We start from the raw sequence: 56,797 nt of genomic DNA on the forward strand, positions 1-56,797 counted from the left end.
GGCGGGTGCACGCCGCCTTGGCCCGCCGCGGCGAGCACTGCTCGGCCGAGCTGGTGCGCGCCCTGATGCGCGAGCAGGGCCTCATCCCGGCCCAGATACGGGCGTTCCGGCCGGTCACCACCGTCCAGGGCGACTACCGCGGCATCCCCGACCTGGCCGGCCGCGACTTCACCGCCGAACGTCCGGGCATCAAGCTGGTCGGCGACATCACCTACGTCCGCACCTGGGAGGGCTTCCTCTACCTGGCCACGGTGATCGACTGCCACAGCAAGGCGGTGCTGGGCTGGGCGATGGCCGACCACTACCGCACCGAGCTGGTCAAGGACGCGATCCGGATGGCCGCCGGCACCGGCCTGCTCCAGCCCGGCGCCGTGTTCCACACCGACCGCGGCTCCAACTACACCAGCGAGGAGTTCGGCCGCTTCCTCACCGGCCTGCACATCCGCCGATCGGTCGGCCGCACCGGGGTCTGCTACGACAACGCGATGGCCGAGTCGTTCTTTTCCGCGATCAAGAACGAGTGGCTGCACCGCTTCGTCTTCACCACCCGAGCCAAGGCCAGACGGCAGGTCATCCGCTACATCGAAGGGTTCTACAACCACCGGCGCCTGCACTCGGCGCTCGGCTACCGGCCACCCCTGGAAGTACTCAATGAGTCCCTCTCAACCCAAACAGCCGCATAGGCTACGCCCATAAGACGGCTGTCCGGAATCTCCGTGGCCCCTCACCTGGACGTTCGACTCGCCGTGCGTACCCGTGAGTGACCGCTGTTGACCCCTCTTAATGGCCCGCTAATGGCCCGGCGATCATCATGTACCTGCGGCTCACTAGCTCGTGATCCACCAGTGGCGACAGAAGGAAGATCACGCTGACGCCGTTCTTGCACGGCAGGGAATCGGGGACATCCGGCTGGTGAGCTCCGGACCGATGGTGGCTACCAACCTCTTGTCGTCGGCGATCGCGTCGTAAACTCGACAGCATGACGGCACCGCAGGAAGAGTACGAAGATCTTCACCGGCTGGTCGACCAGCTTCGGCCAGATCAGGTCCGTGAAGAGCGTGCGCGACTGCTCCGGCTAGTCCACTCGCGCATCGAGGAACCTGAACTGAGTTCCGATGGCCTGCCAACCCTCTTCGGCGCCTTCCAAGCGGGTCGTAGCGACGCCTCGGAACGGGTGGAAGAAATCCTCGCGGAGGACTACGGTCACGAAGCGTGATCGTAGTCGACACCGGCCCGCTCGTGGCCGCGACCTTTCGGGACGACAAGAACCACAAGCGTTGCGTGCAGGAGTTCGCGCGGCTCCACCACGCCGATCGGCCGCTGCTCGTCCCCAGCTTCATCGCCGGTGAGAGCTGCTACATGATCGGCAAGCTTGGCGGTGCGAAGGCGGAGGCGGCGTTCCTCCGGCTGCTTGAGTCGGGCTGGTTTCGGCTCGTCGATCTCACCGAGGCGGATCTTTCGAGAATCGCGGTCCTCGTCGAGCGGTACCACGATCTTCCCCTGGGCGCCGCCGATGCCTCAGTAGTGGCCGTGGCGGAACGGATGCGGGTCACCGAAGTGATGACGATCGATGTCCGGGACTTCTCCGTGGTCCGCCCGGCGCACGTCCCCGCGCTCACCCTGCTCCCTCGGTAGGCGAAACCGACCCGCACGGCGCACGCTGGCCACGCTTCAAGGCCCATGACGACGCCACCTACTGGCTGCTATGACCGCCAAAAACACGAACACCTCGTCCCTTGAACAGGAACGAGGCGCTGTGGAGGTGGAGCCTAGCGGATTCGAACCGCTGACATCCTGCTTGCAAAGCAGGCGCTCTGCCAGCTGAGCTAAGGCCCCTTCGACGAAGATAGCTTACCGGGCTGGCGCCGGTATGTGGTGCGGGCCCAGGTCGTCGCTGAGGATCAGGCCGGGGAAGTCGGCGATCGAGTCGAGGATGTGGGTGGCGCCGCCCTTCTGGAGGCGTTCGCGACTGTGGACGCCGGTCATGACGCCGGCCACGACGGAGGCGCCGGCTCGGCGGCCGCTGAGCATGTCGCTCTCGGCGTCGCCCACGACGGCCACCTGGCGTACGTCGTCGATGCCGAGCTGGAGGACGGCGTGCAGGATCATGTCGGGCCAGGGGCGGCCGCGGCCGCCCGCGTCTTCGGGGGAGATGGCCAGGTCGATCTTGTCGTCCCAGCTGAGGACGCTCAGGACGCGGCCCAGGGTGGCGCGGCTGAAGCCGGTGATGACGGCGAGCTTGACGCCGGAGCCACGGATTTTCTCGAGGACTTCGAGTACGCCGGGCATGGGGACGAGCCCCGCCCGTTCGACGGTGCCCTCGTACGATCGCTCGAACGTGAGGTTGGCGGCCTGGGCCTGGGCCTCGTTGTCGGGGAAGATCCCCCGGAAGACATCGATCTTGGGACAGCCCCGGGACCGGTGCACGTGAACCATGGCTCGTGCGTACGCTCCGGTCCCGGGCACTATGCCCTGCGTGGCTATCGCCTCGGCGAAAGCGCGCTCGACCATGGCGATGTCACCGACTGTTGTGCCGGCCAAATCCAGGCACGCCAGCTTGATGGGGACGACGTCACTCATCGCCTCGCCAGGTCGGTTAGTTCTCGCTGCCGGTGGCCTCGGTCCAGAGATCGAGCTCGGCGCGGTCGGCCTGCACTTTGCGCCAGACCAGCAGCCCCCCAAGGGCGATCAGCGCCAGAACGAGCAGCTTCTTCACGGTGTGACCCCACTTCTTCGACGGTCTCACCTGCCGGGGTGAGACCCAACGGTTGACAGCAGCCTAGCAAGGGATGGCTGCGGTCCTGTGTCGCGCACGAACCAGATGTATCGGATGTGCGAGGTTGGACCAGGCTGTCCCGGGTGGGACCGGCCCTGACCCGTCCTATCTTGGACAACACTCGGATCATGCCAAACAATCGCGGCTCGGGTCGAACCCTACTCGGGGGATGCGGGCTGTGCGCTGGTGTCGGTACGGGTTCTGGATCGTTCGGCCCATCTGACGGCGGGGGCCATGGCAAGGCCCGCCACCAGGAATCCGGCGCCGACCACGAGCCATCCGGCGGCGCCCCAGCCCATCACGACCGTGGTGAGGACGACCGGGCCGAGCATCCTGGCCATGGCCACGCTGGTACCGAAGAAGCCCTGGTATTCACCGTGCTTGTCGTCGGGGGCCAGCGCGAAGCTGATCTCCCAGGCGCCGGCGGCCTGCAGCATCTCGCCGAGGACCTGGAGCGCCATCGCGATCAGCAGAACGGCCGCGGCGAGCCAGGCCGAGGAGCCGGTGGCCGACAGGGCGAACACCATGCAGGCCGCGAGCATGACCAGCCCGGCGTGGCGTACGGATCTGGAGGCGTCCGGCAGGCCCTGGACGCGGCGGGCGACGCGGACCTGGAAGAGCAGGACTCCGGCCGTGTTGATCACGAGCAGGACGGAGACCAGCCAGGTCGGCACCGAGGTGCGCTGGGCGATCCACAGCGGGACGACCAGGCTGAGCAGTGGCATGTAGAAGAGCATGACCGTGTTGATCAGCGTGACCAGCGCGTACGGCCGGTCGCGCAGCACGGCCAGTCGGCGGCGGGACGGCACGGCCGGCACGGCGGGCAGCCGGAGCAGCGCGAGCGCGGCGGCCAGGAAGCCGGCGGCGTCCAGGAGGAACAGGGTCAGGTACGCCTCGCGCGTGTCGAGGTGGAGGGCGAGGCCGCCCAGGGCTGCGCCGACGGCGAGGCCCCCGTTCAGGGTCGCCTGGAGGACGGCCCGCACCTCGGTCCGTTTGGCGGGTTCGATCAGGCCGGCGAGCAGGGCCTGGCGGACGGCCGACAGCCCGGTCTGAGCGGTGCCGTACAGGCAGGCGACGAGTACGAAGACCGCGAAGGACCGGACGAGGACGAACGACGCGACGGCCGTGGCGGTGGTGACGGCGAGCAGGACGGCGACGCCGCGGGGGCCGTGCCGGTCGGCCAGGCGGCCGATCGGGATGCCGGCGAGCGCGCCGACGGCCCAGCCCAGGGTGAGGCCGAAGCCGATCTGGGTGGGGGTCAGGCCGATGATCCTGGCGAAGTACAGCGCCGAGGTGACCAGGTAGGCGCCGTCGCCGATGGAGTTCGCCAGCTGTGCCAGGGCCAGCACTCGCCTGGGCGACATGTCAGACCTTGTGCGAACCGGCGGTGTCATGCGGCGAATCTACGGACGAACTTGTCCCGATATAAGCTCCAATTTCTGGTCAAGTGATTGGGCCAAACATGGACGTGCACGTGACCCTGTCCGGGCGCGGTGACTTGGCCGCTCAGGTCTACCGGCAGCTGCTGGAGGCGATCCTCGACGGGCGGCTCAGGTCGGGCGAGCGGCTGCCGCCGACGCGGGAACTGGCGCGGCGGCTGGAGATCTCGCGCAACACGGTGGCCGTGGCCTACGACCGGCTGGTGGCCGACGGGTTCCTGGTGGGACGGGCGGGCGCGGGGACGTTCGTCTCGGCGGAGCCGGTGCGGAGCCGGGCCGCGCCGAAGGGGGTCGTCCGGCCGCGGGCGGTATGGGAGACGATCCCGCCGTTCAGCCCGATGGCGCCGGCGACGTACGACTTCCGGGTGGGGGTGCCGGATCCGCGGCTGTTCCCGATCGAGAGCTGGCGCCGGTTGATGGCCCACGAGTCGCGCGCGAGCACCGCCGGATACGGGGATCCGGCGGGGCACGAGGGGCTGCGGGAGGCCATCTCCCGGCATATCGGGATCAGCCGGTCGGTGCGAGCGGGTGCCGGCGACGTGCTCATCACGAACGGCGCCCAGCAGGCGCTCGACCTCGTCGGGCGGGTTCTCATCGAGCCGGGCGCCTGCGTGGCCGTGGAGGAGCCCGGCTACCCGCCCGCGCGGCTGCTGTTCCGCTCGCTCGGCGCGCGGGTCGCCGGAGTGCCCGTGGACGGCGAGGGCATCGACGTCTCGGCCATCCCGAGCGCGGCGCGGCTGGTGTACGTGACGCCGTCGCACCAGTTCCCGCTCGGTACGCCCATGTCACTGGCCCGCCGGGCGGCGCTGCTGGCCTGGGCGGAGCGGCGGCAGGCGGTGGTGATCGAGGACGACTACGACAGTGAGTTCCGCTTCGGCGACCGTCCGCTGGAGCCGCTGCAGAGCCTGGACCGGGCGGGCCGGGTGATCTACGTCGGCTCGTTCTCCAAGACGCTGCTGCCGACGCTCCGTCTGGGCTTCCTGGTCGCGCCCGCCTCGCTCGGCCCCGCGCTGCGCGCGGCCCGGCGGCTGACCGACTGGCACGGGACGCTGCCCGTCCAGGCGACACTGGCCAGGTTCATCGATGAGGGGCTACTGGCCCGGCACATCAGGAAGGCGACCCGTGAATACGCCGCCAGGCACGCGCTGATCGCCGACGCGCTGAGCCGGGACGACCGGCTCCGCCTGGTGCCGTCGGTCGCGGGCCTGCACCTCTGCGCCCGCTTCGCCCCGGGCGTGTCGGTACGGCCCGCGCCCGACCTGGCGGTGGAGCAGCTCGACGCCTACCGGGGCGAGACCGCGGCGCAGCCCGGTCTGGTGCTGGGCTACGGCGCGATCGGGCAGCAGGCCATCCCGGAAGGGCTGCGGCTGCTCGGCCGGTCGCTGATCCCGGAGGGGGTCGCTCGCCCGGTCGCTGATCCAGGAGGGGTCGCTCGGCCGGTCGCTGATCCCTGAGGGTCGCTCGGCCGGTCGCTAAATGTCTCTCCGGCTCCAGAACCTCTTGGCCCGCTCGCCTGACAGCTCGGGCTCGTCGGGCGGCGAGGGCTGCTGCACGATGACCACCGTGGTCCTCGCGTGGCGCGCGCAGTACATGCTGGTCGAGGGCAGGAACATCCGGCTGAACAGTCCCCGGCGGCTGCGGCCGAGGACCAGCAGGTCGCCCTCGCGGGCGAGGTCGACGAGGTGGTAGCCGGGGTCACCGACCCTGCCGGCCACGACCGTGGTCAGGTCGTCGGGCATTCCGCCGGCCACGTCGTCGAACACGCTCCCGACCAGCTCGGCGCACCTGGCCTCCTCGCCGGCCCTGATGGTGTTCTGCATGGGCAGCGCCTCAGGGAACGGATGCACCGGAGCCCGGCTCACGTGCACGGCGACGAGGGCCATCCGGTGCAGCCTGGCCGCGCCGATGGCCCAGGCCAGGGCCCACCGCGAGGCAGGGGTCTCGTCCACCCCGACGATCAGCCTCGCTCCGCCGGGCAGGTCATGATCCACGGCGACTCCTTGGTGAGGTACTCGACCATAGTGCGCCCGGCCGCCGGTTACCTAAAGGTGGCAATTTGCGAACTTTCGGGCCCTTTACAAAAGGGGCATCGCGGTGCGGCGCGCGCAGCGTTACGCCTTGTTTCACGCCAGTGCCAGCAGGCCCTCGAACAGCACCTTGAGCTCCAGGTCGTCCAGCACGTGGTATGGCTGCGCGGCCCGGCGGTTGGTGTCGTCCTCTATCTCGTCGCGCAACGGGCCCGCGCAGAGATCGACGATTCCGGCGGCCGTGAGCCCGGCCGCGTGCCAGGCGGCGGCGTGGGCGTCGGCCCGGTGGTAGCGGAGCGCGGCGAGGCGGTTGAACAGCAGCACGCCCGCGGGGGTGCCGTCCGGCTCGTACGGCGGGGTCACGGCCGCGAAGGCGCCGCCCGGGGCACGTTCGGCCGTGTCGAGAACCCTGCCCGCGAGGTCGGCGAGCGTCACCAGGTCGTAGGTCGCCCAGATGCGCCGGGTGGCGGCGGCGTGGGCGGCGTAGAGGCCGTCGATCGCGGCGAGCGCGGCGGGCGTGGGGTGCAGGAGCCCCTCGCCGTCCTCGGTCAGGGTGCCCTGCCGCAGGTGGTCGCGGATCTCGGCGTCCAGGTCGGCGGCGTTGCCGTACCGGTAGACGGCGGCGAGCGCGTCGCGGGTCAGGGGGCCGAGTGGGAGGCGGTAGCGCAGGTCCATGAGGAGCCCGCCGGTCCCGGCGCCCGCTGAGGCGTGGACGTTGATGTGCACCGCGTTGATGACCGGGGCGATGGTCGCGGCATACGTCGACAGGTCACGAAATTTCGGCATTGCGCGTCATTATGCCGTGACTCGCGTTACCCGCCCCAGTCGTACGAAAAAGAGGTGGAATTCGGTGAATCAGGGTCGGATGCTGGGGCGGTGAACCTCAACGAGTACACCGGTTACGACGCCGTCGGCCTGAGCGAGCTGATCAGGACCGGTAAGGTGACCGCCGCCGAGGTCGAGACCGTCGCCCGCGAGGCCCTGGCGGCCGCGAACGCACAGGTGAACGGGCTCACGTTGCCGATTTTCTCCCCCGCCCTCTCCCACGCGGACGACGGGCCCTTCACCGGGGTGCCGTTCCTGATCAAGGACCACGGGCCGGTCGCCGAGGGCGTGCCGTTCTCGATCGGCAGCCGGGCGCTGCCGCACGTCGTGGCCGATCACGACACCGATCTGATGCGCCGGTTCAGGGCCGCCGGGCTGGTCACGCTCGGCCAGACCACCTGCCCCGAGCTGGCGCTGAGCCTCACCACCGAGAGCATCAGGTACGGGGCCACCCGCAACCCGTGGGACCTGGAGCGCACCGCCGGCGGGTCGAGCGGCGGAGCAGCCGCGCTGGTCGCGGCCGGGGCGGTGCCGGTGGCCCACGGCAGCGACGGAGCCGGGTCGATCCGGGTGCCCGCCTCCTGCTGCGGCGTCGTGGGGCTCAAGCCGAGCCGGGGCCGCGTCACGGCGGGGCCCGACATGGGCGAGCTGATGTTCGGCATGGCGTACGAGTTCGCGCTGACCCGGACCGTGCGTGACGCGGCGCACCTGCTCGACGCCGTGCACGGGCCCGGCGTGGGCGACAAGTACACCGCGCCGCCGCCCCTGCGTCCGTACGCGGACGAGGTGGGCGCCGACCCTGGCCGGCTGCGGGTCGCGCTGACCACGCGGAGCTGGTCCGGCTCGGCCGTGGATCCCGAGGTGGCCGGAGCCGCCGTCCACGTGGCGCAGGTGCTGGAGGAGATGGGGCACCACGTCGCGGAGGCCGGTCCCGAGGTGTCCTGGGAGGACGCCATCCGCGCCCTGGAGACGGAGGCCATGGCCATCGCCTCCGCCCTGCTGCTCTCTCCACGCGAGCCCGATCCGGCCCTGATGGAAGCGGTCAGCAGGAAGGTTCTGGAGCTGACACGGCAGGCTCGCGCCCTCGACCTGGTCACCGGGTTCCACTCGCAGAATCTGGTGAGCCGCTCGGTCGCCCGCTTCTTCACCGGCCACGACCTGCTCGTCACGCCGACGCTCGGCCGGTTGCCCCTGGCCCACGGGGTTCTGAACTACGACGACCCGGATATCACCTTCCGGCAGTGGCTGGACCGGCTCATGGAGTTCAGCCCGTTCACCGCGGTGTTCAACGCCACCGGGCAGCCGGCGATCAGCCTGCCGCTCGGCCGGAGCGAGAGCGGGCTGCCGATCGGGGTGCAGCTCGTGGCCGGGTACGGCCGTGAGGATCTGCTCTTCCGGGTGGCCGCGCGGCTGGAGCAGGCCCTCCCCTGGCCGCTCTGCGGTCTCATCAAGGACTGACCTGTCCCGAACGGGCCGGCCGTCCAGTATGGGCGGGACGGGCCGATCCGGGGCGGACCGCCGATTCGGAGGGCGGCCGATCCGGGGCGGACCGCCGATCCGGGGGCGGCCGATCCGGGGGCGAGCATCGTGCGTGTCATGATGGCCGCGAGATGTCCGCCTCGCTGCCCTTCCGCCTCGCGCGCACCTCGGCGTTCGCCGTGGTGTGCCTCGGGTTGAGTGTGGTGGCCCACACCTTCGGCGGGGGCGGCGTCACGCCGCCGGCCATGGCGGGGGCGCTGGCGCTGGCGTTCGCCGCGGCCTATCCGCTGTCCGGGCGGGAGCGGACGCTGCGCTCGATTCTGCCGCTGCTCGGCGCGTTGCAGGCCGTCATGCACGTCGGCTTCTCGCTCGCCTTCTCGGTCACCGGAGACGGCTCGCCGATCGTGGCTCACGCCCCTGCGGGGTCGGTGCCGGGGGTCGGCATGCTGGCGCACGGGGGGCTGGTGCCAGAAGTCGGCATGCTGGCGCACGGGGGGCTGGTGCCGGGGGTCGGCATGCTGGTGGCGCACGGGTGGGCGATCGGGCTGACCGCCCTGTGGCTGGCGCGCGGCGAGGCCCTGTTCTGGGCGGTGCTGCGCCGGCTGGCCGGACGCCTGCTCGCCGTGCTCCTGCCGCCCGCCCCGTGGACTCCTTTCCTCTCTCCCCGTACGGCCGAGCCGCCGGTGCTGCGCTCGGCCGTGCTGCGGCATGTGGTGAGCCGGCGGGGTCCGCCGGTGGTCGTCGATTCCCTCTGACATTTCGTCATTTCGACCACCACGCCCGGCGCGGCCTGCCGTACCGGGTGGAGAAAGGCATTTCTCGTGTTCCCTCGTCATGTCCTGGCTTTCGGCTGCCTGCTCGCCCTGACCGCGTGCGGGGTCCAGCAGAGTTCCACCCCCGCGGCCGGTGCTCCGGCTCAGGTCACCGCCCAAGCCACAGCTCCGGCGGGTGCGGGGCTTTCCATCACCGATCCCTGGGTGAAGACGACCAAGAAGGGGATGACGGCCGCGTTCGGGGTGCTGGTCAACGACTCCGACACCGAGGTGACGGTCGTCTCCGCCACCTCGTCGCTGTCGCCCACGGTCGAGCTGCACGAGGTCGTGGAGTCCGGCGGCAAGATGGTCATGCGGGCCAAGGAGGGCGGCTTCGTCGTCCCCGCCCACGGCACCCACCCGCTCGAACCCGGTGGTGACCACATCATGCTGATGGGCGTCACCGAGGAGGTGAAGCCGGGCGCTCGCATCCCGTTCACGCTCACGGTCAAGGACGGGCAGCCGCTGGAGTTCACCGCCGTCGGCAAGGACTTCGCCGGGGGCAAGGAGGACTACCAACCGGGCATGGATCACTGATGGCGGCCGGAATCAGCCGGCGCGGGCTGCTGACCGGTGGCGCGGCCGTCGCCGGTGGCGCCGCCATGACCGTCCTGGCCACGGCGGCGGCTCAGGAGGCCGGACCGGCCGGCGGCGTCCCGGCCGCCTCGGGGACCTCGGGGACCTCGGGGACCTCGGGGACCTCGGGGACCTCGGGGACCTCGGCGACCTCGGGCGGGTCAGGCGTGTCGGGCGCGTCAGCTGTCGACGCATCGGCCGTGGAGCCGTTTCACGGACGCCACCAGGCCGGGGTGGCCACGACGCCGCAGGCGCATGCCGTGTTCGTCGCGTTCGACCTGCGGCCGGGGACCGGCAAGGAGGCGGTCGTACGCCTGATGCACCTGCTGACCGACGACGCCCGCCGCCTCACCCAGGGGCGGCCGGCGCTCGCCGACACCGAGCCCGAGCTGGCCGTGGCGCCCGCCCGGCTGACCGTCACGTTCGGGTTCGGCCCGGGGCTGTTCGCCGCCGCGAAGACGACGTCACCCCTGGCGCCGCTGCCGTCGTTCACCACCGACAAGCTGGACAAGCGGTGGGGCGGCGGCGACCTGCTGGTGCAGATCTGCGCCGACGACCCGATCACCGTCTCCCACGCGCTGCGGATGATCGTCAAGGACGCGCGGTCCTTCACCCGGGTCCGCTGGACCCAGCGTGGTTTCCGGCGCAGCGCCCACGCGCAGGCGCCGGGCACCACCCAGCGCAACCTGATGGGCCAGCTCGACGGCACGGTCAACCCCACCGATCTCGACCGGGCCGTATGGATCACCGACGGGCCGCTGCGCGGCGGAACAACGCTGGTGCTGCGCCGCATCCGGATGAATCTGGAGTCATGGGACGCCGCCGACCGGGTGGCCAGGGAGTTCACGATCGGCCGCCGCCTCGACACGGGCGCTCCGCTGACCGGCCGGGCCGAGCACGACGAGCCCGACTTCGCCCGGCTCAACCGGCTCGGCTTCCCGGTCATTTCGGAGTACGCCCACATCCGGCGGGCCCGTACGGAGGATCCCGGGTCGCGCATCCTGCGCCGGCCGTACAACTACGACGAGGGGTTGACCGAGGCCGGTACGTCCGACTCCGGGCTGATCTTCGCCTCCTACCAGGCGGACATCGGCCGCCAGTTCGTCCCGGTGCAGCGCCGGCTGGCGGAGGGCGATCTGCTCAACGAGTGGGTCACCACGATCGGCTCGGCGGTGTTCGCCATCCCGCCGGGATGCGGGCCGGACGGGTGGATCGGAGACCGGTTGCTCTAGGCGAAGCCGCCGGGGAGGTAGGCCGGCGGGCGGTCGGAGGAGGGCCAGACGTAGTCGAGGTCGTCCGGCTCGGGGCCGAAGATGGGGCCGTAGAAGTCGGGGGCCTTGCGCAGGAGGGCGGAGCGGTGGCTGCGGTGCAGGCCGTCGTCGCCGAGCCAGGGCGGCAGCTCGCCGGCCGCTTCGAGCTGCGGCTGGGTGCGGACGCCCGCCCTGCCGCAGTGGTGGGCCAGCTCGCGCGTCAGCGTGTCGGCGCAGGTGTCGCTGCGGCCGGTGGAGCACCAGTGGTGGCACATCTCGAGGCCGTAGCGCACCAGGCCCTCCTCGTAGCCCGCCCACATGCGCACCGCCGGATGATTTCGCCAGCCGTAGCCGGGGACGGTGAGCGCCCGCAGGATCTGCAGGGCCTCAACGCGCTGTTTGCCGAGCCGCAGCGGGTCGAGCACCTGAGCGGTCAGCGCGAAGTCCGGATAGGGAAGAAAGGTTTGCATGGACCCCCTCGCTCACGATCACGCTTCCTACCGCTCCTTCCGCAGGTCAGGGCGGTCGAAACGTGCTGCCCGCGCGGCGGCCGGGTGGCTGGGCCGCGCCCTCAGCGGGTGGGGCCGTTGAAGGCCCAGACGCTGAGACCTGCTCGTAGAACGCCGACGCGGCCTCCCCACGGGCGGTCATGAGCTCGCCACTCCGCCCGGGAGTGTGCGCCGTGCCTTCCCGTCGCGTGGTAGAGCAGCAGCGCCGTGAGGCAGCCGCCGGCCAGGACCGCCGCCGCGATCACCGTTCGGTGGCGAATCGGGCGATCGGGTTCGCCAGGTCTCCGACCAGCTGGAGCGCAGCCGACGGGTCGGCCAGGTCAACCATCTGCTGGTTGTCGCGCAGCTGCAGCCGGTTGAGGCAGGACAGCGCGAACGTCTCGGCGAACAGGTCGTAGCGCTCGAACCTCCCGGCCAGGTGCGGGACCGACGCCTGGTAGTCGGCGGCGCACTCGGCCACGGTCCGCCAGAAGGTCTGCTCGTCGAGCACGCCGTCGACGGCCAGGGCGTCGCTCAGGAAGCGGAAGAAGCAGTCGAAGACGTCAGTGAAGATCGACAGCAGCTTCATGTGCTCCGGAACCTCCGCGCGGACGCGGTCCACGCCTGGCGGCAGCGGCGCGTCCGGGTCCATCACCACGATCTCCTCGGCAATGTCCTTGAAGATCGCTCGTTCCACCGTCCCGCCGTCGAGGACCAGGATGACGTTCTCGCCGTGCGGCATGAACGCCAGGTCGTAGGCGTAGAAGCTGTGCAGCAGCGGGGTGAGGTAGGCGTCGAGATAGCGCCGCAGCCACACCTCGGGTGCCAGGCCCGACCGCTCGACCAGCGCGCCCGCGAAGGACCGGCCCTCGTGGTCGACGTGCAGGAGGGAGGCCATGGTGGCCGGCCGCCGACCCGGCTCCAGGCCCGGCACCGGGCTCTCCCGCCACAGTGCCGCGAGCATCTTGCGGTACGGCGAGTACCTGTCGGTCGCGGCCTCGTACTGCCGGTGGCGGTAGCCGACGGCGGCCCGTTCGCGCAGGATCGTCAGCCGGGTCGCCCGCAGGACCTCGTCGCCGGCGACGACCCCGGCCAGCCAGTCGTTGATCGCCGGCGTTGCCTCCATGTACGCCGCCGACAAACCCCGCATGAAGCCCATGTTCAGCACCGACAGCGCGGTCTTCACGTAGTGCCTGGACGGGACGGTGGTGTTGAAGAAGGTGCGGATCGACTGCTGGGCTAGGTACTCGTCGTCGCCGGAGCCCAGGCAGACCAGGCGCCGCTCGGCGACCTCGGCGGCGAAGGTCACCGACAGTTTGTTCCACCACTGCCAGGGATGGACCGGGATGAGCAGATGGTCGGACAGGTCGAGCCCCAGCTCGGCCAGGGTGGCGGCGAAGCGGCCGAGCGCCTGCTCGCCCAGCTCGTCGCGCATGAGGCGGTCGTAGTCGATGTCGGCCGAGCAGGTGAAGGTGGCGTGGTCGCGGTGCGCGGCCAGCCAGATGAGCCGCACCGGGCTCGCGACCTCGGGCGCGTACGCGTGATACTCGTGCACGCCGTAGCCGATCCGGCCGTTGTTGGCCACGAAGCACGGGTGGCCTTCGGTCATGCCGGTCTCGATCTCCTGGAAGGAGGCCTTGGCCAGCTCGGCCGCGCCGACCTGCGGCTTGGTGAGCTTGTAGGCGGCGCTGGACAGGGTGGAGCCGATCTCCTCCAGGTAGACCGGGAGGATCCGGTCGCTCAGGCCGAGCGTGCCGCGCAGCTCGACGCAGAACTCGATCGCGTCCAGCGGGAGCTCGGTCCCTGTCTCGGCCTCGGTCCCGCTCTTGGTCCCGGTCTCTCCGGCGGCCTGGACGCGGTGCCGGGTGATGCTGCCGGCGTCGATCCGCCAGTGGTCGAGCGGCAGAAGCGTGGCGGCGAACCGGTACTCGACCGTGCCGTCGTCGCTGCGGACGGCGTACCGGCCGCCGGAGATCGGCTCCGGAGTGAGCAGCCGCTCGTGGGCGAACTCGGACAGCGCCTTGCGGACCAGATGGCGGTTGGCGCGGGCCCAGGTGCCGGGCGTCAGATGGGCGACGGCCTCACGGGGGTTCACGCGGTCACTCCTCGGGGGGTGAATTCGGGGACGGACTTGAGGGCGGCCTTGGGGGCGGACTCGGAGACGGACTCGGAGACGGACTCGGAGACGGACATGGGGGCGGACTCGGGGGCGGGCTCGGTGGCGGCGCGGAACCGGTCACGGGTGCAGACGCTGAGCAGCGCCTCCTTCTCCGGTTTGGCGACGGGGCCGACCACCTCGAACCCGACGGCCGCGTTGAGCGCGTGGACCGCCGTGTTGCGGACGTCGGGCTCGACCACGACGCGGCGGCAGGCCGGGTCGCTGAAGAGCAGCTCCATGACGGTGGTGATCACGGCCAGGGTGAAGCCGTGGACCGGGGTGTCCGCCGGCGCGCACAGGAAGTGCATGCCGACGTCGCCCTCCTCGGCGTCGTACAGGCCGGCGAGCTCGACGTGCGCCGGGTCGTAGCGTTCGACCAGGAAGGCGGGCCGGCCGTCGACCAGCCCGAGGAACGCGTCGTGGTGCGGATGCGCCTCGATCCGGCGGTACTCGGCGACGACCCGCGCCAGGTCGGCGTCCTGCATCATCCAGAACGCCGCCTTGGGGTGCGTCACCCAGCCGTGCAACCGCTCGGCGTCGGTGTCGTCGGTGTCGAGGTCGAGCGGGCGCACCGCCAGCTCCCCGACCCGCTCGTCCGTGCGGGTGAAGACGATCTCGCTCATACGATGACGCCCTCCGGCGCGCCGAACTCCTGGAAGGCGATGGCCTTCTCGATCGGGTAGAACTCGCGGCCGAGCAGCTCGCGGACGATCCACGAGTTGCGGTACGGGCCCATGCCGAGGTCGGGCGAGGTGACGCTGTGCGCGTGGGTGGCGCCGTTCTGCAGGAAGATGCCGCGGCCGGTGGTGTCGATGCTGTAGTTCCTGGCCACGTCGAAGCGGCCGTGTGCGTCCCAGCGGATGCGGTCGCGTACGGGCTCCAGGAAGGCGGGCACCCGGTACTTGTAGCCGGTGGCCAGGATCAGGCCGTGGGTGCGCAGCGAGAAGTCGCGCTCCTGCTCGACGTGCCGCAGCCCGAGCGTGTACTCAGCCCGGCTCTCGTCGTAGGAGGCGCCGGTCAGCGCGGTGTTGGTGAGCAGCCGGGTGGGGATCGGGCCGTCGGCGGTCTTCTGGTAGAGCAGGTTGAAGATGTCGTTGATCAGGTCGGCGTTGATGCCCTTGAACAGCCCTTTCTGCTCCTCCTCCAGCCGGTAGCGGGTGTCCTCGGGCAGCGCGTGGAAGTAGTCCACGTACTCCGGCGAGGTCATCTCCAGCGTCAGCTTGGTGTACTCCAGCGGGAAGAACCTCGGCGACCTGGTCACCCAGGTGAGCCGGTAGCCGCGGGCGTCGATGTCGCCCAGCAGGTCGTAGTAGATCTCGGCCGCGCTCTGGCCGCTGCCGACGACCGTGATGCTCTCCTTGTCCTGCAGCGCGGCCTTGGCGCCGAGATAGTCCGCGTTGTGGATGAGGTCGCCGCCGAGCCCCTGGCAGGCGTCCGGGAGGTACGGCGGGGTGCCGGTGCCGAGGACGAGGTGCCGGGCGCGGTGCTCGGTCGTCTCCCCGGTGTCCGCCCTGACCGCGCGGACCGTGTAGAGCCCGTCGGCCTCGTCGTACTCGACGGAGGTCACCTCGTGGCCGAAACGGATGCCGCGCAACCGGGCGGCGGCCCAGCGGCAGTAGGCGTTGTACTCGCTGCGCATCTGGTAGAAGATCTCGCGGATGTAGAACGGGTAGAGCCGCCCCGACTCCTTCAGGTAGTTGAGGAAGGAGTGGCGCGAGGTCGGGTCGGCCAGGGTGACGAGGTCGGCGATGAACGGCGTCTGCAGGGTGGCGGAGTCGAGCAGCATCCCCGGATGCCAGTCGAAGTCCGGCTTGCTCTCCAGGAACAGGCCGTCGAGCTCGTCGATCGGCTCGGTCAGGCAGGCGAGACCCAGGTTGTACGGGCCCAGCCCGATCGCGATGAAGTCGTGCGTGGACATACGGTTCCTCCCGTGGTGGGTCAGCCGGCCTGGCGGCAGGTTTCGAGGGGGGCTCGGTCGTCGACGTACCGTCCCGCGTGCTCGGCGATGAGGTCGACGACGTGCGCGATGTCGTCCAGCGACGTCTCCGGGTTGAGCAGGGTGAACTTCAGGTAGTGCCGGCCGTCGACCTTGGTCCCGGCGACGACGGCCGCGCCGGAGGCTGCCAGCGCCTCGCGCGCGTACAGGTTCGCGTCGTCCGCCAGTTTCCGGCCGGGTCCCTCCGGGGGGAGGTAGCGGAAGACGACGGTGCTCAGCTGCGACTTGGTGACGACCTCGAAGCGCGCGTCGGCGGCCAGCAGGTCCCAGGCGGCGGACGTACGGTCCACCACCTCGTCGAACAGCTCGCCGATCCCGTCCGGGCCCATGACGCGCAGCGTCATCCACAGCTTGAGGGCGTCGAAGCGGCGGGTGGTCTGGATGCTCTTGTCGACCTGGTTGGGGATGCGCTGCTCGGCCATGCGGACGGGGTTGAGGTAGTCGGCGTGGTAGGTCGCGTGCCGCAGCACGGCGCCGTCGCGCACCAGCAGCGCGCTCGAACTGACCGGCTGGAAGAAGGACTTGTGGAAGTCCACGGTCACCGAGTCGGCGCGCTCGATGCCGTCGAGCAGGTGCCGCCGGGTGCGCGAGACCAGCAGGCCGCAGCCGTAGGCGGCGTCCACGTGCAGCCAGGTCCCGGCCCGCGCGCAGAGGTCGGCGATCTCGGGCAGCGGGTCGATGGTGCCGAAGTCGGTGGTGCCGGCCGTGGCGACGACGGCCATCACGACGAGGCCCTCCCGGCGGCAGCGTTCCAGCTCACGGGCCAGAGCGGCGGGCGGCATCCGGCGGTCCGGGCCGGTCTCCACCGTGATGACGGCGTCCGGGCCGAGGCCGAGAAGTTTGGCCGATTTCTGCACGCTGAAGTGGCCCGCCTCGGAGGCGATGACGCGCAGCCGGGGCAGCAGGGTCTGCCTGCCCGGCGGCATCGCCGGGCCGGCCGCCGCGAACGCGCACGCCTCCTCGCGGGCCAGGAGCAGGGCCTGGAGGTTGGACTGGGTGCCGCCGCTGGTGAAGACGCCGTCCGCCTGGTGGCCGAACCCTACGCGCCCGGCCGTCCAGTCGATCAGGCGGCGCTCGATCAGCGTGCCGCCGGCGCTCTGGTCCCAGGTGTCGAGCGAGGAGTTGACCGCCGTGAGGACGGCCTCGCCGAGCAGGGCCGGGATGACGACGGGACAGTTGAGGTGGGCCAGGTAGCGGGGGTGGTGGAAGTAGACCGCGTCGCGCAGGTAGACGTCCTCCAGCTCGTCGAGGGCGGCGGAGGGGTCGTGCAGGGGGCGGTCCAGGTCGATCGCGGAGATCTCCGGGGCGAGCAGCGAGGGGGAGATCCCGCTGAACGGCCGGTCGGCGCCGGCGATCCGGGTGGCCACCCGGTCGATCCCGGCGGCCAGCGCCTGCCGGTAGTGGTCCATGGTCGCGTGGTTGAACAGGTGGAGCCTCGCGCCTGCCGGTTCGGACACGGCGGCTGCCGATGGGACATCGACGGGGTGTCCCCAAAAAGTCATGGTCAGTCCTCAACAGTCACGGACGTTGTAGTTAGGTTAGGCTAACCTAACTTAGGGCTGATCTTGGCTCCCCAACGACCCCCACCCAACGGCTTGGCGGCTCAGGCAAGGGGCGCCGTGTGGGCAATATGAACCTTTTGTACTGGTAAAACTTAGGTTAACCTAACCTAAGTATCTGTCCAGAGGGTAGATCGTTATTTAGGTTAGCTTTACCTTACGTAGCGAGGACTGTGTGAGCATCGAGGTCTTCCGGGACTCCTGGGGCATCCCGCACCTCCGCGCCGGCGACTCCCGGGAGCTCGCCCACGCCCAGGGGCGCGACGCCGCCCTGGACCGGGCCTGGCAGATCGAGGTCGAACGGCACCGCTCGACCGGCGCCACCGCCGCCTTCCTCGGCCCCGACGCCGTCGGCTGGGACCGCTTCGCCCGGCAGGTCCGCCTCGACGACACCGCCCGCCGCTGCTACCACGCCCTCGACGACGACACCGCCGCCTGGGTGCGGAGCTACGTCGACGGGGTCAACGCCGGTCTCGGCGACGGGTCGTCTCGGGCGCCGGAGTTCGCCGCGACCGGCCTCGCTCCCGGCCGGTGGGAGCCCTGGACCCCGCTGGCCGTGTGGCTGTCGCACCACATCCTGTTCGCCGGGTTCCCCGCGAAGCTGTGGCGCGAGGCGGTCGCCCAGCGGCTCGGCGCGGACGCGATCGGGCTCTTCGCCACCGACGGGCCCGGCACCTCCGGGAGCAACGGCTGGCTCGTGCCCGGCGACCGCACCGCCTCCGGGGCCGCCCTCCTGGCCGGCGACCCCCACCGGTTCATCGAGGAGCCGGGCATCTACCAGCAGATCCACCTGTCCTGCCCCGAGTACGACGTGGTGGGGCTGGCCGTGCCCGGGGTCCCCGGCATCGCCCACTTCGGGCACACCGGCACCGTCGCCTGGGCGATCACCAACGCCATGGCCGACTACCAGGACCTCTACCGCGAACGGCTCCGCCGCCGGGGTGAGGTGGTCGAGGCGTACGGCCCCGGCGGCTGGGAGCCGGCCTCGGCTCACCTGGAGAGCGTCGAGGTGGCCGGCCGGGACCCGGTCGAGGTCGAGGTGATCGAGACCGCCCGCGGCCCGGTCATCCTCACCGGCGGTTTCGCGTGGGCCGCTGACGGCGCGACCTCGAACGGCGCCGCGCTGGACGGACCCGCGCTGGACGGACCCGCGCTGGACGGACCCCCGCTGGAATGGGTCGCGTCGGACCAGGGCGCGTCGGACCAGGGCGGGGGTCAGGAGGCGGCGGTCAGTCTGCGGTATCCGCCCCGGGTACGGGCTGATCTGGGGTTCGAGGCGTTGCCCAGGCTGCTGCGGGCCAGGACCGTGGACGACGTGGACCGGGCGTTCGACCGGTGGGCCGAACCCGTCAACGTCGTGCTGGCCGCCGACACGCACGGCGGCCTGCTGCACCGCGTGGCGGGCGCGGTGCCGATCCGGCACCCGGCGAACGGCACGCGCGTCGTCCCGGCCTGGGATCGGGAGCACGAGTGGCGGGGCTGGCACGACCCGATGCCCCGCGCGCCGGTCGGCGGCCTCGCGGTGATGGCGAACGAGCGGGGCCCGTCGGAGCCCCTGGGCGTCGAGTTCGCGCCGCCGCACCGCGCCGGCCGGATCCGCGAGCTGCTGGAGGCGGCCCCGGCCTGGTCCGCCGGGGACATGGCGGCCGTCCACACCGACACCTTCCTGGCCTCCGCCGCTTCCCTGCTGGACCTGCTGGCCATGCTCGACGGCCTCACCCCCGAGGCCGCGCGCCTGCGTGACCGGCTGCTCAGCTGGGACAGGCGCATGGACGCCGCCCGCACCGACGTCACGGCCTACGCGGCGGTGCGTTCGGCCGTGGTCCGCCGGCTGGCGGCCCACCCGGCGCTGGCCGCCCTGGCCGAGCCCGCGCCGTGCCCCGAGATCTTTCTGCCGTGGCTCGCGCTGCTCCCGAGGGTGGCGTACGCGATGGAGACCTTGCTGACCACCGACCGGCTGCCCGGCCTCGACCAGGCCGAGCTGGTCCGGGCGGCCGTCGAGGAGGTGGCGGCGGCCGGAGGGACGTGGGTGGCGTGGGGCGAGGCGCACCGGCTCGCGCCCTGGCGGGCACTGCCCGGCCCGGCGTCCGACGAGTGGCACGGAGCGGGCGGCGACCACGACTGCGTGCTGGCCACGTCCAGTGTTCCGGGGCTCACCGATCACTTCGCGCGCGGGCCGGCGGCGCGCTACGTCTGGGACCTGGCGAGGCGCGACGACAGCCTGTGGGTGGTCCCGTCCGGCGCCTCCGGCGTGCCCGGCGACGCCCACGACCGCGATCAGCTACCGCTGTGGCTGCGCGGGGAGCTCGTGCCCGTGATCACCGACTGGAACCGACTCACCGAGGAGCGGCATGACCCCTGACTTCCCCACCCGTGAGGCCGTGCACGAGCAGGTGATCGACGGCTTCGGCACGGTCCGGGTCGTCCCGCTGGACCCGGCGGCCGACCTCGACGTGATCTATCCCTGGGTCACCCAGGAACGGGCCAGGTTCTGGGGCATGCTCGACGCCACCCGTGAGCGGGTGCTGGAGTTGTACGAGTTCGTGGGCACGCTCGACAGCCATCACGCCTTCCTGCTGCACCGGGACGACCGGCCGGTGGCGCTCTTCCAGAGCTACGACCCCGAGTTCGACCCGGTCGGCGAGTGCTACGAGGTGCGGCCCGGCGACTACGGCATCCACCTGATGATCGGGCCGGTCGTGGGGGAGCCGGAGCCCGGTTTCACCGGCGCCCTGCTGACCGCGTTCCTCACGTACGTGCTCGCCGACCCGAGCCGCAGGCGGATCGTGGCCGAACCCGACGCGCGCAACGACAAGGCGATCGCCCGCCTGGTGCGGGCCGGCTTCGAGCCCGGCCCCGAGATCGACCTGCCCGGGAAGCGGGCCCGTCTCGTCTTCCTCAGCAGGGAGACGTTCGAGCAGCCGCACCGGCGTTGACCGGGTCGGCCGCGGTCACCAGGACGCGCGCGAGGCTCGTCGAGCCGGGCCGACGGTGTGCACCACGACCTCGCGCCTCGCCACCGGGTGGCGAGGCGCGGTCAGGCCGAGGTGGCCGCCCTCGTCGCGCGGGCGGGGCTCACCAGGACGGGAGTGTCGACTCCCGGTCTTCCTTGGTCATCAGGTGGGCGTCGGGCCCCGGGAACACAAGGGTCTCGTGGCCGGTGTCCAGCCAGTGCACCACGTACGGCGGAGATCCGTCAGGGTGACGCAGCTCCGTGATCACGCCTACGCGCCGGTGCTCGTCGTGGTAGGTGCCCTCGACGACCAGCCGGTCTCCAATCGCTGCCTTCATCTCGGTCTCCTCTCGTCGACCGCGGTGTTCGTTGGCCGGTGACGACGGTGGAGCAGGCCCGCAGTACGGTTACCCGTCCCGTTCTCTGATTATCGTCCCTTTTGCACCCGTTCGTCATACCCGCCGAGGCGAAGCCTGACCCACTCTCCCGGAGCGGATTCAGGGTCGAGCGCTACCTCACCGACATGCGGACGGCCACGTCGCGCAACGCCACGACGAGCCGGTCCACCTGTTCCGCGGAGGTGAACAGCGCCGGAGTCACCCGGACGCAGTCTCCCCTGGTCACACCGCCGCGCCGGACGGTGAAGACGCGGTAACGGCTCATCAGCTGGTCGGCGATGGCCACGTTGTCGGCCTCGCTGGTGCGCCCGCGCAGCCGGAACGCGGTGATGGTGCCGTACATCGACGGGTCCTCGGGCGTGAGGATCTCCAGGCCGGGGAGGTCCAGCACCTGGTGCACCCAGCGGTCGCGCAGGTAGCGCAGGCGGGCCTGCTTGACCTGGGCGCCCAGGGCGTCGTGGAAGTCGAGGGCCGTGGGGACGGTGAGGATCGGGGCGACGTTCATGGTGCCGGAGTGGACCCGGGAGCGGATGTCGGTGACCGGGTACGTCTCGTCGGCGAAGACGGAGTCGACGTCGGCCAGGCGGTCCTTGCGGATGTAGAGGAATCCGGCCCCCAGGGGGACGCCCATCCACTTGTGCAGCGAGAATCCGGCGAACTCGGCGTCCAGATCGGCGATGGTGAAGTCGAGGTGCCCCCAGGAGTGGGCGGCGTCGACGATGACGTCGACGCCGTGGCCACGGGCCATCGTGACGATCTCCTTGACCGGCGTGACGAGGCCGGTGCGGTTGTTCATGTGCGACAGCAGCAGCAGCCTGACCTTCGGATGGTCGCGCAGGGCCCGCTCGTAGGCGTCCAGCACGGCCTGCCGGGTCGCCGGCTCGGGGATGGCGAACCTCTCGACCGTCGCCCCGTGGCGCCCGGCCAGCCAGTTCATCGCGTACTGCGTGCTGTGGTAGTCGAGGTCGGCGTACATCACCGCGTCGCCGGGCCGCAGCCCGCGATAACCGGCGATCAGGTTCTGCAGGGCCTCGGTGCCGCCGCGGGTCAGCGCGATCTCCTCCGCCGTGACGCCCAGCATGGTGGCGATGCGCCGCCTGATCTGGTCGGCCTCGCTCTTGTACGTGGTGCGCAGGAGGTGGGAGTTCTCCTCGTTCAGCCGGTCGACGTTGCGGAGGTAGGCGTGTCGCACCGGCTCGGGCATGATCCCGTAGTAGCCGTTCTCCAGGTTGACGAACTCCGCGCTCACCCGGAACCTCGCCGCCACCTCCCGCCACACGGCCTCGTCGCGGGCCACCAGCTCGGGATCGGCGACCGGAAGGCGCGGCGGCCCGGCGACGGCGGTGGCGGTGGCCCGCCTGCCCGAGGGGCCGAGGGCGAGCAGCGCGCCGGCTCCGGTCACCATCGCGCGCCTGGACAGGGTCATCGAGTCTCCCAACGGATCGGCGGCGTACGGCCGGGCGGGCATCGCGAGGGGGCTTTTCAGTGTGGTCACAACGGCCCGCTGATCCGGGGCAATCGGCAGGCTCCGGGCGTGGCGTCCTCCCAAGCACCGCCACCAAATAACGAAATGCATCATTTCATCCGGAAATATGATGATTAAGAGGTGAGTGTGTCTTTTCTTGGCGAAGTTCTTTATCCTCGGGACGCGCCTCCCGCTCGCCGCCGGGCATCATCCTGGACGTGTTCGCCACACGATCATCGTATTTCCGGCACTCGGCCGGCTCCTTCGTCCGGGCACTCGGGAATGCGCTGATCGCCCTGTCCCTGCTGACCTGCGCGCTGTTCACGCACGGCGGAGCGTGCGCGGCGCTGATCATCTCGGAGGCCGGGCACGCCCAGCACGCGGCGGACCCGTCCACGGCCGACGGCCCGCGAGGAGACTCCTGCTCGCACGGCCAGTTGCCCTCGGAGCACCGCCATGGAGCGGAGCCCGACGTCGCGCCCTCCATGATCCCTGATCCGGATATGCCGGGCACGCTGGACAGCTTGACGGTCCATTCCGCTGTCGCCGTACACCTGAATGCGCGCTCACGGCACCGGCACTCCCATCAATCACCGACAATTCCGCCAGATTCTCGTGTGATGCGCATATAGCCGGAAATATGCCGCCTTCGCGATAAAACGCAGGCGGCACATCATCGGCCATGTTCACGACGGGAGACCGGATTCCGGGTTCCGTCAACCACATCGGGGACTGCACCAATGACACCGCGCTACTCGACGGCACAGGCGCCCCGCGCCACGTATCCGTCACTCGGCCTCACCGTCGGCAACACACCGCTGACCCACATCCGCGAACCCGACGCCCAGGAAGGCCGGGGCTTCTGGGCCAAGCTGGAAGGGTTCAACCCGGGCGGCATCAAGGACCGCCCGGCCCTGCACATGATCCGCCAGGCCCGCGCCCGGGGCGAGCTCAAACCGGGCGGCACGATCGTCGAGTCCACCAGCGGCACCCTCGGGCTCGGCCTGGCCCTGGCCGGCATCGTCTTCGGCCACCGGGTGGTCCTGGTGACCGACCCCGGCATGGAGCCGCTCATGTGCCGGCTGCTGGCGTCGTACGGCGCGCAGCTGGAAACGGTGCCCCGGCCGCACCCGGTGGGCGGCTGGCAGGAGGCCCGCCGGCTGCGCGTGGCGGAGCTGATGAGCCAGCTCCCCGACGCCTACTGCCCCGACCAGTATCACAACCCCGACAACGTCGGCGCCTACGCCGGGCTGGCCCACGAACTGCTCGGCCGGCTCGCGCGGATCGACGTGCTGGTCTGCTCGGTCGGCACCGGCGGACACAGCGCGGGCATCTCCCAGGTGCTCTACCAGCACTTTCCGCACCTGAAGCTGGTGGGCGTCGACACGGTCGGCTCGACCATCTTCGGCCAGCCGGCCCGGCCGCGGCTGATGCGCGGCCTCGGCAGCAGCATCTACCCGCGCAACGTCGCCTACGACGCCTTCGACGAGGTGCACTGGGTCAACGCGGGCGAGGCCGTGCACACCTGCCGCGCCCTGGCCGCCCGGCAGTACGTCTCCGGCGGCTGGAGCACCGGCGCGGTCGCGCTCGTGGCCGGCTGGCTGGCCCGCACCGGCCCGGCCGACCGGCAGATCGTGGCCGTCTTCCCCGACGGTCCGTGGAGATACTGGAACACGATCTACGACGACGACTACTGCCGGGCCAACTCCCTGCTCGGTACCGTGCCCGAGGACGAGCCCGACCTGATGGAGACGCCCACCGAGCGCGAGGCGCGCCGCTGGACCCGCTGCGTCAACGTGGTCGACCCGCTGGAGGCGGGAGGGTGCTGAGCACGCTGCGGGAGTTTCGCTCCTTCGACCGGTCCGTCCAGGTGCTGCAGATCAACCAGGTCGGCATCAACCTCGGCTTCTACATGCTGATGCCGTATCTCGCCCAGCATCTGGCCTCGGGCGCGGGCCTGGCGACGTGGGCGATCGGGCTCGTCCTGGGGCTGCGCAACCTCAGCCAGCAGGGCATGTTCCTGGTCGGCGGCACCCTGTCGGACCGGCTCGGGCCCAAGCCGATGATCATGGCGGGCTGCGCGCTGCGCACGGTCGGCTTCGCGCTGTTCGGGCTGACGACCTCGCTGCCCGTGCTCATCCTCGCGGCGGTGCTGACGGGCCTGGCCGGGGCGCTGTTCAACCCGGCGGCCCGCGCCTGCCTGGCCCGCGAGGCCGGGGAGCGCAAGGTGGCCGCGTTCGCCGTGTTCAGCGCGTTCTACCAGGGCGGCATCCTGCTCGGCCCGATCGTCGGCGTGCTCCTCCTGGGCACCGGTTTCACCGCCGTGTGCCTGTCCGCCGCAGCGATCTTCGCGGCGCTGACCGTGCTCCAGTGGAGGTATCTACCCGGCGGGCGCGGCGTGGCGGCCGGGCAGCCGGTGTCGCGGGACTGGCGGCAGGCGTTCGGCGACCGGGCGTTCGTCTCCTTCGCGGCGGCGATGATCGCCTCTTACGGGCTGTCGTACCAGATGTACCTCGGGCTGCCGCTGGAGGTGCAGCGCGTCGGCGGCGGCGAGTGGGGCGTGACGGCGCTCTACGTGATCTCGGCGCTGCTCGGCATCGCCGGGCAGGTACGCCTGACCGCGTGGTGCGCCGCCCGCTGGACCAGGGGCCAGGCGATCACGCGTGGCCTGGGGCTCATGGGGCTGGCGTTCCTGCCGATGGCGCTGGCGGCGCACCTGCCCCTGCCCGCCCCGTGGGCCATGGCGCCCGTGGCCGGATGCGCGGTCCTGCTCACGATGGGCACCCTGATGGCCTTCCCCTTCGAGATGGCGCTGATCGCCGACATGGCGGGAGACCGGCTGGTCGGCACCTACTACGGGCTCTACAACCTGCTGTCCGGGGTGGGCATCCTGGCCGGCAACCTGGTGGCCGGCGCCCTGGTGGACGTGGCCCGCGGCTCCGGCTGGCCCGGCCTGCCATGGGCGCTGCTCGCCGTGGCCGGCCTGGCCTCGGCGGGAGCCGTCCGGCGCCTGGAGCGGCGCGACCGGCTGGCCGGGGCCGGTCAGGTGCCCGCCACCTCGTGACCCGGAACGCTCGGCGGGGTGTTCTCCGCCGAGCGTCCCGTCACGGGTCAGTCGCGGGGGTCCCAGCCGTCTGTGTCCACGTCCAGGTCCAGCTCGCCGGCGATGGCGTCCCACTTGGTGAACTTGAAGTTCGTGTTCTCCCGGTCGGCCACGGCGGGAGTGTTCTCGCCGTCGTGCGCGATGAACACCCCTTCGTCGAAGTCGCCCAACGGCACGTTCAGCACGGTCGAGCCGTCGCTGTGCTCGACACCGTCGACGCCGTCGAGCTCCCCGACGCGGAACTGGCCGAGGTAGGCGTTGGCGCCCTCCTTGCGGTAGACGGCGAAGGTGTTGTCACCCTGGCTGGAGGCGAGCAGGTAGCCCTTGCGGTCGTCTCGGTAGTAGATGGTGAGGCCCTCGGCGTCGGCCGTCAGGCGCCGGCCGCCGTAGCCGGGGTCGGCTCCGGGCGTGCACTCCTCGGTCTCGGGGTCGTACGTGCCGGGCACGCCGAACTCGCGGACCTTGTCGAAGAGCACCGGCGTGCCCGTGAGGTCGGCGCGCATCCGCCAGATGCCGACGTCCTCCTGGGCGGCGTAGAGCACGTCGGTCTGCTGGTCCACGACCATGCCCTCGACCTGCGCGAGCTCGTCGGGCTCCATGCACGGGGTCCAGGTCTGGCCGTTCGGCAGGGTGAACGACGCGGGCAGGGTCAGTGTCCTGACGACCTGGTAGCCGACCTTGCCGGCCGGCTTGGCGACGAGCTTGACCAGGGCGACCGAGGTCTTGTGCCGGCGCCCAGGTGGGAGCCACGATTCTGATGGTCTCCCGGAGTACGGACAAGATCCCTTACAAGGTACGGCAGAGCCCTCAGGCGACCGTCGAGGATCCGCGCGGCCTTCTGAACCTCCTGGAGGAGACATGGACCTGAGCGGCTCGCGTGAGCTGGCGGCCATCGCGTCCGAAGCGGCCAGATCGGTCGGCGACCTGCTGAGGGGCGCCTTCCGCTCCAGACCGGCGGTCCAGACCAAGCGCGACTTCCACGACCCGGTGACCGAGCACGACAAGGCGGCCGAGGAGCGCATCCGGGAGGTCCTGACCCGCCTGTGCCCCGGCAGCGTGGTGGAGGGAGAGGAGGACGGAGTGCGAGGCGAGGGCGACCTCCGCTGGTACGTCGACCCCATCGACGGCACCGCGAACTTCGCCGCCGGTCTGCCGTTCTTCTGCACCTCGATCGGGGTGGCGGTGGACGGCGCGGTGGTGGCCGGCGTCATCTACGACCCCGTCCGCGACGACGAGTTCACCGCCTCGCTCGACGGCGCCTTCTGCAACGGGGAGCCGATCCACAGCCGCGGCGCGCGCGCGGACCGGGAGGCGGTGCTGCTGTCGAGCTATCCCACCCCGCGCGATCTCGCCGCGGAGGGCGACGCGGCCCTGCGCAGGTTCGGCCGGATGGTCAACGCCTTCGCCAGCACCCGCCGTCCGGGGAGCGCGGCGCTGAAACTGGCGCACGTCGCGGCCGGCTGGTCCGACGTCGCGTACGGCACGTACGTCAACCCCTGGGACGTGGCGGCCGGTTCGCTGCTGGTCGAGCAGGCGGGGGGCGTCTACATCCCGCTGTCCGGCAGCGTCTTCACGCCCGGCGGCTATCTGGCCTGCGTGGGCGGTTTCGACCTCGCGGGGTCCGTGATGGCCGAGGTCGCCACGGTACGGAGCGCCTCGTGATCCGCTGGATCGTCACCGACCTGGACGGCACCCTCGTCGGGCGCGACCTGGCCATGGTGCCGGCCAGCCGCGAGGCGCTGCGCCGCTTCCTGGCCTCGGGTGGAGAGGTGTTCATCGCGACCGGACGGATGGAGGCGTCGGCCCGTCCCTTCTACGACGAGCTGGGCCTTTCCGGGGAGGCGATCCTCTACAACGGCGCCCGGACCGTCGACCTCGGCACCGGATCCGTGACGCGCTCGCACCACCTGCCCCCGGCCGCCTGGAAGTCACTGCTCGGCCTGTTCGACGATCTTCCACGCGGCGTCCATCCGGTGGCGTTCTCCGGTGGGGAGGCCCTGGCGACGCACGACGTGCCCGAACTGCGGCGGTTCGCCGAGCGGGACGGGATCCGGCTGCGGCATCCGGGCGACTGGTCCAGCCTGCCGCCCGGCGGGATCACCAAGTGCATGCTGATCGGAGCCCTCCTCCCAAGCCTGGACATTCCGGACACGACCATCGTCCAGTCCGAGGCCACGTACCTGGAAGTGCTGCCCCCGGGCGCGACCAAGGGCGCGGCGCTGCTCGAACTGGCCGCGTCCCGAGGCGTGCCGCTGGCGCAGATCGCGGCCATCGGCGACAACCCCAACGACCTCGACATGATCACCACCGCCGGGCTCGGGGTCGCGGTCGGGGACGGCCACCCCGACGTCCGGGCGGCGGCCGACGTGGTCGTCGGCGCCTGCGCGGACGGGGCCGTGGCCGATCTGGTGGAGCTGGCCCTGTCGCGGTCCCCGTGAATTCACGAAGGGTCCGAACCTGACGAGTTCACGTCAGATTTCGCCTCGGTTCCTGGTTCCGGCGCCGGTTCGGTCTCTAATGTGCAAGCCATGCACCCCGACCTGCCAGGTGGAGCGACGGCCGTCGTCACCGACCTGATCTCCTATCCCGTCAAGGGATGCGCCGGCATCTCGGTGACCGAGACGCTCGTGACGGCGGCCGGCCTCGCGCACGACCGCAGCTTCATGGTGGTCGGCGAGGACGGCGTGTTCCGCAGCCAGCGACGCGATCCGCGACTCGCCACCATCCGCCCCACGATCGACGGCGACCGGCTCACGCTCCGGGCGCCGGGCTTCGAGGCGCTGACCGTCGAGGTGGACGTGCGTGGCGCCCGGCGCGACGTGCTGATGTTCGGCGACCCGTACCAGGGGATCGACCAGGGGCGGGCCGCGGCCGAGTGGCTGTCCGACGTGCTGGGCGCACCGAGCAGGCTGGTACGGGTGCCGCCCGAGCACGATCGGGTGACCGGCGGCTGGATCCCGGGCAGGCCCGGCTACGCCGACAGCGGCGCGGTGCACCTCGTCTCCGAGGCCACCCTCGCCCTGCTCAACCAGCGGCTTCCCGACGGCGACGCGGCGCTGCCGATGGCCCGCTTCCGTCCCAACATCGTGATCGACGGATGGACGCGACCGCACCGGGAGGACGCGGTCCGGCGGTTGCGCGTCGGCGACACCGCGCTCGGCTACGCCAAGCTCGCCATCCGATGCGCCGTCACCATGGTCGACCAGGAAAGCGGCGGCAAGGCGGGGCCAGAGCCCATCCGCACCCTCGCCACCTATCGCCGCACACCAGGCGGCGGAGTCGCGTTCGGCGTGAAACTCTCCGTCGTACGGCCCGGCAAGCTCGCCCTCGGCGACGAGGTCGTCGTCGAGTCCTGGGGCGAGCCGGAGCTCCAGGCGCCGTGAGTCACACCCCTGCCGCGCGGTCCCGGACCGCACCTTCCCGGACGGCGGCGAACAGGGCGCCGGGGGTGGTGGTCCCCCGGTGAAGCGCTCAGGTCGACCGGCGGAGCAGGCTCCGGACCTCCGCCAGCAGATCGACCTGAGCCCGCCAGTCACCGCCCGAGATCCCGATGACCGCGTGCCGCGCCCCGGCGTCGCAATAGGCGGCCAGCCTCTCGGCTGCCTTCTCCGGATGGCCGGTGAGCGGGATCTCGGCGACCTCCTCCAGCGGGCGACCATAGGCACTCGCGATGCCCGAGGCGATCTCCTCCCGGGACGGAAGACCTGGCCCGGCTCCCAGAGCGCCGGCACCTCCGATCGCGATGACCGGCACGGGCCGGCCGTGCTCGACGGCCAGCTCGGCGAGCCGCGCCCCGCCCTTGGCGACCTCGGCGGGGGAGATCAGGGAGGGGAACCAGCCGTCGCCCAGCCGCGCCGCCCGCCGGATCGCCACGCCGGAGGCGTTGCCCACCCACACCGGCGGCATCGCCACGGCGGGCGCCAGCTCGACGACCGGCTCCCCCGGCTCGTCCCGCAGCCGGGTCTCTTCGCCCGTCAGCAATCGGGGAAGCAGCTCAAGAGCGGTGTCGGTGCGCCCGCCGCGCTCACCGTAGGGCACTCCGGCGGCGGCCCACTGCGCGGGCCCGCCACCCGAGCCCACTCCCAGCACGAGGCGGTCGCGGGACACGTACTGCAGGGTCGCGATCTGCTTGGCGACCCAGGCGACGGGCCTGATCGCGGGAACGAACACGCTGGTGCCGATCCTGACCCGGCCGGTGGCCGCGGCGGCGGTGGCCAGGGCGATCGACACGTCCAGCACCGGCCCGCCGACTGCCAGATGGTCGCCGTGCCACACACCGTCCAGCCCGGCGTCTTCGGCATGCCGAGCGGCCTTTCCCAGGTCGATGCCGTCCCGGCGCTGGACGGCGATCCCGGGCAGGATGACGCCGATCTCGAAGCTCTCCATGGTCACAGCGTGCGACATCAACCCAGGTTGAGGTCAACGTGCGGGTCCGGGCCCGAGTGCGCCTGAGGGGCGGCCGCTACCGCGTGACCGAGGCGCGGCCGTTGCCGCCGGCCGTGTGGCACAGCGGTCAGGACGTGCCGCCGAAGTCGACTTCCTTGGTCTCGACCGTCCCGGCCGTCCGCCCCGGCGCCGCCTGGAAACGCCAGTAGAGGTTGGTGTGCGCGATGACCTGCTCCACCGGAGGCGCCCCCCAGGCCGTCTTGTCCTGGGCCGTGTGCGCGTCGCCGACCAGGATCGCGTCGTATCCCCTGGTGAACGCGCCATGCAGCGTCGAGCGGACGCACACATCGGTCTCCGCGCCGACGACGACGAGCCGGCCGACCCCGAGATCCGACAGCACGGTCTCAAGGGTGGTGCCCTCGAAGGAGTCGCCGTAGGACTTCTCGACGAGCGGTTCGGCGTCGCCCGGAGCCAACTCGGGAACGATCCGCCACTCGTCGCTCCCCCGCACGAACTCCTCGTCGTTGTGCTGCACCCAGACGACCGGGATCCCTTCGCGCCGCGCCGTCTCGACCAGGCCGCCAATGTTCGCGACGACCGCGTCGCGCCCGTGAGCGCCCTCGACGACGGCGTTCTGCACGTCGACCACGAGCAGTGCGGTGTTCGGGCGGTTCTCGAGGGTGGTCATGGTCTCCCCTTGTTCGCGATGACTCCGGTGCCCACTCACCGTAGACGCCCTCACCGACAACGAGCCGGGTGGCGAGGCGTCCCGCCGGAGCCATCGGCCCGGCCCAGCTGCACTGTCGGCGCCGGCTCACCCAGACGGCACTGTCAGCACATCGGCCCGGCCCAGCGGCGCTGTCAGCACATCGGCCCGGCCCAGGCGGCTCGTCACTCCTGGCGTCCCAACGGGCCGTAGGCCACGTCCTTCTCCTGCCGTAGGACCTCGCCTCGCGTGCCGTACGCGGTCACCGTGACCGGTGGCGAGTCCAAGATCATGAGCGGCTCGCCCAGCGCGTCCTCGCGTCCGAGTGGATCCGGGGCCGACTTCCCGGGCACCCGGGCGATGAAGAACCCGTTGGTCACCCGCGCGTCCGTTCGCCTCCCGTCCGCCCAGTCGATCTCGACCCGGCGCACCTCGGCGGTCACCCGGCCGGCCACGACCCGGTAGTTCTCATTCCTCTGGAGCCGTTCCGGCCCCACAGCGTACCTATGCGTGTGCGAGGTGTAGGCGTCCACCCGGAGATCGCCTGAGATGTCCGGCAGATTCCCCGGGGCCTTGAATCCCCAGTAGGTGAATACCGCAAGCTCCGCGAACTCGGGCTGCGTGGTCGGCGTACAAAGGACGAAGCCGGACTCGCTGCCGATCAGAGCGGTCGACCCGCCCTTGTCCCGGTACTCCGCCAGCAGCCGGAAGTCCTGCACGGCGCCGTGCTCGGAGATGCGCCGCTCGCCGTCCATGCTGTGGACCGGCCCCCCCTTCGGCATGCACTCACGGACGGCCCGCAGTTGCTCGGGGGTGTTGTCCGGCAACGTCGCCACTCCCGCCGCCGTGTGCCCGCCGGGTCCGCCGAAGGCGCCCGTGACCAGTACCGCGACCACCGAGGCGGCCGCCACGAGTCCGGCGAGCGACCACGACAGGCGCCGTCGCCGGATCAAGCCGGCCCGTGCCCGCCTGACGTAGGCGAGCGCGTCCACGGGTCCCGCCTCCTCGGCCATCAGTCGCAACTCTCTGGCGATCCGCTGTTCGTCGACGGTCATCTCAGGCCTCCAGGGTGATGGTCTCGCCGACCAGCTGGCGCAACCGGGCGACGGCTTGGTGGGTCTGGCTGCGCACGGTCCCCACCGAGCAGCCCATGATCTTGGCGACCTCGGACTCCGGGAGGTCCTCGTAGTAGCGCAACACCAGGACCGCCCGCTTACGCGCGGGCAGCGAACGCAGCGCCTGGGCCAGGGTGAGGCGCGTGTCGACCTCACCGGTCCGGTCATGCGCGACGCGTTCGGGGGGCGTCTGGACCACGCGTTCCCGGCCCCAGCGCGGACTTCGCCAGCGACCGACCTGTTCGCGGTACATGACCCGGCGCACGTACGCCTCCGGGCTGTCGCGGATCCGCCGCCAGTGCGCGGCGGTCTTGGTCAGCGCCGTCTGCAGCAGGTCCTCGGCGGTGTGCTGGTCGTTGGTCAGGACGTAGGCGAGCCTGATCAGACTGTCGGAGCGGGTGGCGACGAACTCGGTGAAATCTCGATGCTGATCGGGGTGCACAAGGTTCTCCTCGGGTCTCATCCGCTTAGATGCGGACAAGCCCGTGGATCTATGGCGTCGACCTCGGACTCGCCGCTCATCCGGACGACGCCCGAGCGGGCTGCCGCGGGATCGCGTGGCGCCCTACCCGGTCAGTCACGCTCCAGGTCGAGCAGCCCGCGCCGGAAGGCGACGGCGACGGCCGCCGCGCGATCGTTGACGCCGAGTTTCGTGTAGATGTGCAGCAGGTGCGACTTGACCGTGGCCTCGCTGATGAACAGCCGTGCGGCCACTTCGCGGTTGGTGGTGCCCTGGGCGACGAGGTCCAGGATCTCCAGCTCCCGCGCGCTCAGCGGCTCAGCCGGCGCGCGCACCTGCCCGAGCAGGCGGGTCGCGACCGACGGGGAGAGCACGGCCTCGCCCCGCGCCGCCGTACGGACGGCCCGGACGAGCTCGTCGCGCTGGGTGTCCTTGAGGAGGTAGCCGGTGGCCCCCGCCTCGACGGCGGGCAGGACGTCCTTGTCGGTGTCGTACGTGGTGAGGACCAGGACTCGGGCCGCGATCCCGAGCCGGGCGAGTTCCTTGATGGCCCTGACGCCGTCCATGTTCGGCATGCGGAGATCCATCAGGATCACGTCCGGGTCGAGTGCCCGCGCCAGGTCGACGGCCTGCGCGCCGTCGCTTGCTTCGGCGAGCACCTCGAAGCCCGGGTCGCCGGCGAACATGCCGCGGATGCCGTCGCGGACGATGGGATGGTCGTCGGCGATCAGCAGCCTGATCGGACGTTCAGCCACGCGCCACCGCCGGAACACTGGCGGAGATGGCGGTCCCGCCGCCCGGTTCTGACTCGATCTCCAGCGTGCCCGCCAGGCGGCTCACCCGCTTGCGCATCGACGTCAACCCGAAGCCGCCGCCGTCATGGACACGCTCGGGGTCGAATCCGGCGCCGTCGTCGCGCACGTCCAGGGTGACCACATCCTCCATGTACGACAGGGTCAGCCCGACCCGCGACGGGCCCGCGTGCTTGGCCGCGTTGGCCAGGGCCTCCTGCGCCGTGCGGAGCAAGGTCTCCTCCACCTCGGGATGTATGGGACGGACCGTACCAGTCGTGGTGAAGTCGGCCCGCACCGCGTTGAGCTCGCCCCACCGGGCCACGACCTCGCGCAGCGCCTCGGGCAGCGGCGCCGCCTCCAGCTCGCCCGGCCCGACCGCGTGAACGGAGCGCCGGGCCTCGGCCAGGCTCTCCCGCGCCAGCCGTACGGCGTTGTCCACGTGCCGCCGCCAGTCGTCGGCCCGCTTCGCCGCCTGGAGTTGGGTGATGATGCCGGTCAGGCCCTGCGCCAGGGTGTCGTGGATCTCCCCCGCCATGCGCTGGCGCTCGTCCAGCACGCCCGCCTCCCGCGCCTGGAGCAGCAACTGGGCATGGAGACCGGCGTTCTCCCGCATCGTCTCCTCGAGCTGCGCCACCATCCGCGTCCGCTCGTCGCTGCGCGCGGCCGTGATCTCACCGACGAAGCTGAACAGGCCGACCCCGGCCACGATGGCGGCGATGAAGAGCAGATTGGTGAGGATCCCGGACAGGGTCAGGTCCGGCGGCCCGCCGTTGTAGGTCATGACACTGATCGCCGCCGTGGCGGTCACCCCGGCGAACCGCCACTTCCCCTTCAGGTACTGCCACGAGTGCAGGTAGCCGGTGAACCCGAAGAAAGTGGCGAACCATACCCCCTGCGTACAGAGCACTCCGATCACCACCACGAGCCCGGCCACGTAGACCGCGCCTCGCGGCACCAGCCAGATCCAGGCGGCGGCCATCCCGGCCAGAGCGACGGGCTCCCACGACCAGCCGTCCGTGAGGAGGAACAACGCCGTGGAGATCACCAGCAGGACGTACGGAGCGGCCGCCAGCTGGCGTTCCAGAAGCCGTTCCCACCGGTCGAGCTGCCCCGTCATACTTCACTCCCAGCGGAAGAATCTGGCCGCGGCGATGCTGATGACCAGCGCGTACGCTGCCATCACCGCCAAGAGCAGCGGATCGGGGGCGCCACCCGCCCAGACGTCCTGCAGGCTCTGCCGGAAAGCGCCCATAGGGGTGAATTCGCCGACACTGGCCAAGATAACCGGCATCTGCTCCTTTGGCTGCATCAGCCCGGCGAGGAAGGCCATCGGAAAGTACAACAGGACACCCCACCCGTTGGCGGTCCGCCCGTTCGGAGCCAGAGCCGCGATGAGCAGCCCGATGGCGAACATCGCCGCCGTGCCGAGCAGGAACACCACCGCGACCAGCAGCCCCCGGGAGGGCAGGTGAGCCCCCAGCACCGTGCCCGCGACGGTCATCAGCAGGCCACAGGCGAGCACCGCGAGGACGAGCTGCAGGAGCAACTGCACGACCAGCATGCTCGCCGGACGCACCGGGGTGGCTGAGAGCCGGCGCAGGATGCCCCGCTCGCGATAGGTGGCCAGAGTGGTGGGCAGCAGGTAGAGCCCCACGAGCCCCACGGCGATGGCCAGCGCCATCGGCAGCAGCACGGTGTCACCCGGTTCGAGGGAGCTCCCGAAGACCACCAGGATGAACAGCGGGATGAGCAGCGAGAACATCGCCCCCGGCTCCCTGGTCAGCAGCTTCAGTTCGACGACGGTCAGCTTGGTCATGATTGTCTCCGTCAGTGTGTGGAGCCGAACGAACGGCCGGGTCAGTTTGTGGAGCCGAACGAACGGCCGGTGAGAGCGACGAAGGCGTCGTCGAGAGTGCGCTTGTCGATGCGCAGATCGCTGACCAGGATGTGGTGCCGGGCGAGCGACGCGGTGACGGCCGTGGCGAAATCGCCCCGGCCGGTGACGACCACCCGGTTTCCGGTCCTGCTCACCCCGGTCACGCCGGGCAGCTCGCCCAGCTCGACCAGGTCGCCGCTCACCAGCGTGAACCTCATGTGATGCTCGGCGTCGCCCCCGCCGATCAACCCGTCCGGGGTGTCGATCGCGACGACCCGGCCACTGTCGAAGACGGCGACCCGGTCGCAGAGCTCCTCCACCTCGTCCATGAAATGGCTGACCAGCACCACCGTCACGCCGCTCTCCCGGACCCGCTTGATCAGCTCCCAGGTCGTACGGCGGGCCTGCGGGTCGAGCCCCGTGGTCAGCTCGTCGAGAAAGGCCACCCGCGGATCGCCGACCAGCGCCAGGGCGATGAACAACCGCTGCTTCTGGCCACCCGACAACTTCCCGAAGCGGGCGTCGCGCTTGTCGGCCAGCCCCCACTCCTCCAGCAACTGCCTCCAGTCGCGCGGCCTGGCGTAGAAGGAGGCATAGAGGTCCAGCGCCTCCCACACCTTGATGTTCTCCGGCAACTGCGTGTGCTGGAGCTGCACCCCGATCCGCTCCCGCAGTTCCCGCCCATCCTTGACCGGATCCAGCCCCAGCACTCTGACCGACCCGGCATCAGGCCGCCGCAGCCCCTCCACACATTCCACGGCGGTGGTCTTGCCGGCGCCGTTGGGCCCGAGGATGCCGAAGATCTCGCCCTCCTCCACGGAGAACGACATCCCGTCCAGAACCGTCAGCTCTCTGTACCGCTTGCGAAGGTCGGTGACCTCGATGACTGCCATGGCTCAAGCATCTTCCGCCCGGCTCTCAGGCGAATCGGCCCGTCAGCCACGATCCTCCCGGTATGCGGCTGACCCAAGAATCCACCGATCGGTTGATGCCACGGATGTCCTTCGCAGCCCCGTGGCCGACGATCCGCGGCCCTGATCGCCTGCTCGCCGTCAGACGGGCGTGTACTGCGCGGCGTACTCCTCGGACGGGGCGATCGGCGTGATGACGTCGATCAGCACGCCGTTGGGGTCCGGCACGATGAAGTGCCGCTGGCCGAAGTCCTCGTCGCGCAGCGGCAGCTCCGGGACCAGCCCTTCGCCGACGACCAGGCGCTCCCACTCGGCGTCGACGTCGGCCACCTCGACGTTGAGCAGCAGTCCCGCGACCGGCCGCCGGTAGGCCTGCGGCAGGGTCGGATGAGTGTGGTCGAGCAGCGCCAGCTCGTGGGAGCCGCGGCGCAGGCTCACGTACCAGTCGGCTTCGAACGTCACCTCGAAGGCGAACAGCCGCACGTAGAAGTCCTTTGATTCGGCCACCTTGGCCGTGCAGATCACCGGATAGAAGCTGCTCAGGTCCATGACGATCCCCTTCCTTTCACATACCAGCGGTATGCGACGGTATGCTAGTTCGCGTACCATTGGTATGTCAAAGTGGGTGATGTGGTGACCAGAGCGGAGCAGAGGGAGCGCACCAGACGGACACTGGTCGCCGAGAGCAGGCGCCTGTTCGCCGCCAAGGGCTACGCGGCGGTGGGTCTGGCGGAGATCGTGCGCGAGTCCGGAGTGACCAAAGGAGCGCTCTACCACCATTTCGAGGGCAAGGCCGACCTCTTCCGCGCCGTCCTCGAACAGGTCCAGCAGGAGGTGGCGGCGCGGGTCGTCGCGGCGGCCGAGGCGGCGGGAGATCCGTGGGGCCGGTTCAAGGCCGGGTGCGCGGCCTTCGTGACCGCGGGCGCCGATCCGGAGATCCAGCGGATCATGTTGATCGACGGGCCGGCGGTGCTCGGCTGGAACGACTGGCGGGCGATGGACGAGGACGCCTCGGCCGAACACCTGGCCGAAGCGCTCGCCGACCTCGTCGCGAACGGGACGATCCCCGACCAGCCGATCGCGCCGCTGACCCGGCTGCTGTCGGGAGCGATGAACGAAGCGGCCCTGTGGCTGGCCCAGACCGCCACCCCCGGCGACCTGACCGCCACGCTGGCGGCGCTGTCGCGCCTGCTGGAGTCCTTGCGCGCGCCATTTTGAGCATCCGGCGTGGTCGGCCGCGTCACCGGCCGCTGCTACGGCGCGCGCGATCGATGTCAGCTCGCTCCATCTCATCCAGCACGGAGACCACCTGCCAGGCCCGTTCGGACGTCTCCTCCACGGGGCGAACCTCGTCGGGCCGCTGGGCCAGCAGGCGCGTTCGGAAGGCCTCCGCCATGGCCAGGTAGCGGCGGTCGGCCGGGCTCAGCGCGCTCTCCCCCACCACGTCGGCGAGTTCGCCGGCCTGCCGGGCGCGGGACAGCCCCGCCTGGATCTGCGCGGCCAGGTCCAGATGCTCGGGCCGGGTCCGTCCCGCACCGACCCCCGCACGCATCATCCGGGAGAGGGACGACAGTGGATCGATGTGCGGGTACGAGGTCACCTCGCGGCTCAGCAGAATCTGGCCTTCGGTGATGTATCCGGTGAGGTCGGGCACGGGATGGGTGATGTCTCCGGCGGGCATGCTCAGCACCGGCAGCACGGTGACGGAGCCGGGCTGTCCCCGGATACGGCCGCACCGCTCGTAGATGGAGGCCAGGTCACTGTAGAGGTAACCGGGATAGGCCCGGCGGGCCGGAATCTCGCCGCGAGCGGTGGACACCTCGCGCAGCGCCCCGAAGTAGCTCGTCATGTCGGCCAGCACGACGAGAACGTGACGGCGCAGGACGAACGCCAGATGCTCGGCCACGGTCAGCGCTATCCGCGGCGTGAGCAGCCGTTCGATCACGGGGTCGCCGGCGAGGTTGAGCAGCACCGTCAACTCCGCGGCCGACGAACGCGTCTCCAGGATGCCGCGCACCGTCCCCGCGTCGCCATGGGTCAGTCCCATGGCGGCGAAGATCACGCTGAACGGCGCGCCACCGGTGTGGGCCTGGGCTGCGACCTGGGCGGCGAACTCCAGGTGGGGCAGGCCGCTTTCGGCGAAGACGGCCATCTTCTGGCCGCGGACCAAGGTGGTCAGCGCGTCGACGGCGGAGACTCCGGTGATCACGGGTTCGGCGGGAGGTTCTCGCACCGTGGGATTCATCGGGAAGCCGGCCACGGGGGCACTGTCGTCGCCGAAGATCGGCGGGCCGCCGTCCAGCGGCCGGCCGCGCCCGTTGCAGACGCGTCCCTGCCATCCGGCCCCGACCTGGATGCGCAGCGGGCTCCCCGTGAAGGTGACCCGGGTCGCCTCCGCCCTGAGTCCTCCGGTGCCCTCAAGGACCTGGACGACGACGAGATCGCGATCGACGTCCAGGACGAGGCCGTGCCTGCGCTCACCCGACTCCAGCGTGATCGTGGCGTACTCGTCCCAGCCGACGTTCTGGGTGCCCTGGACGACGATGACAGGTCCGCGTAGCTCGGCCACGTCGGTGTATTCGATCGGAGCCCACGTCGTCACCGCAGCATCTCCAGATCGTTCAGCACGGTGTCGCGTCGCGCCTCGACCTCTTCCTCCGGCGCCTCCTTGGCGCGCAAGATGGGAGAGAAGTCGCGGCCGTATGTTGGCCAGGCTGTGAACCGACGGGTCAGCCCTGCGCGCCGCGCAGGCGTACGGCGGTGACCTTGTACTCCGGGCATGAGGTCACGGTGTCGGCGTGCTCGGAGGTGAGGGCGTTCGCCCGGCTGGACGGGAAGTGGAAGGTACAGAAGAGCTGGCCCGGCGCGACCTCCTCGGTGATCCGTGCCGGAAGCGTGGCCTGCCCGTGCCGGCTTTCGACCAGCACCAGGTCGCCGTCGTGCACGGCATGACGGGCGGCGTCGGCGGGGTGCAGGTCGATGTGATCCGAGGGCGCGAGCTCGATGGTGCCGGACCGCCTGGTCATGTTGCCGGAGTTGTAGTGCGCCCACCGGCGGCCGGTGATCAGGATCAGGGGATAGTCGTCGTCAGGGCTTTCACCCGGCGGCAGGTAGGGGCGGGCGGCCAGCCGCGCCAGCCCGTCCGGCGTGGCGAATCCGTCCAGGTAGAGCCTGGCCTCCCCGGGATGTTCGGGATCGGGGCACGGCCAGGGGATGGCGCCTTCGCGATCCAGCCGCTGGTGCGATATCCCGGCGAACACCGGCGCCACCCGGCCGCATTCGGCCAGTGCCTCGGCGGGGGTCGGGCAGCCCAGGCCGGCGCCGTAGGCGGCGGCGACCGCGTGCACGATGGCGAAGTCCGTGCGTGCCTGGCCGGGCGGAGCCAGAGCGGGCCGTACGCGCTGGAAGCGCCGGTCGAAGTTGACGAAGGTGCCGTCCTTCTCCAGCCAGGACGCGGCGGGCAGGACCACGTCGGCGTGGCGGGCGGTCTCGGACAGGAACAACTCCTGGCTGATGACCAGTGGGCAGGATTCCAGCGCCTCGACGACCCGGTTGGTGTCGGGGTCGGTGGCGCACACGTCCTCCCCGATGATCCACAGCACCCGCAGGGCCCCTGAGCGTGCCGCCGCGAACATCCGCGGGATGCGCAGGCCGTCGTGGTCGGGCAGCCGGGTGCCCCACACCCGCTCGGCCCGCCCGCGCGCGACGCGGTCGGTGATCCGGCCGTAGCCGGGCAGCAGATCGGGCAGGGCGCCCATGTCGGAGGCCCCCTGGACGTTGTTCTGCCCTCTGAGGGGGTTCACGCCGAACCCGTGGCCGGCGCCGACCGCGCCGCGCAGGATCGCCAGGTTCGCAAGGGTACGAACGCCGTCGGTGCCGTGCAGGTGCTCGGTCACGCCGAGCCCGTAGACGATGGCCGGCCGCTCGGCCATCCCGTACAGACGCGCCGCCGCGACCAGATCCTCGGCGGGCACGCCGGTGATCGAGGCCACCCGGTCGGGCGGGTAGCCGGCGAGTACCGCGGTCGCCTCCGGCAGCCCACTGGCGCGCTGCCGCAGGAATTCCTCATCGACCAGGCCGTGCGTGAGCAGCACGTGGGCGAGTCCGTTGAACAGGGCGACGTTGGTCCCCGGGCGGGGCCGCAGGTGCACGTCGGCGTAGCCCGCGAGCCCGACGGCCCGAGGGTCGATGACGACCAGCCGCGTGCCGTGCAGCACCCGCTGGAGCAGCCGCGCCCCGACGACCGGGTGCGCCTCGATGGGGTTCGCGCCCACCACGAGCAGGCAGTCGGCGCGCTCCACGTCCTCGAAGGCGTCGGTGCCGCCGGACAGGCCGAACGCGGCGGTCAGTCCGGCGGCGGACGGGGAGTGGCACAGTCGCGAGCAGTTGTCGACGTTGTTGGTGCCGATGACGACTCGCATGAACTTCTGGATCAGGTAGTTCTCCTCGTTGGTGGCCCTGGCCGAGGTGATCGCCGCCACCGCGTCAGGGCCCGCCTCGGTCACCGCGGCCCGCAGCCCGCGGGCGATGTGGGCGAGCGCCTCGTCCCAGCTCACAGGCTCCAGGCCGGAACGGCGGCGCAGCAGCGGCTGCGTGATCCGCTCAGGAGAGCGCAGGAACCCGTGGGCGAAGCGGCCCTTGACGCACGCGTGCCCCCGGTTGACCGGGCCGTCCGCGGCCGGGCGCACCGCGGCGACCTCACCCTCACGGGTCAGCACGTCGAGCGCGCAGCCGACGCCGCAGTATCCGCAGGTGGTACGCGTGCGGGTGAACGTGGCCAGGTGAGTGCCGATCGGCAGCCCCGGTTCGGTGAGAGCGCCGGTGGGGCAGCTGTCCACGCAGCCTCCGCACGCGACGCAATCCGAGTCGGCCCAGGGGCCACCGGTGCCGGGCGCGACCACCGTTTCCGAGCCGCGCCCCACCAGCGTGAGCGCGAACGTGCCCTGGACCTCGGCGCACATGCGCACGCAGCGACCGCAGGCGATGCACAGATCCCGGTCGAGATGAACGAACGGATGAGAGTGGTCCACGCCCCTGCCGGCACCGCCTTGAGCGGCTTCCGGCCCGATGCCCAGGTCTCGGCATACCCGAGCCAGCTCCCCATCCCCCTCCAGCGCCCGCGGCGGAAGCGCCGAGACGATCACCTCCACGGCGTCATGGCGCAACCGGCGCAGGTCTTCTTCCTCGACACTCACCTGGGCGCCGTCAACCGCGGGGGTCACACAGGCCGCGACGACTCGCCCGTCGAGCCGTACCAGACAGGCCCGGCAGGAGCCGACGGGCGTCAGCCGCTCGTCATGGCAGAGCGTGGGCAGGTCGACACCCGCCGCGCGTAGCGCCAGCAGCACCGAAGCCTCTTCCGGGAGATCGACGACGGCGCCCTCCACGGTCACCCTCATCCGCACCACCCCCGCAAACGATCTCCGTAGGCGCGGACCAGGCTCCGCACCGCCTGCGGCAGCCGGCGACCGAACGCACACAGGCTGGCCTCGCTCATGACGTTCAGCATGCGGGTGTAGGAGTCACCCGGCGGGACGCCGGACCTGGCCTGCTCCAGCCCGCGACGGGAGCCGACCCGGCATGGCGAGCAGGCGCCGCAGCTCTCCGCCGCGGCGAACTCCCACACGTGCCGCAGCACGTCCAGCGGCTCCAGCCGCTGCTCGACGGCCACCAACCCGGCATGCCCCAGCGCGGCGCCGTAACCCGCCAGCCCCGCCTCCGTGAGCGGCACATCAAGATCCTCTTCTGCCAGGAACCCACCCAGCGGGCCGCCGACCTGCAGCACACCGAGCTCGGCCCCCTCCCGCAGGCCGCCGCCCAACTCGGTGACGATCCACCGCACCGGCACGCCGAGCTCGACCTCGTAGCAGCCGGGCCGGGCGAACCGCTCCGACAGGCAGACCAGCTTCGTACCGGTCTCGCCGGGCACGCCCCGGCGGGCGTAGGCCCCGCCGCCGCGGCTGACGATCCACGGCACCGCGGCCAGCGTCTCGACGTTGTTGACCACCGTCGGCGCACCCCACAGCCCCTGGTCCGTCGGGTACGGCGGGCGCGCCCGCGCACAGCCACGGCCGCCTTCCAACCCCGCGATCAGCGCCGTCTCCTCGCCCGCGACGTAGGAACCGGCGCCGGCCACCACCTCCACATCCAGATCCACGTCGCTGCCGTGCACCCTTCGGCCCAGGTGTCCGTCAGCGCGCGCCTGCTCCACGGCCTGCCGCATCGCCGCCAGCGCCCGCGGATACTCCGAACGCACCAGCATCAGACCACGGCGGGCCCCGCAGGCGAAGCAGGCCAGCGCCAGCCCTTCCAGCACCCGCGCCGGATCGAGCTCCATCAGCAACCGGTCGGCGTACGAGCCGGGATCACCCTCGTCGCCGTTGGCGATCACCACCGTGTCCGGAGAGCCGCCGGCCGCCGCCCACTTGGCCGCCACGGGAAAGCCCGCGCCGCCCCGGCCACGCAATCCTGAGGCCCCGACACGCGACCGCACCCACTCCGGCGAGCGCCGGCCGACAATCTCCACCCAGGTCCGCCACGCGGCTTCACCTGCCACGATCCCTGCCAGCACGACCGTGTCCCCGGTGGCGTCAGACACCGGGATCGGCGGTGCCTGCGGCCGCACCCGTCCGGCCACCTGGTCGGCGACGTCCGGGCCGACACAGGGGGTCGCCCCGTCCAGGCAGGCGGGCCCCGCATAGCAGTAACCGAGGCAGCGGACCGTCCGCAAGGAGACGCTCCCGTCCCGATCAAGGCCGTCATCGGCCATGACACCGAGCACGTCCTGGACGGCAGGCAGCTGCCGGCCCGCTTGAGCCGCGAAGCACGCGGTCGCGGTGCAGACCCGCACGCGGCGGCCCCCGTGTGGGATGGCCAGGTCCGCGTAGAAGGTGGCTGGCCCCAGCCCCGCCGCCGCGGGCAACCCGAACCGTCCGGCCACCTCCGGCGCCCAGCTCTCAGGCCCTTCCACCCGCTCCTCGGCACCTTCGGCAAGAGCCTCGATCAGGCGGACACCTGGCCGTCCGCGCCGCTCAGCTAGGGCGCGAAATGCATCGAAAGGGTGGCATCACGAATTTCTACCTGCCCATTTCCCGGATAACAGACACACACTCACCGGCTCCTGTACTGCTCGGCAGCGCGCGTTCAGGACCACCGGCGGTCAAGATTCAGCTGACCGCACCGCTCAGGCCCCGGTGGGCGCGCGACCGTGGTCGGCCGCGTACGCGGCGAACACCTCCGCAGGTGCCCCGTTCGTGTGGAGGAAACGTTGATCAAGGATGGTGGCGAGGTCTTCCAACGCACCAGCGAGCAGGGCGGCCGTCAGACGCACATCTGCCCGTCCGGCTGCCTGCCCAAGCTGGGCGAGGTGAGTGGCATAGCCGATCGTGGCCGCCAGGGACGAGTGGTCCTCACCGTCATGGAAGTAGTAGCCCTCGGCGTACTGGGTGAAGTCGATACGGACACGTATCACCTCGGTGGCCAGGCTTTCCAGCAATGACGCACCCGCGCCGCAGTCGAGCTGCCGCACGGACGGGTCCGTGCGGTGCAGCAGCGCCAACCGGATCGCGAGCACCCGTCGGCGGGTCAGCGTTGGGAAGATCTCCAGCACCCAGGAGACGGTGGCCGTCAAGAGGACGAAGCCGATGAGAGCTTCCAGGGGCGAGGCCACGCGGAGCCAGCCTTCGGCAGGCACGACGTCCCCGAGCCCGAGGGTCGCGACCATGACGAGCGACAGGTAGATGGAGTCGAGCAGTGCCGACTCCTGCGACAGTCCGGACCCAGGTGTGAAGGCGAACGCCCCCGGCATGTGAGGCCAGTAGACGATGGCCCAGCCCAGGATGATGGTGACGGCCCACATGCCGACCACCGTCACCATGGCGAGCGGACCGACGAGCCCGACCACCCGCCTGCGCGCACGGAGATGCCCGGCCAGGTTCCACAACGCCGCCATGACGAGTCGGCTCAGGCCTCCGTGACGGGTGGGATGCCAGAGCGTGTGGAACAGGTCTCGTAGGGCGGCCATGATGAGCGCGGCTCCGAGCAGCGAGACCAACCACTCCATTCATCTCTCCCGCGGTGACCGTCCTGTGGAGCGGCGGGCGACCCGTGCAGCCAGGGCCGGGGTGATCGGCCGCCCGAGCCGGGCCGCGCTTGGAGCTTAGGGCGGAGACACCGTTGACGAACGCAGACTCGCCGATTCGCAGGCGCGGCCAGGCTGTCCGGACGGCAGAATCGACCCGGCCGTCACCAACACGCCGGCCGGCTGCGCTCCTGCCATGGCGCGAGCCGTCAGGAGGTGTGCCTGATGCGTGAGTGCTGTGCCAGGAACCAGTGAGCCCCGAGCCGGTCTCACGGAAGTCCAGCGCGGCATCATGACGCACACGTCCATGACGAGACCTCTCCATTCCTCCATTGACAGGTCATCCGCGCCCCACTTACTGTGAACGCGTGTTCATGAACGCACGTTCACATTCGGAGGCTCAAGGTGAATCTGGCTAACAAGCACCAGTTGAAGGCATGGAACGGCGACGAGGGCGTCGCCTGGGCCGAAGCCGCTGGCCTGGATGGCGAAGAAGGACGTAACACGGAACTCTCTCGGCAACTGATCACAACCGCAGCCATCGGCATGAGCGATCACGTACTCGACGTCGGCTGCGGGGCAGGAGAGAGCACCCTGCTGGCCGCCCGGCACGCCTCCGCTGGGCACGTCGCCGGGATCGACCTGTCGGCGCCGATGCTCGAGCAGGCCCGACTCGCCGCCGCGGCGACGAGGCTCGGAAACGTCACCTTCCAGCAGGCCGATGCGCAGGTGCACCCCTTCGCCAAAGGCACCTTCGACGCGGCGATCAGCATGTACGGAGTCATGTTCTTCGCAGATCCGGTGGCCGCGTTCGCCAACATCGGACGTGCTCTGCGGGCGGGCGGGCGCCTGACCTTCGTCTGCCCACAACAGCCTGAGCAGTGCGCGTGGTACGTGATCCCCGTCGCGGCGCTGCTCGCCGTGCCACCGCAGCCGCATGACGTGATCGCGAGATATCCGGGTGCCCGTCCGGTGATGTTCTCTCTGTCAGATGCCGCTCGTCTCGATGAGGTGCTCACCAAGGCCGGCTTCACGGCAGTATCGGTCAAGCCGACGCGAGTGCCGCACGCCTTCGGGCGGACCGCCGCCGAAGCCGCAGACACCTTCCTCGCCAGCGGTCCCACCCGCTACATCGTCGAGCAGGACGACGAGCTCACCTGGGATGAGGCGCACGCCAGGCTCGAGACCGCGCTCAGGGCGTACGAGCTGGCTGACGGTGTGCTGCTGCCGGGAGCCCAATGGCTGGTCAGCGCTTGCTGGACCGGCGAATCTGCCGCCTGACGGTACCGCATCACGAACGGTATTCACGTAAGTGCATCAACGTGACATCCGGTGCAGGCCAGTAGGTGTACAGGATCGACCTGGACCCCATCGCGGAGCACCAGGCCGACGCATTGCCCCCGACGCGATACCTCACTACAGAGAGCTGCGCGCTCTGCTCGAGTTCGCACCATAGGAGCGGCGAGCCGTTCCGGCCGGACAAGCCGGACGGCAACATGCGGCAGCAGAACTTCGGCGGCGGCCAGGGATCCGCAACCGTACCTCGTGATGGAGAAACGAGCGGCGCGTCTACGTCGTACGAATCACCTGGCTCGGCTGAGGCCGACCCCACCTCCAGCCAGACCCGTTCTTCACATGATTGTTTTCGCGGTTCGCGTCATAGATGGCGGGCTGGTCCGTGGGATGGGGCATGTGATTCCAAGCTGATCTCCTACGGCAACGTGAGCGCGAGGATCGAGGCCGGCGTGGCCTTCATCGCGCCACTGGCCGCGGCCAAGGTCCCGGCCAAGTTGCTGGCCGGGCCAGCCCATGCCCACCGGCATGCCAACCTTTCCTCCGAAAGGCGCGTCTCACCCCGTATGGGATTGTTGTTTCGCGGCACCGCTGCAGCCGTCGCCTTTTTCGTCGCTACGGGGCCGGCCGCCGCCCACGCCGTCGCGTCGGCCGGTCAGTGGAGTGTCGTCCATGACGACCGCCGCGATTCCTACGACGCGGTGACGGTGACGCCGGGTGGAGCGGTCTGGGTCGCCGGGACGAGGCACCCGGATGCCGGATCGACCGGCGCCGAGTCGCTCCTGTTGAAGGGCGGCCGGTCTTCCTTCAAGCGTGTCACTGGGCCGGGCTTCCGAGTGAAGCGGCTGACGTCGGCGTCCGACACCAGGGTCTGGGCGTTCGGCGCGTCGCGATACGCCCGGTGGGACGGCAAGCGCTGGCAGGTCAAGCGATGGCGCTACGGCCGGGTGGATCGGGCGTACGCTATCGGCAAGAACCTGTGGGTCATCGAGAACTCAAATGCGTTCCCCGCAGCCGGTGACGCTGGGTGGAAGGCGCGGTCCACGCTGCGGCGCCTGGCCGGGTCGGTGTGGCGCAGGGTCCCCACGCCGATCATGGTCAAAGGACTCGACGGCAAGTGGGCGGCGGGCTCGGTGCGGGGCACGGCGGCTCTGGCCCGCTGGACCGGCACGGCCTGGCGCGCGGTTGCACTTCCAGCGATTCCGTCCGCACACTCGGGCCAGATCTCGGAGCTGACGGATGTCGCGGTCGACGGTGAGACCGGCCGGGTGATGGCCGTCGGCTGGGTCGCCTGGCCGTGCGGCACTGTGAAGCGCTCCTTCTGCGGTGAGACTTTGCTGCTGTCCGGCTATCTGGGTAGCTGGAACTTCGAGGTCCGTAGCGAACCGGGCATCCAGCCGCGCGCCCAAGCGGAGCCCGACGGCAGAGGCGGTGCCTGGGTCGTCTACAACGCCAAGGGCGGAGGCAGCGGGTTCCTGCACATCGGCGCCGATAGTGTCGAGCCGGGCACCTTTCCGGCTCCGCCGAATCAGAACGTGTCCGTCCGTGACCTCGCCATCCAGCCGGAGACTGGTTCCGTCTGGGCGGTCGGCGCGGCACCTTCTGGCCGCAGCGGTCTGATCTGGACCTACGGCCGCTGAGTCAGCTGGGCATCGCGGCCACACGGACGGGACCAAACGTGCCCCTTGGTGCGCGCCGGATTCGCCCGTACCGCCGTCATTTCGAGCTCTGGCAGTTTCGGTGGGCTGAAGGCCGAGGACGCGAAGCGGTTGAAAGATCTGGAGCGGAGAACGCCACGCTCAAGCGGCTGCTGGCCGAGGCCGAGGTGGAGAAGGCCACGCTGAAAGAGATCGCCCGGGGAAACTTCTGAGCCCAGAACGCCGGCAGGCGGCCGTCGCGCACCTCCTCCGCGTGTTGGGTGTGAGCGAGCGGTTCGCCTGCCGGGTCACCGGGCAGAACCGGTCGGCACCACCGTGGCCGATCCGGACGCGTGGCCGCGGGCCTGGTACGAGCGTGGGCCAAGGACCATCCCCGGCTCGGGTTCCGGCCTGCCTATCACGACGCCCGCGCCGAGGGCTGGCAGGTGAACCACAAGAAGCTGCAACGCCTGTGGCGAGAGGAAGGCCCGCGGGTGCCACAGCGCCGCCGACGCAAACGCCTCGGTACGAGCACCACGACGACGCGCGTTGTGCACAACATCGATGAGTCGTCCGTTGTCGACCGCAGCCCACATAGCCACGCGGCAACCCCTGTGACGTAAGGTCCCGGGTGTGGACACCCGCGTCCTCGTGATCGGCCTTGACCCGTATCGGGTTCCCGGGCCTTGGGACCGAAGCCGGTAGCCGACGCAATCGAGGTCGGCATAGCTCGATTCGCCGAGCACGGCGTCGGTGTCGAGACCTGCCTCGACGGCAGCGACGACGTGGAAACGATCGTCAGCCATACCCTGCGCGCGGCCCTGGGAATGCGTCGTCATCGGCGGCGGCGTACGGAAACCCGAAGATCAGCTTGACTTGTTCGAGCAGGTCATCAACCTGGTACGACGACACGCTCCCAACGCGGCGATCGCGTTCAACAGCACCCCTCTCAGTCGAGGGCCGAAGTGACCTGTCAGCGCCGACCGTGCACATAGCTAGATCACAAGGAGGCCATCCTCGTCGTCACGGAAAAGCCGACGGTCATCACCGACGACCGCGAGGCCCAGATCGGGGCCCGATACCGAGCGAAGGTGGATGACTCGGGGAGCCCTGAGCACACGCGAACGAGTACCTGTTCGCAGACACCCGTGAGGGTCTGTGTCAGATGTACAACAAAGAGCTTGCCCCGCGTAGCGTCACCCGGCGTCTTGAACGCTCCGGCTATGTGTCCCGCAATGGGTGGGTGGAGGGCCCGGGGAATCGGCGCGCCGGATCGGGTCGTGCCTGTTCGCGGTCAGTCCGCGGAACCTCGTACGCTCTTTCGCTCGGCTCGTGACAAGCGAGGTCCTGCGCCCGATCCGTGTTCATGACCTCCGACACACGGCAGCTTCACTGCTCAAGAAGCTCGGAGTACGCCGCGCGACGCCATGGAAATCCTCGGCCACAGCCGCATCTCGGTGACCATGGAGATCTACACACATGGCGACGGCAAGAGCCGCGAAGAGGCGATCAAGAAGGTCAACGGGCTTTGAGTGACTCCGTTGCAGTACGGGTTGCAGTAAAGCCCCAAAGCCTGATCGCTTCGGGGCGTTTCTGCTGGGTGGGGCTACCAGGACTTGAACCTGGGACCTCTTCCTTATCAGGGAAGCGCTCTAACCGTCTGAGCTATAGCCCCGCGCACACAGACCGTATCGCATCCCCGCCGGAGGGCGCGAATCGGTTCGTGGAACGAGGAAAAGCTTACCGCCTCCGGCGTGTTGTTCGCGCCGCACCCACCATGGGGGTACGGCGCGAACAACCGCTGACTACTCGGCCTCGCTGAAGGTCACCTCGACGCCGCCCACCAGGTCGGAGGCGACGTTGTAGATGACCGCTCCCAGGGTGGCCAGCGCGGTGATCAGCACGACGTTGACGGCGCCGATGAGCGCCGTGTAGCCGAGGATGCGCACCGGCTCGAACCAGGAGGCGATGTCGATGGGAATGGAGTTCTGGCCCTGCTCTCCCTGACCGAGCTGGTTGACCAGGTCGATGAGCGAGTCGAACACGCCCAGAGCGGACAGCACGCCGTACAGCACGGCGACCGCCACGAAGAGCACCACGAAGCAGACGATCGACACCACGAAGCTGAACTTCATGGCCGACCACGGCTCGATGCGGCGCAGCACCAGGTGTGCCTTGCGGGGCAGACGGACCCCCGAGTTGGAAGACTTCTTCCGCGGGAGCTCTACCAGCGGAGGAGGAGCCTCGGAGGTGAGCGACGGACGGACTCGGGCCGTCTCGTTGCCTTGCCCGTCGCTCGGCGGGGGCGCGACCGGAGCCGGCTGAGTGGCCGGCACCTTGTGCACCGCCGTGGCGTTGTTGTCCTCGGGACGCTGGTCGCGGGGCTCGGGCTCGCTGGGTTTCTTGGGCTGGCCGTTGTCCCGAGCAACCGCCTTGATCCTGGCGCTGGGGCTAGGGCTGCCACCACCCTGGGCGCTCATGACTTACTCTCCTCCCCCGTCTTCCTCAATGTCCACCGCAGCCTCCATCGACTCGGCGTTCCGGGCGAGGGCTACCACGCTGTCGCCTTCGGCGAGATTCATCAATCGCACTCCCATGGTCTGGCGGCCGGACTGCTTGATCTCGCCGGCACTCGTCCGGATCACCCCGCCAGCGGATGTGATCGCGAAGACCTCATCCTCCGGGTTGACCATGACGGCTCCGACCAGCTTGCCACGGGAGCTCACGATTTTCGCAGTCAGCACGCCCTTACCACCACGACCTTGAACCGGATACTGCTCAACCGGTGTTCGTTTCGCGTACCCGGCCTTGGTGGCGATAAGCACATATTGTCCGTCTGCGATCCTATTCATGGCGAGAAGTTCGTCGCCTTCAAGGAATCGCATGCCGATGACGCCGCTCGTCGCCCGGCCCATCGACCGCAGCGCCTCGTCGGAGGCGGTGAAGCGGATCGACTGCGCGCCCTTGGAGACGAGCAGCAGGTCGTCCTCTTCGGAGACCAGGCGGGCGCCGATGACCTCGTCGTCGTCGCGCAGGTTGATCGCGATGAGGCCGCCGGACCTGGGGGAGTCGTACTCCGACAGGCGGGTCTTCTTGACCAGGCCGCTGCGGGTCGCCAGCACGAGGTAGGGAGCGACGTTGTAGTCACGCAGGTCGAGGACCTCCATGACCGTCTCGTCGGGCTGCATGGCCAGCAGGTTGGCCAGGTGCATGCCCCGCGCGTCGCGACCCGAGTCGGGCAGTTCGTACGCCTTGACCCGGTAGACCCGGCCCTTGTTCGTGAAGAACAGCAGCCAGTGGTGGGTCGAGGTGACGAAGAAGTGGTCGACGATGTCGTCCTGGCGCAGCTGCGCCCCGCGCACGCCCTTGCCGCCGCGCTTCTGCGCCCGGTAGAGGTCGGTGCGGGTGCGCTTGGCGTAGCCGCCGCGGGTGATGGTGACGACGATGTCTTCCTCGGCGATGAGATCCTCGATCGACATGTCGCCGTCGTAGGCGGTGATCTCGGTACGCCGGTCCTCGCCGAAGCGGGCGACGATCTCGGCGAGCTCGTCACCGACGATCTGCCGCTGCCGCGACTCGGAGCCCAGGATGTCAAGGTAGTCGGCGATCTGCGTCATCAGGTGGTCGTACTCGTCCTGGATCGCCCGCCGCTCCAGGGCGGCGAGCTTGCGCAGCTGCATGTCGAGGATGGCCTGCGCCTGGATCTCGTCGATCTCCAGCAGGCCCATCAGGCCCTGCTGGGCGGCCGAGGCCGACTCGGACGCGCGGATCAGGGCGATGACCTCGTCGAGCCGGTCGAGGGCCTTGAGCAGCGCGCGCAGGATGTGGGCGCGCTCCTCGGCCTTGCGCAGGAGGTAGCGCGTCCGGCGGACGATGACCTCGATCTGGTGGGCCACGTAGTGCGTGATGAACTGGTCGAGCCGCAGCGTGCGCGGCACCCCGTCGACCAGGGCCAGCATGTTGGCGCCGAAGGTGTCCTGGAGCTGGGTGTGCTTGTAGAGGTTGTTGAGCACGACCTTGGCGACGGCGTCGCGCTTGAGCACGATCACCAGGCGCTGACCGACGCGGGACGACGACTCCTCGCGGACGTCGGCGATGCCGGTCACCCTGCCCTGCTTGACCAGCTCGGCGATCTTGAGAGCGAGGTTGTCCGGGTTGACCTGGTAGGGGAGTTCGGTGACGACGAGGGCGTGGCGGCCCTTGTTGTCCTCCTCGACCTCGACGACGGCCCGCATGGTGATCGAGCCGCGGCCGGTGCGGTAGGCGTCCTCGATGCCGCGCCGGCCGACGATCAGCCCGTGGGTCGGGAAGTCGGGGCCCTTGACCCGCGCGATGGCCGCTTCGAGCAGCTCCTCCTCGGAGGCTTCCGGGTGCTCCAGCAACCACTTGACGGCCTCTGCCACCTCGCGCAGGTTGTGCGGGGGGATGTTGGTGGCCATGCCGACCGCGATGCCGCCCGAGCCGTTGACCAGCAGGTTGGGGAAGCGGGCCGGCAGGACGATCGGCTCCTGCGAGCGCCCGTCGTAGTTGGGCTGGAAGTCGACGGTTTCCTTGTCGATGTCGCGCAGCATCTCCATGGCGATGGGCGCGAGCTTGCACTCGGTGTAGCGCATCGCCGCGGGCGCGTCGTTGCCCGGCGAGCCGAAGTTGCCCTGCCCGTCGACGAGCGGGTGGCGCAGCGACCAGGTCTGCGCGAGCCGTACGAGAGCGTCGTAGATCGAGGTGTCGCCATGGGGGTGGTAGGAACCCATGACGTCACCGACGACGCGCGAGCACTTGAAGAAGCCGCGGTCGGGGCGGTAGCCGCCGTCGTACATCGCGTAGAGCACGCGGCGGTGCACCGGCTTGAGACCGTCACGCACATCGGGCAACGCACGCGACACGATGACCGACATCGCGTAGTCCATGTAGCTGCGCTGCATCTCGGTCTGGATGTCGACCGGTTCGACGCGTTCCGGCGAAGCTGGAGGCGGAGTGTTCACTTCCGTCACGTGTAAAGATCCTTTTCTGGTGTACGGCTGTCGCTACACGTCCAGGAAACGGACATCTCGCGCATTGCGAATGATGAAGGCCCTACGCGCCTCGACGTCCTCACCCATGAGCACGCTGAACATCTCGTCGGCCTGGGCGGCGTCGTCGAGCGTGGCCTGCAGCAGGATGCGGGTCGCGGGGTTCATGGTGGTTTCCCACAGCTGGTTGGCGTTCATCTCGCCGAGACCCTTGAAGCGCTGGACACCGTCGTGCGCGCGCGGGTCGCGCTTGCCCCGGGCGATGCCCTCCTGGATGATCGCGTCGCGCTCACGATCGGAGTAGGCGTAGGAGGCGTCCTCGCCCTTACGGTCCCACTTGATCTTGTAGAGCGGCGGCTGCGACAGGTAGACGTGACCGCCCTCGATCAGCGGCCGCATGAACCTGAACAGCAGCGTCAGCAGCAGCGTGGTGATGTGCTGGCCGTCGACGTCGGCGTCGGCCATCAGGATCAGCTTGCTGTAGCGCAGTTTGCTGATGTCGAACTCGTCGTGCACGCCGGTGCCCATCGCCGTGATCAGCGACTGGACCTCGATGTTCTGCAGGACCTTGTCGACCCTGGCCTTCTCCACGTTGAGGATCTTGCCGCGGATCGGCAGGATCGCCTGGAAACGCGAGTCGCGGCCACCCTTGGCCGAGCCGCCGGCGGAGTTGCCCTCGACGATGAACAGCTCGCACTTGCTGGGGTCGTTCCACTGGCAGTCGGCCAGCTTGCCCGGCAGACCGCTGCCCGACTCCAGCAGCGACTTGCGGCGCGTCAGGTCACGGGCCTGACGCGCCGCGAGACGGGCCCTGGCGGCCTGCAGCGACTTGTTGATGATGTCCTTGGCCTCACCGGGGTTGCGCTCGAACCACGCGCGCAGGTGGTCGTTGCACGCCTTCTGGACGAACGACTTGGCCTCGGTGTTGCCCAGCTTGGTCTTGGTCTGGCCCTCGAACTGGGGGTCCGCCAGCTTGATCGAGACGATCGCGGTCAGGCCCTCGCGGACGTCCTCACCGGAGAGGTTTTCGTCCTTGCCCTCCTTGAGGAACTTCTGCTCGCGGGCGTAGCGGTTGACGATCGACGTCAGCGCCGCGCGGAAGCCCTCCTCGTGGGTGCCGCCCTCGGCCGTGTTGATCGTGTTGGCGAAGGTGTAGACCGACTCGGAGTAGGAGTTGTTCCACTGCATGGCGATCTCGACCGAGGCGCCGTCGCCGTGCTCCTCGAAGTCGATCACCGAGGCGTGCGCCGGCTCCTTCTTGGAGTTGAGGTGCTTGACGAAGTCGGACAGACCGCCCTCGTAGTGGTATTCGACCCTGACCGGCTCGCCGTTGATGTGGTCGGGCCGCTCGTCCGTCAGGACGATCGTGAGGCCCTTGTTGAGGAAGGCCATCTCCTGGAAGCGGCGCGAGAGCGTCTCGAAGTTCCACGTGGTGGTCTCGAAGATCTCAGGGTCGGCCCAGAACGTGATCGTGGTGCCGGTCTCGTCGGTCTCCTCACCCTGGGCCAGCGGCGCGGTCGGCTTGCTGTACTCGAAGCGCTGCCGCCAGTAGTGGCCGTTCTGCTTGACCTCCACGTCCATGGCCGAGGACAGCGCGTTGACCACGGCGGAGCCGACGCCGTGCAGGCCGCCGGAGACCGCGTAGGACTTGCTGTCGAACTTGCCGCCCGCGTGGAGCGTGGTCAGCACGACCTCCACCGCGGACCGCTTCTCGACCGGATGGATCCCGGTCGGTATGCCACGACCGTTGTCCACGACGCGCACGCCGTTGTCGGCCATGAGCGTGACGTCGATGCGGTCGGCGTGACCTGCCAGAGCCTCGTCCACAGCGTTGTCCACGATTTCGTAGACAAGGTGGTGCAGACCCCGCTCGCCGGTTGAACCGATATACATACCCGGGCGCTTGCGAACCGCCTCAAGCCCTTCGAGTACGGTGATTGAGCTAGCGTCGTAGGACAAGTGCCAAATCCTCCTGCCGCGGACACGCGGCGGGGGAGGCGTCACATGCGTAGCTGAGCTGCCCCTGCCGTGCCCGTCACCGTCGTGAGTGCCCCGTTGCGCTCGCCACCCGGGGGAGTCGGCGCGTCGCATGCGCGCCAGGGGTGACACGCAAGCGGACGTGTCCGGAATCCGCTTTCATTCTACCGGCTCCAGACGCCCAAGGTGGCATTGAACGCGCCTGTGGCGGCCTCTAGCTCGTTTTCCCCCCGTTTGGAGCTCCCCCACACGGGACCGGGGGTCATCGCGTCTGCGGCTCTCTGATCGGTTTCCGGGAGTGTACGGCTCAGCCGTACGTGTCTCCGGGGCCCTTGCTGCCGGTGACCCGGAGCCCCCCGGCCGGGCGGGGGGCGTTGAGCGGCCCCCTGACCTTGACCTTCGTCACCGTGCCGTCGCCCAGCTCCTCATTGAGCCGGCGGACCAGGGTGCGCGCGAGCAGGCGGACCTGGGTCGCCCACGCCGTGGAGTCGGCGACGATCAGCACCTCACCGTCGTCGAACGACTCGGGCTTGGTGTGCGCGGCCAGGTCGGACCCCACGATGTCGGGCCAGCGCCCGAACACCCCGCCGACGGCCGCCGACCGCTCCCAGCCCCGCTCGGCCAGCAGATCCATGATCGCGCGTCCGAAAAGCTGGGGATCGCCGGCGTCTCTGCGGGCGCCGGCCGCCTTGCGCCGGGGCTCGCGGCGGGGGAGTTGCCCGCGTTTGGCGGCGTCGGCCTTGGCCTGGGCGAGCTTCTCCCTGGCCATGGCGGCGCCCCTGGCCGTGGGATTGTCGTCATCGGACACGGGTCACGCTCCCTTCCGCGACGTCGAATCGGGCACCGATCAGCTCGGGCGGCACGTCGTCCGCCACGGCGGCGGTGATCAGCACCTGCTCGGCCGGCGCGACGATTTCGGCGAGGCGGCGCCTGCGCTGGCTGTCGAGCTCGGCGAAGACGTCGTCGAGGATCAACACCGGATCGCCGCCATCGGCCCGGAGCAGGTCGTAGGCGGCCAGGCGCAGCGCGAGCGCGAACGACCACGACTCGCCGTGGCTCGCGTAGCCGCGGGCCGGCAGATCGCCGATGCCGAGGATCAGGTCGTCGCGGTGCGGGCCGACGAGGGTGACCCCCCGCTCCAGCTCCGCGGGGCGGACCTCCAGCAGGCGCTCGCGCAGCCGCTCCTCAAGGGTTTTCCCCAAGTCTGTGGATAACGTCTGTGTATCGGAAGATCCCCGTTCACCGGCGTCTTCGTCCTCAGCGGCATCCCCACCTGTGGACAACGTGCTGCGATAGGCCAGGGTCGCGGGGGCGCTGGTGGGGGCCAGCCCGGCGTAGGCTCCGGCGACCAGCGGGCACAGCTCCTCGACGAGGTCGAGCCGGGCCTGGAGAAGCTCGGCTCCGTGCCGGGCGAGGTGGGCGTCCCACACCTCCAGCGTGCTCAGCACGTCGCTCGCGCCCGCCGCCGCGAACCCGGAGTCACCCTCGGCCCGCCGGGCGCTCCTGGTGCCTCTGCGGGCCTGCGCGGCCGTGCGCAGCAACGCGCTCCGCTGCTTCAGCACGCGGTCGTAGTCGGCCCGCACACCCGCGAACCTGGGCGCCCGGGCCACCAGCAGCTCGTCGAGGAACCGCCGCCGCTCCGACGGGTCGCCCTTGGCCAGCGACAGGTCCTCAGGGGCGAACAGGACGGTGCGCAGCAGGCCGATGACGTCACGCGGGCGGGACACGGGGGAGCGGTTGAGCCGCGCGCGGTTGGCCCGGCCCGGATTGATCTCCAGCTCGACCAGCGCCCGCCGATCGTCACGCTGGACGGCGCAGCGCACGATCGCCCGGCTCGCACCCTGTCGTACGAGCGGCGCGTCGGTGGCGACCCGGTGGCTGGACTGGGTCGCCACGTAGCCCAGAGCCTCGACCAGGTTGGTCTTTCCCTGCCCGTTGGGCCCCACGAACGCCGTGACGCCCGGCTCCAGGCCGAGCTCCACGGACGCGTAGGACCGGAAGTCGGTCAGCGAGAGGTGGGCGACATGCACCCCACGAAGGTTAGTGGGCCACGCAGGTCACTGGGGCCACCGGCTTGCCGCCTGTGGAAAACCGCTGTGGCGTCACGAGGCCTCGCGCGGCGGCCGCACATCGGCGCCGGGCGCGTCCGCGCCCTTGCCCACAGAGCCCTCGGTGGCGGCGATCGGGTGCCCGCCGAACTGATTGCGCAGCGCCGCGACCACCTTCATCGCGGGCGGGTCCTCCTGGCGTGAGGCGAACCTGGCGAAGAGCGCGGCGGTGATCACCGGCAGCGGCACGGCGTGGTCGACGGCCGCCTGGACGGTCCACCGGCCCTCGCCGGAGTCTTCGGCGTAGCCGCGCAGCTCGTCGAGGTGCTCGTCGTCGTCGAGCGCCCGGACCAGCAGGTCGAGCAGCCAGGAACGGATCACCGTGCCGGTGCGCCAGCTGCTGAAGGAGCCCCTGACGTCCTTGACGACGTCGGAGGCCTCGAGCAGCTCCCAGCCCTCGGCGAAGGCCTGCATCATGCCGTACTCGATGCCGTTGTGGACCATCTTCGCGAAGTGACCCGCGCCCACGTCGCCGGCGTGCACGAACCCGTCCTCGCCCTCGGGCTTGAGGGTCTCGAAGATCGGCATCAACCGGTCGACGTCGGCCTTCTCGCCGCCGCACATGAGCGCGTAGCCGTTCTCCAGGCCCCAGACGCCGCCGCTGACGCCGCAGTCGACGAATCCGATGCCCTTGTCCGCCAGCTCGGCGGCGTGCTTCTGGTCGTCCACGTAGTGGGAGTTGCCGCCGTCGACGACCAGGTCGCCCGTGTCGAGCAGCCGGCCGAGCTCGTCGATCACCTGCTGGGTGGGTCTGCCCGCGGGGATCATGACCCAGACGGTGCGCGGCGCCTCAAGCCGCTCGACCAGCTCCTTCAGGCTGGCGACATCGCTGACCTCGGCATTGTGGTCGTAGCCGACCACGTCGTGACCGCCGCGGCGCAGCCGTTCGGCCATGTTGGCGCCCATTTTGCCAAGTCCGACCATGCCGATCTGCATGTGATCTACCCCCTAGTCAGACTTCCATCATCCCTGATGTCAGCTTCAGCCTGACAGACGGATCGGCATGATCAGGTAACGGTAGTCGGGGGCGCCGTCGCCGTCCACAGGCTTGCCCCCGGTGAGGATGGCGGGCTTCGTGGACGTGGTCATCTGCAGCCGCGCGACGTCGGAATCGATCGCGCCCAGCCCTTCGAGCAGGAAC

General features: G+C 70.3%; 52 protein-coding genes, 2 tRNA genes and 2 pseudogenes (1 of these 56 cut by a window edge). 20 read left to right on the forward strand and 36 right to left on the reverse strand.

All coding sequences use genetic code 11. The annotated features are described in order from the left end of the window. The 3 genes from AB0I38_RS17845 to AB0I38_RS17855 form a co-directional block, all read left to right on the forward strand. Positions 1-683, forward strand: a 683-nt coding sequence (locus tag AB0I38_RS17845; protein WP_358468552.1) for an IS3 family transposase, incomplete at its 5' end; no start/stop codon positions are given. A 296-nt stretch (positions 684-979) separates the two neighbouring features. Next, positions 980-1,216 carry a hypothetical protein gene (locus tag AB0I38_RS17850; RefSeq protein WP_358468554.1) on the forward strand — a complete coding sequence of 79 codons (237 nt, stop codon included), beginning with the start codon at positions 980-982 and terminating at the stop codon, positions 1,214-1,216. After that, positions 1,213-1,635, forward strand: a complete 423-nt coding sequence (locus AB0I38_RS17855; protein WP_358468557.1) for a type II toxin-antitoxin system VapC family toxin — start codon at positions 1,213-1,215, stop codon at positions 1,633-1,635. Before AB0I38_RS17850 ends, AB0I38_RS17855 begins: the two co-directional genes overlap by 4 nt. 128 nt (positions 1,636-1,763) lie before the next feature. On the opposite strand, the gene AB0I38_RS17860 is transcribed toward AB0I38_RS17855, so the two are convergent. From AB0I38_RS17860 to AB0I38_RS17875, 4 genes are all read right to left on the reverse strand, one after another. After that, positions 1,764-1,836: transfer RNA gene (locus AB0I38_RS17860), tRNA-Ala, on the reverse strand. A gap of 15 nt (positions 1,837-1,851) precedes the next feature. After that, positions 1,852-2,580 carry an HAD-IA family hydrolase gene (locus tag AB0I38_RS17865; RefSeq protein WP_358468559.1) on the reverse strand — a complete coding sequence of 243 codons (729 nt, stop codon included), beginning with the start codon at positions 2,578-2,580 and terminating at the stop codon, positions 1,852-1,854. A gap of 16 nt (positions 2,581-2,596) precedes the next feature. Beyond that, positions 2,597-2,716 (reverse strand): DLW-39 family protein, encoded by a 120-nt coding sequence (locus AB0I38_RS17870; RefSeq protein WP_358056854.1) that lies wholly within the window; start codon positions 2,714-2,716, stop codon positions 2,597-2,599. A gap of 218 nt (positions 2,717-2,934) precedes the next feature. Beyond that, positions 2,935-4,140 carry an MFS transporter gene (locus AB0I38_RS17875; protein WP_358468562.1) on the reverse strand — a complete coding sequence of 402 codons (1,206 nt, stop codon included), beginning with the start codon at positions 4,138-4,140 and terminating at the stop codon, positions 2,935-2,937. 98 nt (positions 4,141-4,238) lie between these two features. On the opposite strand from AB0I38_RS17875, the gene AB0I38_RS17880 reads away from it, so the two are divergent. After that, positions 4,239-5,669 (forward strand): PLP-dependent aminotransferase family protein, encoded by a 1,431-nt coding sequence (locus AB0I38_RS17880; protein WP_358468565.1) that lies wholly within the window; start codon positions 4,239-4,241, stop codon positions 5,667-5,669. An 18-nt stretch (positions 5,670-5,687) separates the two neighbouring features. Here the strand turns inward: AB0I38_RS17880 and AB0I38_RS17885 are convergent, their stop codons facing one another. Together AB0I38_RS17885 and AB0I38_RS17890 are read right to left on the reverse strand one after the other, a co-directional pair. Next, complete coding sequence (locus tag AB0I38_RS17885) at positions 5,688-6,206, reverse strand: universal stress protein (protein ID WP_358468567.1); 519 nt, start codon at positions 6,204-6,206, stop codon at positions 5,688-5,690. A 132-nt stretch (positions 6,207-6,338) separates the two neighbouring features. Beyond that, positions 6,339-7,028 carry a hypothetical protein gene (locus AB0I38_RS17890; RefSeq protein ID WP_358468569.1) on the reverse strand — a complete coding sequence of 230 codons (690 nt, stop codon included), beginning with the start codon at positions 7,026-7,028 and terminating at the stop codon, positions 6,339-6,341. Between the two features lie 90 nt (positions 7,029-7,118). On the opposite strand from AB0I38_RS17890, the gene AB0I38_RS17895 reads away from it, so the two are divergent. The 4 genes from AB0I38_RS17895 (at position 7,119) to AB0I38_RS17910 (ending at position 11,166) form a co-directional block, all read left to right on the forward strand. Continuing rightward, positions 7,119-8,525 (forward strand): amidase, encoded by a 1,407-nt coding sequence (locus AB0I38_RS17895; protein ID WP_358468571.1) that lies wholly within the window; start codon positions 7,119-7,121, stop codon positions 8,523-8,525. A 152-nt stretch (positions 8,526-8,677) separates the two neighbouring features. Continuing rightward, positions 8,678-9,301, forward strand: coding sequence for an MFS transporter (locus AB0I38_RS17900; RefSeq protein ID WP_358468574.1), 624 nt, complete (start codon positions 8,678-8,680; stop codon positions 9,299-9,301). Between the two features lie 66 nt (positions 9,302-9,367). Beyond that, complete coding sequence (locus tag AB0I38_RS17905; RefSeq protein ID WP_358468577.1) at positions 9,368-9,895, forward strand: copper chaperone PCu(A)C; 528 nt, start codon at positions 9,368-9,370, stop codon at positions 9,893-9,895. Next, positions 9,895-11,166, forward strand: coding sequence for a Dyp-type peroxidase (locus AB0I38_RS17910; RefSeq protein ID WP_358468580.1), 1,272 nt, complete (start codon positions 9,895-9,897; stop codon positions 11,164-11,166). The genes AB0I38_RS17905 and AB0I38_RS17910 overlap by 1 nt, the downstream gene beginning before the upstream one ends. On the opposite strand, the gene AB0I38_RS17915 is transcribed toward AB0I38_RS17910, so the two are convergent. The 5 genes from AB0I38_RS17915 to AB0I38_RS17935 all read right to left on the reverse strand — a co-directional run bounded on the left by AB0I38_RS17915 (position 11,163) and on the right by AB0I38_RS17935 (position 17,235). Next, entirely contained in the window at positions 11,163-11,654 is a 492-nt protein-coding gene (locus AB0I38_RS17915) for an MSMEG_6728 family protein (RefSeq protein WP_358468583.1), read from the reverse strand. The two genes, AB0I38_RS17910 and AB0I38_RS17915, sit on opposite strands and share 4 nt — an antisense overlap. 280 nt (positions 11,655-11,934) lie before the next feature. Beyond that, a complete protein-coding gene (locus tag AB0I38_RS17920) occupies positions 11,935-13,767 on the reverse strand; it encodes an IucA/IucC family protein (protein WP_358468586.1) in 1,833 nt (610 codons plus the stop codon). Beyond that, positions 13,764-14,453, reverse strand: a complete 690-nt coding sequence (locus tag AB0I38_RS17925) for a GNAT family N-acetyltransferase (protein ID WP_358468589.1) — start codon at positions 14,451-14,453, stop codon at positions 13,764-13,766. Before AB0I38_RS17925 ends, AB0I38_RS17920 begins: the two co-directional genes overlap by 4 nt. Beyond that, positions 14,450-15,748, reverse strand: a complete 1,299-nt coding sequence (locus AB0I38_RS17930) for a lysine N(6)-hydroxylase/L-ornithine N(5)-oxygenase family protein (protein WP_358468592.1) — start codon at positions 15,746-15,748, stop codon at positions 14,450-14,452. Before AB0I38_RS17930 ends, AB0I38_RS17925 begins: the two co-directional genes overlap by 4 nt. 20 nt (positions 15,749-15,768) lie before the next feature. Beyond that, on the reverse strand, positions 15,769-17,235 hold the full coding sequence (locus AB0I38_RS17935) for a pyridoxal phosphate-dependent decarboxylase family protein (protein ID WP_358469171.1): 1,467 nt from the start codon (positions 17,233-17,235) through the stop codon (positions 15,769-15,771). Between the two features lie 325 nt (positions 17,236-17,560). On the opposite strand from AB0I38_RS17935, the gene AB0I38_RS17940 reads away from it, so the two are divergent. Next, positions 17,561-19,747 carry a penicillin acylase family protein gene (locus tag AB0I38_RS17940; RefSeq protein ID WP_358468595.1) on the forward strand — a complete coding sequence of 729 codons (2,187 nt, stop codon included), beginning with the start codon at positions 17,561-17,563 and terminating at the stop codon, positions 19,745-19,747. Beyond that, positions 19,737-20,321: a GNAT family N-acetyltransferase gene (locus tag AB0I38_RS17945; RefSeq protein ID WP_358468598.1), complete on the forward strand. Its 585-nt coding sequence runs from the start codon at positions 19,737-19,739 to the stop codon at positions 20,319-20,321. Before AB0I38_RS17940 ends, AB0I38_RS17945 begins: the two co-directional genes overlap by 11 nt. A gap of 139 nt (positions 20,322-20,460) precedes the next feature. Here the strand turns inward: AB0I38_RS17945 and AB0I38_RS17950 are convergent, their stop codons facing one another. Together AB0I38_RS17950 and AB0I38_RS17955 are read right to left on the reverse strand one after the other, a co-directional pair. Beyond that, the gene (locus AB0I38_RS17950; RefSeq protein WP_189122456.1) at positions 20,461-20,676 is read right to left on the reverse strand and encodes a DUF1918 domain-containing protein; all 216 of its coding nucleotides are present in this window, start codon (positions 20,674-20,676) and stop codon (positions 20,461-20,463) included. Positions 20,677-20,848: 172 nt separating this feature from the next. Beyond that, positions 20,849-22,162 carry an aminotransferase class V-fold PLP-dependent enzyme gene (locus AB0I38_RS17955; RefSeq protein ID WP_358468601.1) on the reverse strand — a complete coding sequence of 438 codons (1,314 nt, stop codon included), beginning with the start codon at positions 22,160-22,162 and terminating at the stop codon, positions 20,849-20,851. Between the two features lie 257 nt (positions 22,163-22,419). Between AB0I38_RS17955 and AB0I38_RS17960 the strand changes: the two genes are divergently transcribed. From AB0I38_RS17960 to AB0I38_RS17970, 3 genes are all read left to right on the forward strand, one after another. Next, the gene (locus AB0I38_RS17960) at positions 22,420-22,833 is read left to right on the forward strand and encodes a hypothetical protein (protein ID WP_358468604.1); all 414 of its coding nucleotides are present in this window, start codon (positions 22,420-22,422) and stop codon (positions 22,831-22,833) included. Positions 22,834-22,941: 108 nt separating this feature from the next. After that, a complete protein-coding gene (locus tag AB0I38_RS17965) occupies positions 22,942-24,030 on the forward strand; it encodes a PLP-dependent cysteine synthase family protein (protein ID WP_358468607.1) in 1,089 nt (362 codons plus the stop codon). Continuing rightward, positions 24,024-25,265, forward strand: a complete 1,242-nt coding sequence (locus tag AB0I38_RS17970; RefSeq protein WP_358468610.1) for an MFS transporter — start codon at positions 24,024-24,026, stop codon at positions 25,263-25,265. Before AB0I38_RS17965 ends, AB0I38_RS17970 begins: the two co-directional genes overlap by 7 nt. Positions 25,266-25,312: 47 nt before the next feature. Here AB0I38_RS17970 and AB0I38_RS17975 read toward each other — a convergent pair whose 3' ends face one another. Continuing rightward, positions 25,313-25,903 carry a phytase gene (locus tag AB0I38_RS17975; protein WP_358468613.1) on the reverse strand — a complete coding sequence of 197 codons (591 nt, stop codon included), beginning with the start codon at positions 25,901-25,903 and terminating at the stop codon, positions 25,313-25,315. A gap of 259 nt (positions 25,904-26,162) precedes the next feature. On the opposite strand from AB0I38_RS17975, the gene AB0I38_RS17980 reads away from it, so the two are divergent. From AB0I38_RS17980 to AB0I38_RS17990, 3 genes are all read left to right on the forward strand, one after another. Further along, positions 26,163-26,966, forward strand: a complete 804-nt coding sequence (locus AB0I38_RS17980; protein ID WP_358468616.1) for an inositol monophosphatase family protein — start codon at positions 26,163-26,165, stop codon at positions 26,964-26,966. Further along, the gene (locus AB0I38_RS17985; RefSeq protein WP_358468619.1) at positions 26,963-27,742 is read left to right on the forward strand and encodes an HAD family hydrolase; all 780 of its coding nucleotides are present in this window, start codon (positions 26,963-26,965) and stop codon (positions 27,740-27,742) included. Before AB0I38_RS17980 ends, AB0I38_RS17985 begins: the two co-directional genes overlap by 4 nt. A gap of 90 nt (positions 27,743-27,832) precedes the next feature. Next, on the forward strand, positions 27,833-28,687 hold the full coding sequence (locus tag AB0I38_RS17990) for an MOSC domain-containing protein (RefSeq protein WP_358468622.1): 855 nt from the start codon (positions 27,833-27,835) through the stop codon (positions 28,685-28,687). 88 nt (positions 28,688-28,775) lie between these two features. Here AB0I38_RS17990 and AB0I38_RS17995 read toward each other — a convergent pair whose 3' ends face one another. The 9 genes from AB0I38_RS17995 to AB0I38_RS18035 form a co-directional block, all read right to left on the reverse strand. Beyond that, complete coding sequence (locus AB0I38_RS17995) at positions 28,776-29,708, reverse strand: LLM class flavin-dependent oxidoreductase (RefSeq protein WP_358468625.1); 933 nt, start codon at positions 29,706-29,708, stop codon at positions 28,776-28,778. A 109-nt stretch (positions 29,709-29,817) separates the two neighbouring features. After that, complete coding sequence (locus AB0I38_RS18000) at positions 29,818-30,378, reverse strand: cysteine hydrolase family protein (protein WP_358468627.1); 561 nt, start codon at positions 30,376-30,378, stop codon at positions 29,818-29,820. A gap of 203 nt (positions 30,379-30,581) precedes the next feature. Continuing rightward, positions 30,582-31,451, reverse strand: coding sequence for a hypothetical protein (locus AB0I38_RS18005; protein WP_358468631.1), 870 nt, complete (start codon positions 31,449-31,451; stop codon positions 30,582-30,584). Position 31,452: 1 nt separating this feature from the next. Continuing rightward, a complete protein-coding gene (locus AB0I38_RS18010; protein WP_358468633.1) occupies positions 31,453-31,953 on the reverse strand; it encodes a SigE family RNA polymerase sigma factor in 501 nt (166 codons plus the stop codon). A gap of 131 nt (positions 31,954-32,084) precedes the next feature. Continuing rightward, positions 32,085-32,726 (reverse strand): response regulator transcription factor, encoded by a 642-nt coding sequence (locus AB0I38_RS18015; protein WP_358468635.1) that lies wholly within the window; start codon positions 32,724-32,726, stop codon positions 32,085-32,087. After that, entirely contained in the window at positions 32,719-33,882 is a 1,164-nt protein-coding gene (locus AB0I38_RS18020; RefSeq protein ID WP_358468637.1) for a sensor histidine kinase, read from the reverse strand. Before AB0I38_RS18020 ends, AB0I38_RS18015 begins: the two co-directional genes overlap by 8 nt. Before the next feature lie 3 nt (positions 33,883-33,885). After that, positions 33,886-34,581, reverse strand: coding sequence for an ABC transporter permease (locus AB0I38_RS18025; protein ID WP_358468640.1), 696 nt, complete (start codon positions 34,579-34,581; stop codon positions 33,886-33,888). 41 nt (positions 34,582-34,622) lie between these two features. Next, positions 34,623-35,534 carry an ABC transporter ATP-binding protein gene (locus AB0I38_RS18030; protein ID WP_358468643.1) on the reverse strand — a complete coding sequence of 304 codons (912 nt, stop codon included), beginning with the start codon at positions 35,532-35,534 and terminating at the stop codon, positions 34,623-34,625. Positions 35,535-35,693: 159 nt separating this feature from the next. Next, positions 35,694-36,101, reverse strand: a complete 408-nt coding sequence (locus AB0I38_RS18035) for a VOC family protein (protein WP_358468646.1) — start codon at positions 36,099-36,101, stop codon at positions 35,694-35,696. Between the two features lie 84 nt (positions 36,102-36,185). On the opposite strand from AB0I38_RS18035, the gene AB0I38_RS18040 reads away from it, so the two are divergent. After that, positions 36,186-36,770, forward strand: coding sequence for a TetR/AcrR family transcriptional regulator (locus tag AB0I38_RS18040; protein WP_358469174.1), 585 nt, complete (start codon positions 36,186-36,188; stop codon positions 36,768-36,770). Between the two features lie 22 nt (positions 36,771-36,792). On the opposite strand, the gene AB0I38_RS18045 is transcribed toward AB0I38_RS18040, so the two are convergent. The 5 genes and pseudogenes from AB0I38_RS18045 to AB0I38_RS18060 all read right to left on the reverse strand — a co-directional run bounded on the left by AB0I38_RS18045 (position 36,793) and on the right by AB0I38_RS18060 (position 43,614). Next, positions 36,793-38,154, reverse strand: coding sequence for a V-type ATP synthase subunit B (locus AB0I38_RS18045; RefSeq protein ID WP_358468649.1), 1,362 nt, complete (start codon positions 38,152-38,154; stop codon positions 36,793-36,795). Between the two features lie 127 nt (positions 38,155-38,281). Then, positions 38,282-40,951 (reverse strand): formate dehydrogenase subunit alpha, encoded by a 2,670-nt coding sequence (fdhF, locus tag AB0I38_RS18050; protein ID WP_358468652.1) that lies wholly within the window; start codon positions 40,949-40,951, stop codon positions 38,282-38,284. Continuing rightward, complete coding sequence (locus AB0I38_RS18055; RefSeq protein ID WP_436838756.1) at positions 40,948-42,189, reverse strand: NADH-ubiquinone oxidoreductase-F iron-sulfur binding region domain-containing protein; 1,242 nt, start codon at positions 42,187-42,189, stop codon at positions 40,948-40,950. The genes fdhF and AB0I38_RS18055 overlap by 4 nt, the downstream gene beginning before the upstream one ends. A gap of 57 nt (positions 42,190-42,246) precedes the next feature. Then, positions 42,247-42,561: pseudogene (locus AB0I38_RS40400) on the reverse strand (NAD(P)H-dependent oxidoreductase subunit E); the annotation flags it as partial. A gap of 174 nt (positions 42,562-42,735) precedes the next feature. Further along, on the reverse strand, positions 42,736-43,614 hold the full coding sequence (locus AB0I38_RS18060) for a potassium channel family protein (protein WP_358468655.1): 879 nt from the start codon (positions 43,612-43,614) through the stop codon (positions 42,736-42,738). Positions 43,615-44,037: 423 nt separating this feature from the next. Here AB0I38_RS18060 and AB0I38_RS18065 point away from each other — a divergent pair, with 423 nt between their 5' ends. From AB0I38_RS18065 to AB0I38_RS18075, 3 genes and pseudogenes are all read left to right on the forward strand, one after another. Then, on the forward strand, positions 44,038-44,913 hold the full coding sequence (locus tag AB0I38_RS18065) for a class I SAM-dependent methyltransferase (RefSeq protein WP_358468658.1): 876 nt from the start codon (positions 44,038-44,040) through the stop codon (positions 44,911-44,913). A 440-nt stretch (positions 44,914-45,353) separates the two neighbouring features. After that, positions 45,354-46,565, forward strand: coding sequence for a hypothetical protein (locus AB0I38_RS18070; protein WP_358468661.1), 1,212 nt, complete (start codon positions 45,354-45,356; stop codon positions 46,563-46,565). A 96-nt stretch (positions 46,566-46,661) separates the two neighbouring features. Then, positions 46,662-47,098: pseudogene (locus AB0I38_RS18075) on the forward strand (IS3 family transposase); the annotation flags it as partial. Positions 47,099-48,163: 1,065 nt separating this feature from the next. Here AB0I38_RS18075 and AB0I38_RS18080 read toward each other — a convergent pair. The 8 genes from AB0I38_RS18080 to dnaN form a co-directional block, all read right to left on the reverse strand. After that, a tRNA-Ile gene (locus AB0I38_RS18080) sits at positions 48,164-48,237 on the reverse strand. A 130-nt stretch (positions 48,238-48,367) separates the two neighbouring features. Continuing rightward, the gene (locus AB0I38_RS18085) at positions 48,368-49,042 is read right to left on the reverse strand and encodes a DUF3566 domain-containing protein (RefSeq protein WP_358468664.1); all 675 of its coding nucleotides are present in this window, start codon (positions 49,040-49,042) and stop codon (positions 48,368-48,370) included. A 3-nt stretch (positions 49,043-49,045) separates the two neighbouring features. Then, positions 49,046-51,553 (reverse strand): DNA gyrase subunit A, encoded by a 2,508-nt coding sequence (gene gyrA / locus AB0I38_RS18090; protein ID WP_358468667.1) that lies wholly within the window; start codon positions 51,551-51,553, stop codon positions 49,046-49,048. 33 nt (positions 51,554-51,586) lie between these two features. Further along, a complete protein-coding gene (gene gyrB / locus AB0I38_RS18095) occupies positions 51,587-53,509 on the reverse strand; it encodes a DNA topoisomerase (ATP-hydrolyzing) subunit B (protein ID WP_436838757.1) in 1,923 nt (640 codons plus the stop codon). A 346-nt stretch (positions 53,510-53,855) separates the two neighbouring features. Then, positions 53,856-54,356, reverse strand: coding sequence for a DUF721 domain-containing protein (locus AB0I38_RS18100; RefSeq protein ID WP_358468673.1), 501 nt, complete (start codon positions 54,354-54,356; stop codon positions 53,856-53,858). Then, a complete protein-coding gene (gene recF, locus AB0I38_RS18105; protein ID WP_358468676.1) occupies positions 54,346-55,578 on the reverse strand; it encodes a DNA replication/repair protein RecF in 1,233 nt (410 codons plus the stop codon). The genes AB0I38_RS18100 and recF overlap by 11 nt, the downstream gene beginning before the upstream one ends. A gap of 72 nt (positions 55,579-55,650) precedes the next feature. Next, entirely contained in the window at positions 55,651-56,592 is a 942-nt protein-coding gene (gene gnd / locus AB0I38_RS18110) for a phosphogluconate dehydrogenase (NAD(+)-dependent, decarboxylating) (RefSeq protein ID WP_358468679.1), read from the reverse strand. A 45-nt stretch (positions 56,593-56,637) separates the two neighbouring features. Then, a protein-coding gene (gene dnaN / locus AB0I38_RS18115; protein ID WP_358469180.1) for a DNA polymerase III subunit beta crosses the window boundary here: on the reverse strand, positions 56,638-56,797 show its final stretch. It continues 980 nt past the right edge of the window; the window shows 160 of its 1,140 coding nt (coding positions 981-1,140); its start codon lies off the right edge, out of view; the stop codon is at positions 56,638-56,640.

It is taken from the genome of Nonomuraea cavernae (genome assembly GCF_040655715.1).
Lineage (GTDB): Bacteria > Actinomycetota > Actinomycetes > Streptosporangiales > Streptosporangiaceae > Nonomuraea > Nonomuraea cavernae_A.

Coding starts and splice junctions, on each gene's coding strand:
- AB0I38_RS18025 (WP_358468640.1), bottom strand. CDS start 34,581: ATGACCAAGCTGACCGTCGTCGAACTGAAGCTGCTGACCAGGGAGCCG.
- AB0I38_RS18005 (WP_358468631.1), bottom strand. CDS start 31,451: ATGACCGTCGACGAACAGCGGATCGCCAGAGAGTTGCGACTGATGGCC.
- AB0I38_RS17925 (WP_358468589.1), bottom strand. CDS start 14,453: ATGAGCGAGATCGTCTTCACCCGCACGGACGAGCGGGTCGGGGAGCTG.
- AB0I38_RS17865 (WP_358468559.1), bottom strand. CDS start 2,580: ATGAGTGACGTCGTCCCCATCAAGCTGGCGTGCCTGGATTTGGCCGGC.
- fdhF (WP_358468652.1), bottom strand. CDS start 40,951: ATGAGGGTGACCGTGGAGGGCGCCGTCGTCGATCTCCCGGAAGAGGCT.
- AB0I38_RS17915 (WP_358468583.1), bottom strand. CDS start 11,654: ATGCAAACCTTTCTTCCCTATCCGGACTTCGCGCTGACCGCTCAGGTG.
- AB0I38_RS18000 (WP_358468627.1), bottom strand. CDS start 30,378: ATGACCACCCTCGAGAACCGCCCGAACACCGCACTGCTCGTGGTCGAC.
- AB0I38_RS17950 (WP_189122456.1), bottom strand. CDS start 20,676: ATGAAGGCAGCGATTGGAGACCGGCTGGTCGTCGAGGGCACCTACCAC.
- AB0I38_RS17945 (WP_358468598.1), top strand. CDS start 19,737: ATGACCCCTGACTTCCCCACCCGTGAGGCCGTGCACGAGCAGGTGATC.
- AB0I38_RS17935 (WP_358469171.1), bottom strand. CDS start 17,235: ATGGACCACTACCGGCAGGCGCTGGCCGCCGGGATCGACCGGGTGGCC.
- AB0I38_RS17910 (WP_358468580.1), top strand. CDS start 9,895: ATGGCGGCCGGAATCAGCCGGCGCGGGCTGCTGACCGGTGGCGCGGCC.
- AB0I38_RS17890 (WP_358468569.1), bottom strand. CDS start 7,028: ATGCCGAAATTTCGTGACCTGTCGACGTATGCCGCGACCATCGCCCCG.
- gnd (WP_358468679.1), bottom strand. CDS start 56,592: ATGCAGATCGGCATGGTCGGACTTGGCAAAATGGGCGCCAACATGGCC.
- AB0I38_RS17880 (WP_358468565.1), top strand. CDS start 4,239: ATGGACGTGCACGTGACCCTGTCCGGGCGCGGTGACTTGGCCGCTCAG.
- AB0I38_RS17995 (WP_358468625.1), bottom strand. CDS start 29,708: ATGTCGCACGCTGTGACCATGGAGAGCTTCGAGATCGGCGTCATCCTG.
- AB0I38_RS18035 (WP_358468646.1), bottom strand. CDS start 36,101: ATGGACCTGAGCAGCTTCTATCCGGTGATCTGCACGGCCAAGGTGGCC.
- AB0I38_RS17850 (WP_358468554.1), top strand. CDS start 980: ATGACGGCACCGCAGGAAGAGTACGAAGATCTTCACCGGCTGGTCGAC.
- AB0I38_RS17990 (WP_358468622.1), top strand. CDS start 27,833: ATGCACCCCGACCTGCCAGGTGGAGCGACGGCCGTCGTCACCGACCTG.
- AB0I38_RS17930 (WP_358468592.1), bottom strand. CDS start 15,748: ATGTCCACGCACGACTTCATCGCGATCGGGCTGGGCCCGTACAACCTG.
- AB0I38_RS18060 (WP_358468655.1), bottom strand. CDS start 43,614: ATGGAGTGGTTGGTCTCGCTGCTCGGAGCCGCGCTCATCATGGCCGCC.
- AB0I38_RS18030 (WP_358468643.1), bottom strand. CDS start 35,534: ATGGCAGTCATCGAGGTCACCGACCTTCGCAAGCGGTACAGAGAGCTG.
- AB0I38_RS17975 (WP_358468613.1), bottom strand. CDS start 25,903: ATGGAGCCCGACGAGCTCGCGCAGGTCGAGGGCATGGTCGTGGACCAG.
- AB0I38_RS17875 (WP_358468562.1), bottom strand. CDS start 4,140: ATGTCGCCCAGGCGAGTGCTGGCCCTGGCACAGCTGGCGAACTCCATC.
- AB0I38_RS18085 (WP_358468664.1), bottom strand. CDS start 49,042: ATGAGCGCCCAGGGTGGTGGCAGCCCTAGCCCCAGCGCCAGGATCAAG.
- AB0I38_RS17980 (WP_358468616.1), top strand. CDS start 26,163: ATGGACCTGAGCGGCTCGCGTGAGCTGGCGGCCATCGCGTCCGAAGCG.
- AB0I38_RS17965 (WP_358468607.1), top strand. CDS start 22,942: ATGACACCGCGCTACTCGACGGCACAGGCGCCCCGCGCCACGTATCCG.
- AB0I38_RS18020 (WP_358468637.1), bottom strand. CDS start 33,882: ATGACGGGGCAGCTCGACCGGTGGGAACGGCTTCTGGAACGCCAGCTG.
- AB0I38_RS17900 (WP_358468574.1), top strand. CDS start 8,678: ATGTCCGCCTCGCTGCCCTTCCGCCTCGCGCGCACCTCGGCGTTCGCC.
- AB0I38_RS17955 (WP_358468601.1), bottom strand. CDS start 22,162: ATGACCCTGTCCAGGCGCGCGATGGTGACCGGAGCCGGCGCGCTGCTC.